The organism is Streptomyces sp. NPDC107765 (assembly GCF_055657085.1).
Window position 1 is genome coordinate 1 of the sequence record NZ_JBVKBL010000011.1, and the last position, 56444, is coordinate 56444.

Consider the following 56444-nt stretch of genomic DNA (forward strand, 5'->3'; position numbering starts at 1 on the left):
CCGCTCAGGCCGTGGACCAGATCCGTGAGGAGGCGCAGGCCAAGGGCATCGCGCTGCGCGGGGTCCGCCAGCAGGCCTTCGTCCAGGGCAACGGCGTGCTGCTGGAACGCATCGCCCTGAACCTGGTGCAGAACGCGGTGCGCTACAACGTGCCCGAGGACGGTTGGGTGGAGGTGAGTACCGAGCCGCAGCCGGGGTGTGCGGTGCTGGTGGTCACCAACACCGGGCCGGTGGTCCCCGCCTATGAGGTGGAGAACCTCTTCGAGCCGTTCCGCCGGCTGCGCACCGAGCGCACCGGCAGCGACAAGGGCGTCGGCCTGGGCCTGTCCATCGTCCGCTCGGTGGTCCGCGCACACGACGGCACCATCACCGCCGAGCCCCGTGAGGGAGGTGGTCTCGTGATGCGGGTGGTGCTGCCGCTGTGAGGCCCTCGGCAAGGCGGCTGTGCGGCCGCTGGAGCCGTCCGGCACCGCCCTGACCAGCCACGGACCTTCGTAGGTACGATCGCCCGTCTCGCGGCCGTACATCAGGGAGGTCGGCCGGCGGGGTTCGGTTTGACGAATAGGGGGGCGGGGAGCGATCCTTCGCCACGTTCGCTTTGCGCGGAATTGGACCGGTCCACCAGCCGGTCGGCGCGTGTGTGATCGCTCACAGACGCGAATTTCCAGCCATCTACGCTCCGTGATCAAAAGCCCAGGTGGAATGCCGGGGAAGTCCGGGTTTCCCGGGCCCCGGATCACGGGAAGTAGAGGTGATGGGCTGCGCGAGGTGCGACATTCGGACCGTGTACGGTCCTGATCGCCATCCAAACCGATCACCTCTTCAGGGGTGCGGTTGGGTGTCGATTGAGTAACAGACCTTGATGTGAGGCAAAATCTCCGCCTCAGGTCGGGCACAAGTCCGGCCTCTCACGCGTTACGAGCGCTGAGACACCGCAGACACCCAGAGGGGGAGAGCGAAAATGGCTACGGATTACGACACTCCACGCAAGACCGACGACGACCTCAACGAGGACAGCATCGAGGAGCTGAAGTCGCGGCGGAACGACAAGTCCGCCTCGGCCGTCGACGTCGACGAGTTCGAGCAGGCCGAGGGCCTGGAGCTCCCCGGCGCCGACCTGTCCAACGAAGAGCTCGCGGTGCGCGTGCTGCCCAAGCAGCAGGACGAGTTCACGTGCATGAGCTGCTTCCTGGTGCACCACCGCAGCCAGCTGGCCGCGGAGGACAAGAACGGCAACCCGATCTGCCGCGACTGCGCGGCCTGAGCCGGTCTACGCCGTGGCTGGCGTGAACCCGTTCCGCAAGCGTCACGAGGGCGGCCAAGGTCCGGCGGCCGGCGCACGATCACGCGACGAAACCGCGCCCGTGCCCGCCGACCCGACCGCCCTGGTCCGGCGCGGCCGGGTGCGGGCGACGATCGCCGCGATCGCCGACCGGATCATCGAGATCGCCCCGCGGATCCCGGTTCGCGACCTCGCCACTTTGCGCGCCCAGTTCCCCGGACTGACCCCCGAGGAACTCGCCGACAAGCTCGTCGCGGGCGCCTGTGCGGGGACCGCCACCGTCGGAGCGGGCGTGGGCGCGGCAGCCATGCTGCCCGTACCGCCCGCCATGCCGGCCGAGCTGGCCACCGAGATCATCGGCGTCGCCGTGATCGAGCTCAAGCTCATCGCCGAGCTGCACGAGGTCTACGGCCTGCGGCCGCCCGGGAACCTCCGCCAGCGCGCGATGGCCGCTCTGACGTCCTGGACGGAGGAGCGGGGCATCGACATCGCGAAACCGGCGTCGCTGAACGCCGCGCTCGGCGGGCAGATGAAGCGCGAACTGCGTCAGCAGATCATGAAGCGCACGCTGCGCAACCTCCCCAGCCTCACCCCGTTCATGGTGGGCGCCACCGTCGGCGGGGTCATGAACCGCCGCGACACCAGAAGAGTGGCGAAGAAGATCCGCAAGGACCTGCGGGCCAAGCAGGTGCCCTGGGACGCGCTGCCCGACGCCGTCCCCGCGTCCCCGCCGCCCGGACCGGTCCCGCTCCCGCCCGCCGACTGAAGCGGACCGCTGAAGGGGAACGGCGCCCCCGGCCCGATGAACCCGGCCTGCGCGTCAGGCGCGTACGGCCGTCAGGGCCGCCACCAGACGCTCCGGGTCCCGCGTCGACAGATAGGCGTACGGCGTCGGGTCGTCCGGGTCCGTGATCTCCACCCGCACCGCGGTCGGCACATAGCTGCGGAGCAGCATGAACGCCCGGGCATCGGCCTTGTGCGTCCGCCAGGCCAGCGCCTCCGCCGCGTCCAGCGCCCGGGCCTCGCCCAGCGCCGACGCCGGGATCTTCGCGTCACCGGCGATCAGCGCACCGCCCACCACCCGGATCCGCACCGACCCGTACGCGCTCACCGCCACGGCGGACAGCGCCGCCCCGCCGATCAGCCCGCCGAGCATCGGCAGCGTCCCCACCGGGAGCAGCATCAGGGCACAGGCGACGCCGATCAGTCCGGCGATCAGCCACCAGGACCGCGGCGCGGTGAGACGTTCTTCGTACGGCTGCATGGCTCCAGCTTGGCACGGCGGCGCGGGCCCCTTACCCACGCGGGTAGGGTCTGCACTCGTGAGTGGAACTGACGCAACGAAGCCGGGGCTGCCGGGGCGGCCGGGGCTGACGCCGCCGCCGGATGCCGTCGCTCCGGTCCGGCACGCCGAGGCGCCGGCGCCCGGCGAGCTCCTCGGCGCGCACTACGACCGCTGCTTCGGCTGTGGCACCGGCCAGCCGCACGGTCTGCACCTGGAGGCGCGGGCCGGCGAGGGCGTGAGCGTCCGGGCCGAGTTCACGGTCAAGGAGGCCCACCAGGGCGCCCCGGGCCTGGCCCACGGCGGAGTGCTGGCCACCGCCCTCGACGAGACGCTCGGCTCGCTGAACTGGCTGCTGCGGGTCATCGCGGTGACCGGCCGGCTGGAGACCGACTTCGTACGGCCGGTGCCGCTCGGCACGGTGCTGCACCTGGACGCGCGGGTCACCGCGGTGCACGGGCGGAAGATCTACTCGACGGCGGTGGGACGCATAGGCGGTCCGGACGGCCCGGTCGCGGTGCGCGCCGACGCCCTCTTCATCGAGGTGAAGGTCGACCACTTCATCGAGAACGGAAGGACCGAGGAGATCCAGGCGGCGATGGCCGACCCGGACCAGGTCAAGCGCGCGCGAGCCTTCGAGGTGAACCCGTGAGTGAGGTACGCAACCCCGTCGACGTACTGCTGCGGCGGCTCGACCCGGAGGTGCCCGTTCCGGCGTACGGGCATCCGGGCGACGCCGGCGTCGATCTGGTGACCACCGAGGCGGCCGAGCTGGCGCCGGGGGAGCGCACGGTGCTGCCCACCGGCGTGGCGATCGCGCTGCCCGACGGCTACGCGGCGTTCGTGCACCCGCGGTCCGGGCTCGCCGCGCGCTGCGGACTGGCGCTCGTGAATGCCCCGGGGACGGTGGATGCCGGGTACCGTGGAGAGATCAAGGTGATCGTGGTCAATCTGGACCCGCGGGAGACCGTGCGGTTCGAGAGGTTCGACCGGATCGCCCAACTTGTCGTCCAGCAGGTCGAGAAGGTGCGCTTCCACGAGGTGGCGGAACTTCCCGGCTCGGCGCGGGCCGAGGGGGGATTCGGTTCCACCGGCGGTCATGCGGCGGTGGGCGGCTCCACGGGCGGGAATGAATACGCAGCGGTCGGTGCCGACCGGGAAGGACAGTGACGTGTTCGGACGTCGCAAGAAAAACAAGACTCCTGAGGAGTCGGCAGCGGGGCTCGCCGACGAGACGGTGACGCGCGCGCCGGCCGAGGAGGTCAGCGACGAGGAGCAGAGCCGGGTCAATCTTCCGCCCGCGCCGCGCCCCGACGGGCCGTGGGACTCCTCCGAGGTCACCAACCCCGGCGAGGGCCGGGTCGACCTCGGCGGACTGTTCGTGCCCGGGGTCGAGGGCATGGAGCTGCGGGTGGAGGTCGCCGGTGACGCGATCGTCGCCGCGACGGTGGTGCTGCAGGACAGCGCCGTACAGCTGCAGGCGTTCGCCGCTCCCCGCAACGAGGGGATCTGGGGCGAGGTCCGCGAGGAGATCGCGGCCGGCATCACCCAGCAGGGCGGGGTCATCGACGAGGTCGAGGGCCCGCTGGGCTGGGAGCTGCGCGCCCAGGTGCCGGTACAGCTGCCGGACGGCACGAACGGCGTGCAGGTCGTGCGCTTCGTCGGCGTGGACGGCCCCCGGTGGTTCCTGCGCGGCGTGATCTCCGGCCAGGGCGCGGTGCAGCCGCAGGCCGCGGGCGTGCTGGAGCACATCTTCCGGGACACCGTCATCGTCCGCGGCGAGGGCCCCATGGCGCCGCGCGACCCGATCGTCCTGAAGCTGCCGGACGACGCCCAGATGGTGCCGGACGGCGTGCAGCAGGAGCCGGCCGAGCAGTCCCGCTTCGGCGGCGGCGTGGAGCGTCTGGAGCGCGGACCGGAGATCACGGAGATCCGCTGACACCCGGTCCGGCCGGCCGGGCCCGCAAGGGCGCCAGGACCGGCCGGAACCCGACGGTCATACGGGCCCGCACCCCCTTGGAGGGGTGCGGGCCCGCCGTGTTTGTGCAGGTCAGGCCGAGCGGCGTAGGGAATCCGTCAAGGGGGCGCCAATGGCCGTAAGGGAGGCGTCAACGCCGGTCAGGAACAGTCATGCGGACGGTTTGCTCTAGGGGTCCGAACTCCCCGTCCCTCTAGGAGCACCCGATGGCCGACGTGGCCTTCGTCCTCGTCACGATCGCGGTCTTCGCGCTGGTGGCCCTCGTCGCCAGGGGGGTGGCGAAGCTGTGACCGTCGAGAACGCGGTCGGCCTCATCGTCGCCGTCGCCCTGCTGGGATACCTCGTCCTCGCCCTCGTTTTCCCGGAGAGGTTCTGAGGTGATCACCGCTGCCTCCCCGGCGGGCCCGCTGAGCCCCGTCCTCGCCGGCGTGCTCCAGCTGACGGCGCTCATCGCGGCCCTCGCCCTGGCGTACCGCCCCCTCGGCGACCACATGGCCGCCGTCTACAGCTCCCCGCGGCACCTCCGCGTCGAGAAGGTCCTCTACCGCTGCATCGGCGCCGACCCGGACGCCCGGATGCGCTGGCCCGCCTACCTGCGCGGGGTGCTGGCCTTCTCCGCGGTCGGGGTGCTCTTCCTCTACCTCCTGCAGCGTCTCCAGAGCGGTCTGCCACTGTCCCTCGGGTTCGCGTCGATCAGCCCCGACCAGGCGTTCAACACCGCCGCGTCGTTCGTCACCAACACCAACTGGCAGTCCTACAGCGGCGAGCAGGCCATGGGCCACGTCGTGCAGACCGCCGGCCTCGCGGTGCAGAACTTCGTGTCCGCGGCCACCGGCATGGCCGTCGCGATCGCCCTGGTCCGCGGCTTCGCCCACGGCGTTCCTGGCCGGCGCACCGGCGGGCGCACCGGCGAACTCGGAAACTTCTGGGCCGACCTGGTCCGCGGCACCGTCCGCGTCCTCCTGCCGATCGCCGTCATCGGCGCCGTCGTCCTGGTCGCCTGCGGCGCCGTCCAGAACTTCTCCGGCATCCACGATGCCGGACAGCTCGTGCACGGACACGCCATGGGCGGGCACCGGCAGACCAACGGCGGTGCGGTCGCCTCCCAGGAGGTCATCAAGGAACTGGGCACCAACGGAGGCGGCTACTTCAACGCCAACTCCGCCCACCCCTTCGAGAACCCCACCGCCTTCACCAACCTCTTCGAGATCTTCCTGATCCTGGTCATCCCGTTCGCGCTGACCCGGACCTTCGGCACGCTCGTCGGCAACGTCAGGCAGGGGTACGCCCTCCTCGCCACCATGGGCGTCATCTGGCTCGGCTGCACCGCCCTGATGATGTGGACCGAGTTCGCGCACGGCGGCCCGGCCCTGCAGGCCGCGGGCGCCGCCATGGAGGGCAAGGAGACCCGCTTCGGCGTGGGCTCCTCGGCGATCTTCTCGGTCGCCACCACCCTCACCTCCACCGGCGCGGTCGACTCCTTCCACTCCTCCTTCACCGCCTTCGGCGGCGGCCTCCAACTGCTCGGCATGATGCTGGGCGAGATCGCCCCCGGCGGCGTCGGCTCCGGCCTCTACGGCATGCTGATCATGGCCGTCATCGCGGTGTTCATCGCCGGCCTGATGGTGGGCCGCACACCCGAGTACCTCGGCAAGAAGATCGGCACCCGCGAGATCAAGCTCGCCGCCTGCTACCTCCTCGTCACCCCGACGCTGGTCCTCGGCTTCACCGCCGCCTCGATGGTGCTGCCCGACGCACTGGGCTCGATGCTCAACACCAAGGCCCTGGGCGCCGGTTCGCACGGCTTCTCCGAGGTCCTGTACGCCTTCACCTCCGGCGCCAACAACAACGGCTCCGCCTTCGCCGGCCTCAACGCCGACACCCCCTGGTACAACACCACGATCGGGCTGGCCATGCTGCTCGGCCGCTTCCTGCCGATGGTGTTCGTCCTCGCGCTGGCCGGCTCGCTCGCCGAGCAGCAGCCGATCCCGGAGACCGCCGGAACCCTGCGCACAGAGAAGCCGCTCTTCGCCGGGCTGCTCGTCGGCACCATCCTGATCATCACCGGTCTGACCTACTTCCCGGCGCTGGCACTCGGCCCGCTGGCGGAGGGCCTGTCATGACCGCCCCCGCCAAACCTGAGGAGCCCGGCTCCATGACCACCACCCCGACCGCCACGCCGACCCGCGCCCCGCACCAGGACGCCCCCAGCGGGCACCGGCCCGGCGACGGCCGCGTCGGCGGCGGCCTCTTCGATCCCCGGCAGCTGGTCAGGTCCCTGCCGGACGCGCTGCGCAAGCTCGACCCGCGGGTGATGGTCACGTCCCCCGTGATATTCGTGGTCGAGGTCGGCTCCGTCCTCACCACGGTCTTCGCCTGCCTGTCCCCCGGGGACTGGTTCGGCTGGGCGATCGCCGGCTGGCTGTGGCTGACCGTGATCTTCGCCAACCTGGCCGAGGCGGTCGCCGAGGGCCGCGGCAAGGCCCAGGCCGACACCCTGCGCAAGGCCAAGACCGACACCGTGGCGCGCCGGCTGAACGAAGGCATGGAGGAGCAGGTCCCCGGCACCGCACTGCGCATCGGCGACCTCGTCGTCTGCGAGGCCGGTGACATCATCCCCGGTGACGGCGACGTCGTCGAAGGCGTCGCGTCCGTCGACGAGTCCGCCATCACCGGCGAATCCGCCCCGGTCATCCGCGAGTCCGGCGGCGACCGTTCGGCCGTCACCGGCGGGACGAAGGTGCTCTCCGACCGCATCGTCATCAAGATCACCACAAGGCCCGGTGAGACCTTCATCGACCGGATGATCAACCTCGTCGAAGGCGCCGCACGGCAGAAGACCCCCAACGAGATCGCGCTCAACATCCTGCTCGCCTCGCTCACCATCGTCTTCCTGCTGGCCGTCGTCACCCTCCAGCCGTTCGCGCTCTACGCGGGCGCCGAACAGCCCGTGATCGTGCTGCTCGCGCTGCTGGTCTGCCTGATCCCGACGACCATCGGCGCCCTGCTCTCGGCCATCGGCATCGCCGGCATGGACCGGCTCGTCCAGCGCAACGTCCTGGCCATGTCGGGCCGGGCGGTCGAGGCCGCCGGTGACGTCTCGACGCTGCTGCTCGACAAGACCGGCACCATCACCCTCGGCAACCGCCAGGCCGCCGGGTTCGTCCCCGTACGCGGCACGACGGAGGCCGAGGTGGCGGACGCCGCGCAGCTCTCCTCGCTGGCCGACGAGACGCCCGAGGGCCGTTCGATCGTCGTGCTCGCCAAGGAGAAGTACGGCCTGCGCGAACGGCACCAGGGCGAGCTGGTGGACGCGGAATGGGTGCCGTTCACCGCGCAGACCCGGATGTCGGGCGTGGACGTCACCGAGGAGGGCCGCCACCGCAAGATCCGCAAGGGGGCGACCGGTTCCGTCATCGCCTGGGTCGAGGAGCGCGGCGGCGAGGTCGCCGAGGACGCCCGGCAGCTCACCGACACCATCTCCCAGGCCGGCGGCACGCCGCTGCTGGTCGCCCTGGAGGACGAGCACGGGCCGCGCGTCCTGGGCGTCATCCACCTCAAGGACGTCGTCAAGGAGGGCATGCGCGAACGCTTCGCCGAACTGCGCAGGATGGGCATCAGGACCGTCATGATCACGGGCGACAACCCGCTGACGGCAAAGGCCATCGCCGACGAGGCCGGCGTGGACGACTTCCTCGCCGAGGCCACGCCCGAGGACAAGATGGCGCTCATCAAGCGCGAACAGGCCGGCGGCAAGCTCGTCGCGATGACCGGTGACGGCACCAACGACGCCCCGGCCCTGGCCCAGGCGGACGTCGGCGTGGCGATGAACACCGGTACGTCGGCCGCCAAGGAGGCCGGAAACATGGTCGACCTCGACTCCAACCCGACCAAGCTCATCGAAATCGTCGAGATCGGCAAACAGCTCCTGATCACCCGGGGCGCGCTGACCACCTTCTCGATCGCCAACGACGTCGCCAAGTACTTCGCCATCATCCCGGCGATGTTCGCGGTGGCCTACCCGGGCCTGGACAGCCTCAACATCATGCGGCTGTCCAGCCCCAACTCCGCCATCCTGTCGGCGATCATCTTCAACGCGCTGATCATCATCGCGCTGGTGCCACTCGCCCTCAAGGGAGTGCAGTACCGCCCGGTCAGCGCCGACCGGATGCTCCGCCGCAACCTGACCGTCTACGGCCTCGGCGGGCTGATCGCCCCCTTCCTCGGCATCAAACTCATCGACCTGCTCCTCTCCCTCATCCCCGGGCTGCACTGATGCGGAAAGCGTGGTAACCGCCATGAACAACTCGCTACGCAACACCGCCCGGTTGATCGGCGCCGGCCTGCGCGCCCTGCTCGTCCTGACCGTGGTGTGCGGCGTCATCTACCCGCTGGTGGTCACCGGCGTGGCCCAGGCGGCCTTCCCCGACCGGGCCAACGGCTCCGAGGTCCGCTCCCACGGCAGGGCCGTCGGCTCATTGCTCCTCGGCCAGCGCTACGACAAGGGCACCGACAAACACGGCAACCCCATCCCCGACCTGCGGTTCTTCCAGCCGCGCCCCTCCGCGGGCCTGGGCAGCAACCGGGCCAACGGCGTCAACACCCGGTACGACCTGCAGGTCTCCGGCGCCTCCAACCTGGGCGCCACCAACACCGACCTGATCCAGGCGGTCGAGGAACGCAAGAAGTGGGTCGCCGAGACCTACGGCGTCCCCGGGTCGAAGGTCCCCGCGGACGCCGTCACCTCGTCCGGCTCCGGGCTCGACCCGGACATCTCCCCGGCGTACGCGCAACTCCAGGCCGACCGCGTCGCCAAGGAGAACCACCTCCCGGCAACCACGGTGCACCATCTCGTCACCCGCCACACGGCCGGCCGCACCCTCGGCTTCCTCGGCGAACCGCGGGTGAACGTCCTGGAGCTGAACGTTGCACTGCGGGACCTGGCACGGGGGCAGGGCGAGAGGGGCTGAACGAGGACCCGAACTGACCCTCGGACCGGCCCAACTTCCCTTTCCCCGGGCCCGTCCGGGAGTTATCCACAGGCGTTGCCTGCCGAACTGCGGTGTCCGCATACTGACGCCATCGGCAGGCACCGCCGGGGGGCCGGCCGGCGCGTCGGTCCGATGCGGACCGACGCCGCAAGGGGAGTGGGGGAGCACACATGCACAACGGGGGAAGCACAGCCGGCACAGCGTCAGGAACAGTCGGCGCGGAGGCGGTCGGGTCCGCCCCGATGGTCGTCGTCGAGGACGTGTACCGCAGTTACGGCAGTGAGGGCAGCGAAGCCGGCGCCGTCCACGCGCTCCGCGGAGTCTCCTGCCGGGTCCCACGCGGCGAACTGGTCGCCCTGCGCGGCCGATCCGGGTCCGGCAAGACGACACTGCTCAACCTCATCGGCGGCTTGGACACCCCGGACTCGGGGCGGATCACCGTCGACGGCACCCCGCTCGCCGCACTCGATGAGATTGGGCTGCTCGCACTGCGCCGCGACCGCATCGGCTTCGTCTTCCAGTCGTTCGGGCTGATACCGATCCTGAGCGCCGCCGAGAACGTCGGAGTGCCCATGCGGCTCCGCAAGGTCCCGGCGCGTGAGCGAGAAGAACGGGTCGCGCTGCTGCTGTCCCTGGTAGGGCTCGCCGACCACGCCCGGCAGCGCCCGGGCGAACTCTCCGGCGGCCAGCAACAACGCGTCGCGATAGCCCGCGCCCTCGCCAACCGCCCCGCCCTGCTCATAGCCGACGAGCCCACCGGCCAACTCGACGCAGAAACGGGTCGGGAGGTGATGGAACTCCTCCGCGCCGTCGTCCGCAGCGAGGGCGTCACGGCCCTGGTCGCCACCCACGACAACACCCTCCTGGGCCTGGCCGACCGCGTCCTGACGCTGAACGACGGGTTGATCACGGAGCTGGACGCAAACGGCCAGGAGGGTGAGCGCAGTCAGACCGGCCCAGGGGCGACGCGGTGAACAGAGGCCGCGGCCGGCGGGCTCGGAGTGCCGCTGAAAACCGGGGCAGCAGGGCAGAGGGCAGCACGGGACCGACGTGGCGTCAGAGGAGAGCGATCGTGAAGAGTACGAAGGCGAGCACGATGACGGCCACGCGGGCGTAGTGGAAGCGGTCCCAACGGCCCACCTGTTGCTTCCAGTCGGCGGGTACGCCCTCCTTCGACCAGGTCGCGACGCGTGAGTTGATCGGCACGAGCAGCAGGATCGACATCACCACGCTCAGTACGAGCAACACGGTGCCCACGGCGATGAGCGAGGCGCCCCGGTCGCCCCATGTCAGTGCGGACCATGCCGCGCCGAGGACGACCGAGCCGATGTACCAGAACGGCATGACCCGGCCGAGGACGCGTGCCCCGTCGCTTCGGGCGTCGAGCCCGCCGTCGTTCGGGAGCCGGTCGAGGATCGGGTTGACGAACACCGCCACCGCGAATTCCACGCCCACCATCAGTCCGACCACGACGACCGTGATGACGGCCAGTGCGTTGTGCATGTCCCCTCCCAAGGGCTTGAAGTGCCAGCGGCCAGCGGCCGGCGACGAGCATCTGCCTGCGCATCCGCTATCTGCTAGCGGCGCTAGGTTCTGGTTCGATGCTAGAGGTGACGTTGCTCTGTTGTCTAGCGGTGCTAGCATCGGGGCATGTCGGTACGTGAACGCAAGGAACGCGAGCGGGCCAACCGCCACAAGCTGATCGTCTCCACGGCCCGCGAGCTGGCCGAGACGCACGGATGGGACGCCGTCACCACGCGCCGCCTCGCCGAGCAGATCGAGTACAGCCAGCCCGTGCTCTACAGCCACTTCCGGGGCAAGAAGGAGATCGTGGGAGCGGTCGCGCTGGAGGGGTTCGCCGAGTTGACGACCGCGCTGCGTGCCGTGGTGCCGGACGGGCCCGCCGACCGGGAGGCGGTGTCGGCGCTGGCCCGCGCCTACACCGACTTCGCCGCGCGCAATCCCGCCCTGTACGACGCGATGTTCAGCCTCGACAACGGCCTCCCGTTCGCCGACGAGGCCACGCCCGCGCCGCTGCGCGAGGCGTTCCAGGCCCTGCTGGACCCTCTCGTCGGCCATGCGCAGCCCGACGAACCCGGGCTGTTCGTCGAGACGTTCTGGGCCGCGCTGCACGGACTGGTCACCCTCACCCGCGCCGGACGCCTGCCCGCCGACCGGGTCCCCGACCGCCTCACCCTCCTGGTCGACCGCTTCGTTCCCCGGTAAGGGGGATACGGCTGGACCCGGCCGGGCAGCGGTTACCGGTTACCGGTTGTCTCTGGTCGGCCCCCGGCCCCGGCCACCAGTCACCCACCAGTCACCCACCGGTCACCCATCCCCGCCCGCTGGTGGTGCGTCAGCCTCGCCCCACGCGCCGCTACCAGACGTCGCCGTCGCGCCAGTCGCAGGTGAGGTCGGAGTCGAGGTCCAGCGTGGCGGCGGGGGTCGGCAGGACGTAGAGGCAGTCGTCCTCGTCGGGGGTGCGCCGGACGCCGGACGGGGTGAGGGTCCATGAGCGGCCGCGCCACTGCTGCCAGCCGCGGGCGGCGTAGAAGGCGGCGGCCTCGTCGGAGGCGCCGAGCGCGCCGAGGTCGTATCCGGCGCGGATCACTCGTTCCAGCGCGGCCATCATGGCTGCTCCGTGGCCGCGGCCGCGACGGTCCGCGCGTACGCCGACCCCCTCGACGTAACCGCAGCGCAGCGCCCGGCCGCCGTGCAGCAGCCGGCGCTGGATCACGGAGGCGTGGCCGATGAGTTCGCCGTCCTCGTAGGCCAGGGCGTGCAGACCGCCGAGGGCGTGGTCCCAGTCCTCCTCGGTCATATCGTCGAAGACGTCGTGGAGGAGGGCGTGCACCGCTCCGAGCGTTGCGGCGTCCAGATCGGCGGTGTGGGCGACCCGCACCGTTGGCATGCGGCCCGTCGTCAGATCTCCGCCGGGCGCGGGGCAGTGGCTGGTGCCGGTGCCGGTGCCGGTGCTGGGCTCGAATGCGGGCGCGGTGTCCGTCATGACGGCATCGTCGCAGTCGGTCGCGTCGTCCCGCGAGGTGTTTCCACGGCGCGGAGCGGGCGGGGGAGCGGAACGGAGGGGGAGTGGAACGGAGGGGGACCGCCGGGGAGGGCCACGGACCTCGGGAGGCGGCCGTCGTTGCCGCTGGTCGCAAGCCGCGGGCCGGAAGCGGAGGCCGTGGAGCGGCGAGCGGGAGCTCCGCGCCGGACCGGGTCGGAGCCCCGTATCAGAGTCGCGTCAAGACCGGGGGTGAAGTTGTCAACTGCGGCTTTTGTTCCCTTGTGGGGTCGGTAGGGTCGCAGCAGGCCAGCCCGGTGGGGGCGGCCTTCACGTAAGACAATGGGGCCATGGCACGCGGCAAGCTACGGATCTATCTCGGGGCGGCGCCCGGCGTCGGCAAGACCTACGCGATGCTGTCCGAGGCGCACCGGCGCGTGGAGCGGGGCACTGACATCGCGGTGGCGTTCGTCGAGCACCACGGGCGGCCCCGTACCGAGGTCATGCTGCACGGCCTGGAGCAGATCCAGCGCCGCGAGCTGACGTACCGCGGCTCGGTTTTCACCGAAATGGACGTGGACGCGGCGCTGGCCCGCAAGCCCGCCGTGGCCCTGGTCGACGAGTTGGCCCACACCAACGTGCCCGGTTCGCGCAACGCCAAGCGCTGGCAGGACATCGAGGAGCTGTTGGAAGCCGGCATCGATGTCATCTCGACGGTGAACATCCAGCACCTGGAGTCCCTCGGGGACGTCGTGGAGGCCATAACGGGCGTCCGGCAGCGCGAGACCGTACCGGACGAGGTGGTGCGGCGGGCCGATCAGATCGAGCTGGTCGACATGTCGCCACAGGCGATCCGGCGCCGGATGGCGCACGGCAACATCTACCAGCCCGACAAGGTGGACGCCGCCCTGTCGAACTACTTCCGGCCGGGCAACCTCACGGCGCTGCGCGAGCTGGCGCTCCTCTGGGTCGCCGACCGTGTCGACGAGTACCTCCAGGAGTACCGGGCGGAGCACTCGATCCGGTCGACCTGGCAGGCCCGCGAACGGATCGTGGTCGGCCTGACCGGGGGTCCCGAAGGCCGTACGCTCATCCGCCGTGCCGCCCGGATGGCGGCCAAGGGCTCGGGCAGCGAGGTGCTCGCCGTCTACATAGCCCGCAGCGACGGGCTGACCTCCGCCTCGCCCAAGGAACTCGCCGTCCAGCGGACGCTGGTGGAGGACCTCGGCGGGACCTTCCACCACGTCATCGGGGACGACATACCGAGTGCGCTGCTGGAGTTTGCGCGCGGGGTGAACGCCACGCAGATCGTGCTGGGGTCGAGCCGCCGCAAGACCTGGCAGTACGTCTTCGGCCCGGGCGTCGGGGCGACCGTCGCCCGCGAATCGGGGCCGGACCTCGACGTGCACATCGTCACCCACGAGGAGGTCGCCAAGGGCCGTGGGCTGCCGGTGGCGCGCGGTGCGCGGCTGGGACGGGCCCGGATCATCGCCGGCTGGCTGGTCGGCGTGGTGGGCCCGGCACTGCTCTCGCTGCTGCTGTCCGGCCTCGCCAACGGCCCCGGGCTGGCCAACGACGTCCTGCTGTTCCTCTTCCTGACCGTCGTGGCGGCGCTGCTCGGCGGGCAGCTGCCGGCGCTGGCGTCGGCCGCGGTCGGCTCGCTGCTGCTGAACTTCTACTTCACGCCACCGACCCACACCCTCACCATCAGCGACCCGCAGAACATCGTCGCCATCGCGATCTTCTTCGCGGTCGCGGTGTCGGTCGCCTCGGTGGTGGACCTCGCCGCCCGCCGCACCCACCAGGCGGCCCGGCTGCGCGCCGAGTCGGAGATCCTGTCCTTCCTCGCCGGCAGTGTGCTGCGCGGCGAGACGACGCTGAGCGCCCTGCTGGAGCGGGTGCGGGAGACCTTCGGCATGGACACCGTGGCGCTGCTGGAGCGGCGCAGCGACGTCGACCCGTGGACCTGCGCGGGCCGGGCCGGCGGCCCGGACAAGGGCGGGCCGCTGCTGCGCCCCGAGGACGCGGACGTCGACATGCCGGTGGGCGACCACATGGCGCTGGCGCTGACCGGGCGGGTGCTGCCCGCCGAGGACCGCCGGGTGCTGGCCGCCTTCGCCGCCCAGGCCGCCGTCGTGCTCGACCGGCAGCGGCTGGTCGGCGAGGCGGAACGGGCCCGGGAGCTGGCCGAGGGCAACCGCATCCGGACGGCGCTGCTGGCCGCGGTCAGCCACGACCTGCGGACACCGCTGGCGAGCATCAAGGCCTCGGTCACCTCCCTGCGCTCGGACGACGTGGCCTGGTCGCCCCAGGACGAGGCGGAGCTGCTGGCGGGCATCGAGGCGGGCGCGGACCGGCTGGACCACCTGGTCGGCAACCTCCTGGACATGTCCCGGCTGCAGACCGGCACGGTCACCCCGCTGATCCGCGAGATCGACCTCGACGAGGTCGTGCCGATGGCGCTGGGCGGCGTACCGGAGGGCAGCGTCACCCTGGACATCCCGGAGGAGCTGCCGATCGTCGCGGTCGACCCCGGGCTGCTGGAACGTTCGGTCGCCAATCTCGTCGAGAACGCCGTGAAGTACAGCCCGGACGGGGAGACGGTGCTGGTCGCGGCCAGCGCGCTCGGCGACCGGGTGGAGCTGCGGATCGCCGACCGCGGTCCGGGCGTGCCCGACAGCGCCAAGGACCGGATCTTCGAGCCGTTCCAGCGCTACGGCGACGTCCCGCGCGGCGCCGGCGTGGGGCTGGGGCTCGCCGTGGCCCGGGGCTTCGCGGAGGCGATGGGCGGCACGCTCGCCGCCGAGGACACGCCCGGAGGCGGTATGACGATGGTCCTCACGCTCCGGGCCGCGGGCGGCCGGCCGCCGGTCCGCCCCGACCTTCCGGCCCAGGTCACGACATGAACCGGACCCCACTACCCCTCCACATGACCCGCACCGACCCCGCCCCGCCGGGACACGACACCACACCACGAGGAGATCGCCAGTGAACCGGGTGCTTGTGGTCGATGACGAGCCGCAGATCGTCCGCGCCCTCGTGATCAACCTGAAGGCGCGCAAGTACGAGGTCGACGCCGCCCCCGACGGGGCCACCGCCCTCAAGCTCGCCGCCGCCCGCCACCCCGACGTCATCGTCCTGGACCTCGGCCTGCCCGACATGGACGGCGTCGAGGTGATCAAGGGGCTGCGGGGCTGGACCCGGGTGCCGATCCTGGTGCTCTCCGCCCGGCAGACCTCCGACGAGAAGGTGGAGGCGCTGGACGCGGGCGCGGACGACTACGTCACCAAGCCGTTCGGCATGGACGAGCTGCTGGCCCGGCTGCGGGCGGCGGTGCGCCGGGCCGAGCCGACCGGGCCGGCCGACACCGCCGTGGTCGTGGAGACCGAGGGCTTCACCGTCGACCTCGCCGCGAAGAAGGTCAACCGCGGCGGCCGGGACATCCGGCTGACGCCCACCGAATGGCACCTCCTGGAGGTCCTGGTCCGCAACGCCGGCCGGCTGGTCAGCCAGAAGCAGCTGCTCCAGGAGGTCTGGGGCCCGTCCTACGGCACCGAGACGAACTATCTGCGGGTCTACATGGCCCAGCTCCGCCGCAAGCTGGAGAGCGACCCCTCGCACCCGAAGCACTTCATCACCGAGCCGGGGATGGGGTACCGCTTCGAGCAGTGAGGCGGGTGGGGCGGCCGGGGGTCCGGGGGTTGGCCCCCGGGGGATGCGGCATCACCGAGCCGGGCATGGGGTACCGCTTCGAGCAGTGAGGCGGGCGGGGCGGACGAGGGCCGGGCGGTGCCCGCGGTGGGGACGCCCTGTGGACACCGTGATCCGCGGACCCGGGCACCGGTACGCTGGCTTTATGAGTGCTGGGACCCGATCCGAGAAGCCGGCCGGTCGCTTTCGCCGGATGCTCGACAGGCTGTCCTCCTCCGAGGAGGAGCTGCAGTCCGCCGAGTTGCAGCAGGACGCCGAGGACGCGGGGTGCACCCGCATCTGCGACTGCGACGACCGCCAGATAGTGAAGGTCACCGGCACCCTGCGGCATGTCACGCTGCGGCCGCGCGCCGGTGTGCCCGCGCTGGAGGCGGAGCTGTTCGACGGCTCCGCCGCGCTCGACGTGGTGTGGCTCGGCCGCCGCTCCATCGTCGGGATCGAGCCGGGCCGTAAGCTCATCGCCTCGGGCCGGATCTCGCTGAGTCACGGACGCCGGGTGCTCTTCAATCCGAAGTACGAACTCCGACCGCTCGGACAGGAGTAGCCGGTGACGTCTTACGACCGACCGACCACTGACCCGCACGCCGCCGCCGGCGCCACCCCCGGCACCGACCCCGCCGCCCCGGCCCCGCCGGACGACGGCGGGGGAGCCGGCCGGGAGGTGACCGAGGCGGCGCTGTTCGAGGCGTTCGGCGGGGTGCGGGGCCTGGTGGAGACGGTGCTCCCGGGCCTGCTGTTCGTGGCGATCTTCACGGTCAACAAGGACCTGCACGTCTCGGCGATCGCCGCGCTGGCCGTCTCGCTGGTGCTGGCGGCCGTCCGCCTGGTCCGCAAGGACACCGTCAAGCACGCCTTCGGCGGGGTCTTCGGTGTGGCCTTCGGCGTGGTCTTCGCGATGATGACCGGCAATGCCAAGGACTTCTACCTGCCCGGCATGCTCTACACCCTCGGCCTGGCCGTGGCCTACATGGTCACGACGCTCGCCGGAGTGCCGCTGATCGGCCTGATCCTGGGCCCGGTCTTCAAGGAGAACCTCTCCTGGCGCACCCGCAACCCCGGCCGGAAGAAGGCGTACGCCAAGGCCAGCTGGGCCTGGGGACTGATCCTCCTCGGCAAGTGCGCGATCCTCTTCCCGCTGTACTGGTGGGCGGACACCACCCAGCTCGGCTGGGTGCTGATCGCGCTGAAGATCCCGCCGTTCCTGCTCGCGGTCTATCTGACCTGGGTCTTCCTGGTGAAGGCGCCGCCGCCGATCGACGTCTTCGCCGAGATGGAGGCGGCCGAGCAGGCCGAGCAGGCGGAGAAGGAACGCAAAGAGGCACTGGCGAAGGACGGCGGCGGGGCGACGACCGGCCGCCATCGCCGCGAGTCCTAGCCGCGAGTCCTGGCCCGCGGCTCCGGCCGCATGCGACGAAGGGCGCTCCCGGAGATCTCCGGGAGCGCCCTTCGTCCGTGCTCAAGCCGTACGCCGGGTGCCGGCCGTACGACCGGGCCCGCTAGCCCGCCGCGTCCTCGCGCCGGACCGACAGCAGGTCCTCCAGCTGCTCCTCACGCGACTGGGCCGCGACGAACAGCAGCTCGTCGCCCGCCTCCAGGACGTCCTCCTTGTTGGGCGTGAGCACCCGCGTGCCGCGGATGATCGTGACCAGGGAGGTGTCCTCGGGCCATGCCACATCGCCGACCCGGGTGCCGGCCAGCGCGGCCTCCGGAGGCAGCGTCAGCTCGACGAGGTTGGCGTCGCCGTGGCTGAAGCGCAGCAGCCGGACCAGGTCGCCGACGCTGACCGCCTCCTCGACCAGGGCGGACATCAGACGCGGTGTGGAGACCGCGACGTCGACGCCCCAGGACTCGTTGAACAGCCACTCGTTCTTCGGGTTGTTGACCCGGGCGACCACCCGCGGCACGCCGTACTCGGTCTTGGCGAGCAGGGAGACGACGAGGTTGACCTTGTCGTCGCCGGTCGCCGCGATGACGACGTTGCAGCGCTGCAGCGCCGCCTCGTCCAGCGAGGTGATCTCGCAGGCGTCGGCCAGCAGCCACTCCGCGAGCGGCACCCGCTCGACCGAAATGGCGGTCGGCGCCTTGTCGATGAGCAGGATCTCGTGACCGTTTTCCAGGAGCTCGCCCGCGATGGAACGGCCCACCGCGCCCGCGCCCGCAATTGCGACCCTCATGCGTGCGCCTCCTCGGGACCCGTGGCGAATGCCGCCTCGACCTTCTCGACCTCGTCGGTGCGCATCATGACGTGCACCAGGTCGCCTTCCTGCAGCACCGTCTGGGAGGTCGGCAGCATCGACTCGCCCAGCCGGGTGAGGAAGGCGACGCGTACGCCGGTCTCCTCCTGCAGCTTGCTGATCTTGTGGCCGACCCAGGCCGGGGCGGTGTGCACCTCGGCGAGCTGGACGCCACCGCTGGGGTCCCGCCACAGCGGCTCGGCGCCCGACGGCAGCAGCCGGCGCAGCATCTGGTCGGCCGTCCAGCGGACGGTGGCGACCGTGGGGATGCCCAGCCGCTGGTAGACCTCGGCGCGGCGCGGGTCGTAGATCCGGGCCGCGACGTTCTCGACGCCGAACATCTCGCGGGCCACCCGGGCGGCGATGATGTTGGAGTTGTCACCGCTGGAGACGGCCGCGAAGGCGCCCGCCTCCTCGATACCGGCCTCCCGCAGGGTGTCCTGGTCGAAGCCGACGCCGGTCACCCGGCGGCCGCCGAAGGACGAGCCCAGGCGGCGGAAGGCGGTCGGGTCCTGGTCGACCACCGCGATGGTGTGGCCCTGGCTCTCCAGGGTCTGTGCGAGCGCGGATCCGACCCGCCCGCACCCCATGATGACGATGTGCATGCTGATTACCCCGTGCCCTGTACTAGCGCGCTGACCTGCACAAACACCCTGCTCACTACTTCCTTCTCCCAGTACCGGCGACACGAAGCCACAGCTCGCGATACGGACCGGGTGCGGCAACGGGCGCGCTGGTCGCACCGGTGGTCCGGTACAACCGTAGCCGCAAGAGTGGCTCCTGTAGGGGGCGCGGTAGGCAGCAGTCGGGGGCTCATCGGCCGGGCGGAGCGACGGCCTCCCGCGCCGGGCTGCGCCGCCCGCCGCCGGTAAGGCACGCTACGGGGTGTGCCCAACCTGCCTCTCCAGCCCCAACCGGGCTCTGCCGCCCCGCACATGGTGGTCTGCGGCGATGACGCGCTCGCCCACCGGCTCGCCACCGAGCTCCGGGAGGTCTACGGCGAACGGGTGACGCTGGTGACCCCCTCCGCCCGCGAGCCGCACCGGCCGCGAATCCCGCCGCCGGCCAGCCCGCTGGGCCGGGCCGGTGCGCTGCTCGGCCGGGTGTCGGCGGCGGTGACGCGCACCGCGCTGCCCGCGGAGCCGCCCGGCGAGGGCACCGAACCGCCGCCCGAGCCACTGCGGATCCTGGAGGCCGCGCAGCCGGACGACGCCGCGCTCATCGAGGCGGACATCGCCGGTGCGGAGGCGCTGGCCCTGGTCTACGACGACGACGAGCTCAACATCCACGCCGCGCTGCGGGCCCGCCGGCTCAATCCCCGGCTGCGGCTGGTCATCCGCCTCTACAACCGCAAGCTCGGCCAGCACCTGGAGGAGCTGCTCGATCAGGCCGCGGCGGTCGCCGCCCTGGGTGCCGGCGCGGACGGGTCCGCCGGGTACGTCGACGGTCCGGCCGGGGTCGATGCCTCGACGACCGTGCTGTCCGATGCGGACACCGTGGCGCCCGCGCTGGTCGCCACCGCGGTCGCCGGGACCAGCAAGGTCATCGAGGCGGACGGGCTGCTGCTGCGGGCCGTGGAACGTGCGCCGGTGCCGCCCGGCCGGTTAGCGGACCCGGAGCTGTGCACGCTGGCGGTGCTCCCCGCCTCCGCCGCCGACCCGGGAGCGGCCGGGGGCTCCGGCACCTTCACCGTCCCGCGTTCGCCCGCTTCCGCCAACTCCCTTGAGAGCGTGGCGAGTTCGGGCGGCATGGCGGACGAGGGGCCGGTGCTGCTGCCGGACGACGAGGCGGCCGAGGCCGCCACCGGCCGGGCCCGCATCGTCCTGGAGACCGTCTCCTACACGGGCACGGGCTCCTCCGCAGGCACGGGCTCCTCCGCGGGTACGGCCTCCTCCACGGGTACGGGTACGGGCGCGGGGCGGCCGGTGCGCCGGCGAGGGCTGCGCGGCCGCGGCGCCCCGCTCGCCTCGCTGTTCTCCCGGCGGCTGCGCTGGTCGCTGGCCGGCCTCGTCGGCGCGGTGCTGGCACTGGCCGTCGCCTCCTGGCTCACCACCGGCGAGGACCCGATGCACGCCACCTACCTCACGCTGCTCGACCTCTTCGCGATCAACGACCCGGCGCTCGGCGAGCCGCTGCCCCGCAAGATCCTCCAGCTGCTCTCCGGGCTGACCGGTCTGCTGCTGCTGCCGGTGCTGGTCGCCGCGGCGTTCGAGGGGCTGGGCACCTTCCGCAGCGCCTCGGCGCTGCGCCGGCCGCCGCGCGGTCTGTCGGGCCACGTGGTGCTGCTGGGCCTCGGCAAGGTCGGCACCCGGGTGCTGGCCCGGCTGCACGAGATGGGCATCCCCGTGGTGTGCATCGAGGCGGACCCGGAGGCGCGGGGGCTCGCACTGGCCCGGCGGCTGCGGGTGCCCACCGTCCTGGGGGACGTCACCCACGAAGGCGTCCTGGAGGCCGCGATGATCGGGCGGGCGTCCGGTCTGCTCGCGCTGACCAGCGAGGACACCACCAACCTGGAGGCCGCCCTCTACGCCCGCTCGGTCACCCCGCAGCTGCGGGTGACCCTCCGGCTGTTCGACGACCGCTTCGCCACCGCCGTCTACCGCACCCTGCGCGCCGCGCATCCCCGGGCGCTGACCCGCAGCCGCAGCGTCTCCTTCCTTGCCGCCCCCGCCTTTGCCGGCGCCATGATGGGACGGCAGATCCTGGGGGCGATCCCGGTCGAACGCCGGGTGGTGCTGGTCGCCCGGGTCGAGGTCCGCGGGCACGCCGCGCTGGAGGGCCGTACGGTCGGCGAGGTCCGCCGGCCGGGCCGGCTGCGGGTGCTGGCGGTCGACACCTCGGCCCCCGACGACCCGGACCCGGACGCCCCGGCCGCCGCACCGCCGCCGGCCGCCGAGCGCGCGCCGGCCCAGCTCGCCCACGAACTGGGCGACGGCTATGTCCTGCGGCCCCAGGACCGGGTGTTGCTGGTCGCCACCCGCCAGGGCCTGGGCGCCCTGCACTCCCGGCGGCCCCGGCCGTCCGGCACCGGACCGGCGGCCGCGGCACGCGCCGGGGGAGGGGTGAGCGGTTCGGCGTGACGACGGACAAGACGGAGCGTGGTGCAGGGCGGAGCGCTCCGTGACCGGCTTCGCCCCACGTGACGAAGGCCACGTACGCCCGCCGGCACCCCATGCCCGGCGGGCGTGCTGTGCGTACGACGTGCGGATCCTGTGCAGGCACGGGACTTGGGACCGCTCACGACCTGGGCCGGCGTGGCCCGTACCACGGCGGGTTGCTCCCCCGTGCGGGTGGCGGGTGGGCAGGGGGCTTGACTAAGCCTTAGCATCCTCTGCGTGTCCAAACTGACCGACGTGCCCAAACGGATCTTGATCGGGCGCGCACTGCGCAGCGACCGGCTCGGGGAGACCCTGCTCCCCAAGCGCATCGCACTCCCCGTCTTCGCCTCCGACCCGCTCTCCTCCGTGGCCTACGCGCCGGGCGAGGTGCTGCTCGTCCTGTCCGTCGCGGGAGTGTCGGCCTACCACTTCAGCCCCTGGATCGCGGTCGCGGTCGTGGTGCTGATGTTCACCGTCGTCGCGTCGTACCGGCAGAACGTGCACGCCTACCCGAGCGGTGGCGGTGACTACGAGGTCGCCACCACCAACCTCGGCGCCAAGGCCGGTCTCACCGTCGCCAGCGCCCTGCTCGTCGACTACGTGCTGACCGTCGCGGTGTCCATCTCCTCCGGAATCGAGAACCTGGGCTCCGCGATCCCGTTCGTCGTCGAGCACAAAACGCTCTGCGCGATCGCCGTCATCGTCCTGCTGACCCTGATGAACCTGCGTGGGGTCAAGGAGTCCGGCAAGCTCTTCGCCATCCCGACGTACGTCTTCGTGGCCGGCGTCTTCATCATGATCGTCTGGGGCGTCATCCGCTCCGTGGTCATGGGCGACACGATGAAGGCCCCCACCGCCGACTACACCATCCACGCCGAACAGGGCGGTCTGGCCGGCTTCGCGCTGATCTTCCTGCTGCTGCGTGCCTTCTCCTCCGGCTGTGCCGCGCTGACCGGTGTCGAGGCGATCTCCAACGGCGTCCCGGCCTTCCGCAAGCCCAAGTCGAAGAACGCCGCCACGACGCTGGCCCTCATGGGCGGCCTGGCCGTGACCATGTTCTGCGGCATCATCGCGCTGGCCATGACGACGCGGGTCAGGATGGCCGAGAACCCGGCCACCGACCTGCTCAACCACGGCCGGCCGCTGGGCTCCGGATACACCCAGAACCCGGTGATCTCCCAGGTCGCCGAGGCCGTCTTCGGCAAGGGCAGCTTCCTCTTCGTCGTCCTGGCCGCCGCCACCGCGCTGGTCCTGTTCCTGGCCGCCAACACCGCCTACAACGGCTTCCCGCTGCTCGGCTCGATCCTGGCCCAGGACCGCTACCTGCCGCGCCAGCTGCACACCCGCGGTGACCGGCTGGCCTTCTCCAACGGCATCGTGCTGCTGGCCGGCGCCGCCGCGGTCCTCGTCTACCTCTACGGCGCGGACTCCACCCGCCTCATCCAGCTCTACATCGTCGGCGTCTTCGTCTCCTTCACGCTCAGCCAGACCGGCATGGTCCGCCACTGGAACCGCCACCTGCTCACCGAGAAGGACCCGGCCAAGCGCCACCGGATGCACCGCTCCCGCGCGATCAACGCCTTCGGTGCCTTCTTCACCGGGCTCGTCCTCGTCGTGGTCCTGCTGACGAAGTTCACCCACGGCGCCTGGGTGGCCCTGCTCGGCATGGTCATCTTCTTCGCCACCATGACCGCGATCCGCCGCCACTACGACCGGGTCGCCGACGAGATCGCCGCCGAGGACACCACCGACGAGGACGTCGCCCGCCCCTCCCGCGTGCACTCCCTCGTCCTGGTCTCCAAGGTGCACAAGCCCACCCTGCGCGCCCTGAACTACGCCAAGCTGATGCGCACGGACACCCTCGAAGCGGTCAGCGTGGACGTCGACCAGGCCGACACCAAGGCCCTGCGCGAGGAGTGGGAGCGCCGCGGCATCGAGGTGCCGCTCAAGGTCCTGGCCTCGCCCTACCGCGAGATCACCCGCCCGATCATCGACTACGTCAAGTCGCTCCGCCGGGAGAGCCCGCGCGACGCCGTCTCCGTCTACATCCCGGAGTACGTCGTCGGCCACTGGTACGAGCACCTCCTGCACAACCAGAGCGCCCTCCGCCTCAAGGGCCGCCTCCTCTTCACCCCCGGCGTCATGGTCACCTCCGTGCCCTGGCAGCTGGACTCCTCCGAGGCCGCCAAGCTGCGCGCCCGCAAGCGCGCCGAGTGGAACGCCCCGGGCGCGGTACGCCGCGGCCCGGTCGCCCAGCCGAAGAAGGAGAAGGCGGCGACCAAGAAGTAGCGGCCGGGCGTGCGACCGCGGGCCGGCGCACACCGGCCCGGGCGTGCGACCGGGCACACCGCACCGGGACGTAGACTTGACGGCTGGCCTCCCTCCGGAGGCCGGCCGTCGTCGCGTCGTACCACCATCTCAGGAGCCCACCCGCCATGCCGGAAGAACCCAAGAACCCGCTGGCCGGCGAGGAGAAGTCCCTGGCCGGTACGGACCGGCCGCCGGCCGCCGCCGCGAAGTCGCTGGTCGGTGCGGAGTACGAGGTCGAGATCGGCCCGGTCGCGCACGGCGGCCACTGCATCGCCCGTACCGAAGCGGGCCAGGTCCTCTTCGTCCGCCACACCCTCCCCGGCGAGCGCGTGATCGCCCGGGTCACCGAGGGCGAAGAAGGCGCACGCTTCCTCCGCGCCGACGCCGTACAGATCCTCCAGCCCTCCAAGGACCGCGTCGAGGCCCCCTGCCCCTTCTCCGGCCCGGGCCGCTGCGGCGGTTGCGACTGGCAGCACGCCAAGCCGGGCGCGCAGCGCCGCCTCAAGGGCGAGGTGGTGGCCGAGCAGCTGATGCGGCTGGCCGGACTGACTCCCGAGGCGGCCGGCTGGGACGGCACCGTCGAGCCCGCCCCCGGCGACAAGGTCGGCCCCGGCGAGGTCCCCGCCTGGCGCACCCGCGTCCAGTACGCCGTCGACGCCGAGGGCCGCGCCGGTCTGCGCAAGCACCGCTCGCACGACGTCGAGCCCGTCACCCACTGCCTGATCGCCGCACCCGGGGTGTCCGAACTCGGCGTGGAGAAGCGCGACTGGCCCCAGATCGCCACCGTCGAGGCGATCGCCGCCACCGGCTCCCACGACCGCCAGGTCATCCTCACCCCCCGCCCCGGCGGCCGCCTCCCGATCGTCGAACTCGACAAGCCCGTCTCCGTCCTGCGCATCGGCGAAAAGGACGAGCAGGTCCACCGCGTCCACGGCCGCCCCTTCGTCCGCGAACGCGCCGCCGGCCGCACCTGGCGCGTCGGCAACGGCGGCTTCTGGCAGGTCCACCCGAAGGCCGCCGACCTCCTCGTCGACGCCGTCATGCAGGGCCTGATGCCGAAGAAGGGCGACATGGCCCTCGACCTCTACTGCGGTGTCGGCCTGTTCGCCGGCGCCCTCGCCGAACGCGTCGGCGACAAGGGCGCGGTCCTCGGCATCGAATCCGGCAAGCGCGCCGTCGAGGACGCCCGCCACAACCTCGCCGACCTCGACCGCGTCCGCATCGAACACGGCAAGGTCGAGTCCGTCCTCCCCCGCACCGGCATCACCGACGTCGACCTCGTCGTCCTCGACCCACCCCGAGCCGGCGCCGGCAAATCCACCGTCCATCACCTCGCCTCCCTCACCCCCCGCCGCCTCGCCTACGTAGCCTGCGACCCGGCGGCCCTGGCCCGCGACCTGAAGTACTTCGCGGAGGTGGGGTATGTACCGCGGCGGATGCGGGCGTTTGATTTGTTTCCTATGACGCATCATGTGGAGTGTGTGGTAGTGCTGGAGAAGGCCGCTAAGGGCGCCTGACCTGCGGGTTCGGGTGATGTGTGTGATGTGCGCCGCGGGCGTTACGGGCGATATCTTGACCCTGAAATGACGCGCGGCGAGGCATCTTGACGCTCATTTGACGCTCGCCCTGATGGGCCATCAGGCCCATTGCGCCGCTGGTCAGACAGTCTCCTGGCTGCGCGGGTGTGGCACGTTGCCGTGTGCCGACGGGGGCACTTCGTGTCGCGGTCGGCCTCTCTGGGGGACTATCGCTGCGGTTTGTCGGGACGGGGCGTCTACCTCTTCTTCGGTCGGTGATCTGTCAGGCGAAGGGCACCTGGGCGGCCGGAGCCGCACTCTTCTCGAACGGGTGCTGCCACAGGCCCTCCGCGGCCAGCCTGGGCAGCACCCCCTCGCCGAACCAGTACGCCTCCTCCAGGTGCGGGTAGCCGGAGAAGACGAACTCGTCGATGCCGAGGGCCGCGTACTCCTTGATTCGCTCGGCGACCTCTGCGTGGCTGCCGACGAGTGCGGTGCCCGCGCCGCCGCGCACCAGGCCGATCCCTGCCCAGAGGTTGGGGTGGATCTCCAGGCCGTACCGGTCCCCACCGCTGTGCAGTGCGAGCATCCGCTGCTGTCCTTCGGACTCGCTGCGGGCGAGTCCTGCTTGTACGGATGCCACGGTCTTCTGGTCGAAGCCCGCCAGGAGCCGGTCGGCCTCGGCCCACGCCTGCTCGGACGTGTCCCTGGTGATGACGTGCAGCCGGATGCCGAACCGCACCGAGCGCTGCTCCTTCGCGGCGAGCTCCCGGATCCGAGTGATCTTCTCGGCTACCTGTGCGGGAGGTTCGCCCCAGGTGAGGTACACGTCGACGTGCCGGGCCGCTATCTCGCCGGCGATCGGCGAGGAGCCACCGAAGTAGATCTCGGGGACCGGATCCGGCGTGCGTGCCAGCTTCGCGTCCTCGACGCTGAGGTGTTCGCCTCGCAGGTCGACCGTCTTGCCTTCCCACAGGGCCCGGACGATTTCAAGGAATTCTCCGGTGCGGCGGTACCGGGCGTCCTTGTCGAGGAAGTCGCCGTAGGCGCGCTGTTCGTGGCTCTCGCCGCCGGTGACCACGTTGAGCAGGAGGCGGCCTCCGGTCTGCCGCTGGAAGGTGGAGGCCATCTGGGCGGCGAGCGTGGGGGAGACGAAGCCGGGGCGGAAGGCGACCAGGAACTTCAGCCGCTCGGTGTGCTGGGCGACCATCGCGGTGGTCAGCCACGCGTCCTCGCACCAGGCGCCGGTGGGGGTGAGCGCGGCCACGTAGCCCAGGTCCTCGGCGGCGCGGGCGATCTGGCTCAGGTAGGCCACCGTCGGCGGCCGGTCGCGTCCGCTGACGGTGGCCGGGGTGCCGTGACCGCCCCCGACGACATGACGGCTGTCGCCGTTGGTGGGCAGGAACCAGTGGAAGGTGAGGGACACGTGGTGTCTCCGTTCGGGACGCCCGGGGGCCTGACAGGTCCTCGGGGGGGTGTCAGAGCAGGCCGTGGCGGGGTGGCCGGGTGTGGTTGAGCACATGGCGTCCGATGTGCTGGATCTTCCAGCGGACCGGATCGTGCAGCGTATGGGTGCGGGCGTCGCGCCAGTGCCTGTGCAGGTTGAGGGAGTTGAGGGCGGAGCGTGTGCCGGCCACCTCGAAGAGGGCGCCCGTCACCTCCACGGCGGTCTGCGCGGCCAGTACCTTGGCGGCGGCCACGGCGATCGACGCCTCGGCCGCCGAATCGTCGGTGAGGTCGACTCGGGCGGTGTCCACGGCCCGCCCGGCGTCACCCAGCAGTGCCTTTGCGGCCCTGACCTGGACGGAGAGTTCGCCGAACCGCTGGATCAGCAGGGGGTCCTCGGCGGCCGTTTCGACGCCGCTCTCGAACCAGGGGCGGCTCTTGGTCCGTACGAACTGGGCCGCCTCTGCGAGGGCGGCTCCGGCGATGCCGGTGTCGATCGCCGCGTGCAGCAACTGGGCTACCGCGCCATGGAGTTGCGGGCCTTCGAAGGTGAGGTGGTGCGGTAGGACGCGGTCGGCCGGCACCCGTACGCCCGCAAGGCGGACGGTGCCGCTCGCGGTGGTGCGCTGGCCCATGCCGTCCCAGTCGTCCACGACGGTGAGGCCCGGCGAGTCCCGGGGCACGTAGGCCACCTGCAGGCTCTCGTCCTCCGTGCGGGCCAGCACGGGGATCCAGTGGGCGAAGAGGGCGCCGGTGGAGTAGTGCTTGACTCCTGTCAGGTCGTACGAGCCGTCGGGCCGGAGCTCCAGGCGGGTGCGGATGTCCTGGACGTGCTTGGTGCCCGCCTCCGACTGGGCGTTGCCCAGGCGTGCCCCGGAGAGCAGTTCGGCGAAGAAGAACTTCTGCTGTTCGTCGGTTCCTTGGCGGCGGATCACATTGACGTAGGCGAAGTGGCTCTGCGGGATCTGGGCGAGGCTGGCGTCCGCCGCGGACAGCAGCCGGAAGATCTCGGCGAGGGTCTCCGCGGAGACGTCGGCCCCGCCGTGTTCGGCGGGGACGGTGACGGCGAGCAGCCCGGATGCGGAGAGCCGGTCCAGCTCCGCACGCGGCAGACGGCGTTCGACGTCCCGCGCGGAGGCGTCGGCGCGGAACTCCTCGGCCAGAGAGGCGGCGACCGTGAGGGCCTCCGCGTCGTCGGCGATGACGTGTGCGGTCATGGCTCAGCCCGCCATGGCCGGCAGTGGCGCACGGCCGAGGGCCGTCGCGAACTGGTCGAACACCTGGTTTAGCGCTTCGCCCGCGGCCGGGGCGATGGTCAGAGTGCCGTCCTCGTGGGCGGTGAGGTCCTTGTCGAGGGTGAACCAGCCTTGGACGATATGAGCGGCGCCCATGGAGCTGAGCACCGGGCGCAGGGCGTAGTCGATGGCCAGGACGTGTGCCGTGGTGCCGCCGGTGGCCAGGGGAAGCACCGTCTTGCCCGCGAGTGCGTACTGCGGGAGCAGGTCGAGGAGCGCCTTGAGGACACCGGAGTAAGCCGCCTTGTAGACGGGCGTGCCGATGACGACCCCGTCGGCGCGGGCGAAGAGCTCGGTGGCCTCCACGATGGCCGGATGGCGGAAGTCGGCGCCGAGCAGCGCCTCGGCCGGGATGGCGCGGACGTCGAGCGGGAGCACCTCGTGGCCCTGGGCGGCGAGGCGCGCATCCAGGTGGCGCAGCAGTTTCCCGGTGCGGGAGGAGACGGAGGGGCTTCCGGAGACGGACAGGACGGTGGCCATGGGTGCCCTTTCGGATGAGGGGGCGCCTTCCACGGTGGAAGGCGCCCCGGAGCGCGGTCAGGAGTACCAGGTCGGTTCGGGCAGCTCACCGTCCAGGACCCAGCGTCCGACCTCGCGGCGCTTGTAGGAGACCGGGTCGTGGAGGGTGTGGGTGCGTACGTTGCGCCAGAACCGGTCCAGGCCCTCGGCGTGGGAGGTGGAGCGGGCCCCGGTGACCTCGAAGATGCGGTTCGAGACTTCCAGGGCGACGTCGGTGGCGCGGGCCTTGACCGCGGCCACCCGAACCTCGAATTCGCCACGAGTCTGCTCGGTGACCGCGTCGGGGTCCTCGTGCAGTCGCTGCCCCTCGGCGGCGACTGCGTCGGCCAGTGCCTCGACCGCCCACAGCTTCGCCGTGAGGTCGCCGTAGATGTCGATGACGTACGGCTCGTCGACCGCGCGTTCGTGGTCCCCGTGCAGCCAGGGGCGCGTCTTCTCGCGTGTGTAGGTGGCGGCCGTCTGCAGCGCGCCGGCTGCGATGCCGAGGTAGAAGTTGACGAAGACCAGCTGGATGGTGGGGACGTTGAGGGTGTTGTAGATGCGCGGCTGGAACTTCTTGGCGACGTATCCGGCCGCGGAGGACCACGGGGTGCGGACGCCGTCGAGGGTGACGCCGCCGCTCTCGGTGAGCCGCTGGCCGATGTTGTCCCAGTCGTCGTGGAAGGTCAGGCCGTCGCTGTCGGAGGGGACGATGGCGAAGACGTGCTGGTCGGTGCCCTCGAAGACGCCCTCCAGAACGGTGACGTCGGAGATCCTGCTGCCGGTGGAGAAGGTCTTTCGACCGGTGAAGACCAGGTCGTCGCCGTCCTCGGTCACGATGACGTCCGCGTCGCGCGGATTGACGGCCCCGCCGAAGAACCAGCGGTTCCTGGCGGCCTCGGCCTCCACGTGCTCCCACTGCTCGCGGGTGCCCACCAGGCGGGCGGCCCAGTTCCACAGGTAGTGGTAGCCGAGGAGCTGGGCGATGGAACCGTCGGCCTTGGCGACCTCGCGGACCACCTGGTAGGCGGTCGTCCAGTCCTCACCCGCGCCACCGTGCGCGACGGGGCCGAGCAGGGTCACCAGGCCGGATTCCTTGAGGAGTTGAACCTCGGCGTACGGGGTGGCACCCGCGTGGTCGCGGGCGGCGGCGTCGGTGGCGAGGACGGTGGCGACCTCGGCGGCGCGGGCGATCCATTCCCCGGCGGACTGCGGGGCGGGGCGGGTCTGCCAGTCGACGGGCGTGAAGGTGCTCATGGTGAGTGACCTCTTTCGCGGCGTGAGGTACGAGAGGCGGGAAGTACGGAGGGGCGGGCGGCGTGATTAGGCGGGGACGGGCGCGGACTCGGCTCTGCCGTCGGGCAGTTGGGACTCCAGTTCGCGGACCAGGGGCAGGACCCGCCGGCCGAAGTACTCGACCTCCTCGTGGTAATGCAGGAAGCCCAGGAGGAGCATGTCGACGCCGAGTTTCTTGTACGCGACGATCCGCTCGGCGATCTGCTCAGGGGTGCCGATGAGCCCGGTGCGGAAGCCGTCGTTGTACTGCACCAGGTCCTCGAAGGAGGAGTCCTGCCACATGCCCTTGCCGTCCGCGGCCGACCGGCCGGCCTGCTTGACGGCCGCGCCGAAGCCCTCGACGGCCTCGGTGTCCGCCCGGGCGACGATCTCGCGCAGCGTCTCGCGCGCCTCGGCTTCCGTGTCGCGTGCGATGAGGAAGCCGTTGAGGCCGAACTTCGGTGCGGTCCGGCCCGCTTCGGCGGCGGATTTGCGGACGTCGCCGACCTGCTCGGTGACCCCGGCGAAGTCCTTGCCGTTGGAGAAGTACCAGTCGGATACCCGGCCGGCCATGGCGCGCGCAGCCGTGGAGTTGCCGCCCTGGAAGATCTCCGGATGGGGGCGCTCGGGTGCGTTCAGCGGCTTGGGTTTGAGGGTGAAGTCGCGCAGCCGGTAGAAGTCGCCGGCGAGTTCGGTGTGGTCCTCGGTCCAGAGCTGACGAAGCGCGCGGATGAACTCCTCCGACCGGCGGTACCGCTCGTCGTGCTCGAGCCAGGGCTCGCCCAGGGCGGTGAACTCGCCCTTGAACCAGCCGCTGACGACGTTGACCGCGAACCGGCCCTTGGAGAGGTGGTCCGCGGTGGCACCGAACTTGGCGAGAACGCCCGGATGCCACAGGCCGGGGTGTACGGCGGCGATGACCTTCAACCGCTCGGTGGCCAGCAGCAGGGCGAGGCTGAAGCTGGTGGACTCGTGCTGGTACTCGGCTCCGTAACTGGCCATGTACCGAACCTGGCTGAGGGCGTAGTCGAAGCCGTTGTTCTCGGCGAGAACGGCCAGTTCCCGGTTGTAGTCGTATCCCCAGTCGGTGCGCTGTTCGATATTACTGGTGACCAGGCCACCGCTGACATTGGGAACCCAATAGGCGAATGTGAGGGGCGCGGGCATACAGAACTCCTGTCGCGGAATGCTCAGAGTTTCTGGCACGCCGAATTCGGCAGACTTGCGCGAGAGCCGGATTCAGACGGTGTGAGGACAGCGCGGCACGCCGGCCGGTACGACGCGTGCGGGTGCTGGAGGAGAGCGGCGGATCAGCGAATCAGGCCGCAGCTACGACAGGAGGCGCTGGAGACGCGAGCGAGGTCGACATGGCGTCGCCACGTGAGGTCCAGTCGCTTGTTCATGAACTCGATGCTGGCAGCGGTCCATGAGAACCGTCAAGGGAAACCCGACGGGTTCCGTATCGTGGACCATTGGATTTCACGAGCCTGTGACAGGGGAAGCCTTGCACTGCTCAGAAAACCAAAAGCATTCTGCTGGGATGCGGACCGAACAACTGGAATACATCGCTGCGGTGACCCGGCTCGGTTCTCTCCGCCGGGCGGCGGAAGAGCTGCGCGTGTCGCAGCCCGCGCTGAGCGAGACCGTCAGAAATCTGGAACGGGAGCTGGGCGTCGACCTCCTTGAGCGCAAGCGGTCCGGTTCGACGATGAGCGCGCAGGGCCGGGAACTGCTGCCGCACATCGCGAGCGTGCTGGAAGCGCTGGACCGGCTCCGTGCCGCAGCCGGCGAGCAGCACCGGATCAGCCGCATGGTGCGGGTGGGCACGGTGAACGCGGCAACCGTGCCGCTGCTCGTGCCGGTGGTGCGGGACTTTCGCGCGACGCATCCGGTCACCCAGGTCGAGGTGGTCGGTGTGCAGCAGACAGAGATCCAACGAGCCCTCCGCGAAGGCGGCTTCGACCTCGGACTGGTCAACCACCTGGACGGCGACGACGTACCCGCTGACCTTGAGACATCCCGGCTCCTGCGCGGCCGGCCGGTGGTCTGCATGCACCCCGACAGCCCCCTCGCCTCCCGTCCGGCGATCACCGTGGAAGAGCTCCTCCGCGAACCTCTGGTCGCGATGCGCTCCGGTTACGTCATGCACCGGTTCGTGCACCGGCTCCTGGCAGGCCGGGATCCGGTCTTCTCGTACTCCACCGACGGGGCCGAGATGGGCAAGCTGATGGTGGCCGAAGGGCTCGGGGCCACGGTCCTGCCGGACTTCAGCGTGATCGGCGATCCGCTGGAGCGGCTCGGCAGGATCATCCACCGACCGCTCGCGGACGACTCGACCCACGTACTGCTGATGCTGCAACGCCGGAAGGGCGACGCGGTGCCGCAGGCGGCGCAGGACCTGCACCAGGGATTCGTGCGCAGGGCCAGAGAGCTGAACGGGGTATCAGATCCCGTCGCTCCGACGGCATGCACGGTCGGGACCTGACGCACTTTCGGGGCAGGCTCCGGACGCCAAGCGGCGGGCCTTGTGGTGCTCGTGGCCGCGGCGGATTCAACGCACGCACGGACGAAGGAGCCCCACGCAGTCATCGGCACGCGCTGTCAAGGCACAGCAAGATGACGAAGCTCGCTTACCCGCTTGTCGTGGTCCGGCCGGCCGAGTCGGTTTCTTCCGGAAGCGCTTCTGTAGTCAGGGTGCCGTCGTGCGCTCATGCTTGAACCGGCCACCAGTTTGTAGCGGTCGTTTGCCAGCTCGCTGGTGCTGCGGTGTGCCGGCCGGACGAGTCGCCATGAGTGTCCATGACGCTCATTTGACGCTCCGGGTACGTAACAGCCTGCCGACGAACCACGAAAGACTGCCTGAACTGCGGATTCTCCCGGCCCCGCGACGGGAGGCACGATTTCGACGACGCATCACATGGAGTGCGCCCTCATCCTCCAACCCGCCGAAAGCCCCGCTGATCAGCACGCCGCGCGGTGGACGCAAGGCGCGCCCCCGCCCCTCACGCCCCAGCGCACGCGCGTGCCGCCGCGCCGAGGCGGCGGATGCCCTCGGTGAGGTCGGCGAGGTCCTCCGAAGCTGCGAAGCCGAGCCTCAGGTAGGCGCCTGGTTGCTCGGCCGGGAAGTAGCGGGCGCCCGCGTTGACCGTCACACCGTGGGCCCGTGCCGCGTCTGCGAGGGTGGAGTCGTTCAGGCCGGGCGGTAGTTGGGCCCACAGGTGCAGGCCGCCTTCCGGGATGCGGGTGGGGGGCCAGTCGGGCAGTTCGCGCGCCATGGCTGCGGCCAGTACCGCACAGCGTTCCCTCAAGTGCGCGGAAAGGGCGCGCAGATGCCGGTCCCACGCGGGGGTGCTGACCAGTTCCAAGGCCGCCTCCTGCAGTGGCCTGGCGATGAAGAAGTCGTCCACCTGGCGCATCCCCTGCAGTCTGCGCATCACCGGTCCACGGGCGATCACCGCCCCGATGCGCAGGCTCGGGGAGGCCGGCTTGGTCAGTGAGGTCAGTTGGACCACTGTGCCGTCGCGGTCGTCCGCGACCAGGGGGAGCGGCACCGGGCCGCCGTGGCCGAGGTGGCGGGCGAAGTCGTCCTCGATGAGGAACGCCCCGGCGGCGCGGGCCACGTCCACGACCTGGCGGCGCCGTGCCGGAGCGAGCACGGCGCCGGTCGGATTGTGGAAGGTGGGCTGGCAGTACAGTAGCCGGGCGCCGGTCACGGCGAAGGCGTCGGCCAGCAGGTCGGGGCGGACACCGTCGCCGTCCATCGGTACGGCCACCGGGCGCAGCCCCGCCGCGCGGGCGGCGGCCAGCGCGCCCGGGTACGTCGGCGACTCCACCAGCACGGGGCTGCCCGGCGCGGCGAGCGCGCGGAAGAGCATCGACAGTGCGCCCTGGCCGCCGCCGGTGATCAGTACGTCCTCGGGCCCCACGGTGCTTCCGGCGGCTCGGGCGAAGACGGCGCGCAGTGGCGCCAGGCCCGCGGCGGGTGCCCGGTCCCAGGCGCCGGGACGGCGGGCGGCCCGGGCCAGCGCCGCGCTCAACGCCCGTTCCGGGCGGAGTGAGGGGTGCAGATAGCCGCCTGCCATGGTGATCCCGCCTGTGGGCGGCGGATCCGAAAGGCCCTCCGCGGCACCCGGGTCGAAGTCCCGTCCGGCGAGTGCCACGGCCTGCCAGGAGGTGTCCGGCGCGTCGGTGGCCGAGTGAGTGCGGCGCGGGGCGACGTAGGTGCCGCTGCCCGGGCGGGTGACCACCTCGCCCTCGGCCGACAGTTGGGCGAACGCCCTCGACACCGTCACCGGGCTGACACCGTGACGCCCCGTCAACTCCCGGCTGCTGGGCAGTCGGTCACCGGGTGCGAGACGGGCGATCTCCGTGCGGAGTATCTCTACCAACGCCTCAGTACTGCTACTCTCAGACATGAGACAACAGAGTAACGCTTCTCTCCCTGCTGGAGAATCGCTCCTGGACACGGCCGCGGAGATCGCGGCGCTGCGCGCCGAAACCCCTGGCTGCGAGTCGGTCATCCACTTCAACAACGCGGGCTGCGGCCTGGTGGCCCGCCCGGTCCTCGCGGCGATGACCGACCACCTCCGGCTGGAGGCGACCATCGGCGGATACGAGGCCTCCGCCGCACGGGAAGTCCAGGTCCGTGACTTCTACGCATCGATCGCCGACCTCCTGGGCACCGGGCCCGGCAACATCGCCTTCGCCGGCAGCGCGACCCACGCGTACAGCAAAGCGCTGTCGGCGATCGACTTCCGGGCCGGCGACGTCATCCTCACCACGCGCAACGACTTCATCTCCAACCAGATCGCGTTCCTCGCCCTGCGCAAACGCTTCGGCGTCGAGATCGTCCACGCCCCCGACCACCCCGACGGCAGCGGTGTCGACGTCGGTGCCATGGCGGCGCTCATGCGCTCCCGCCGGCCCCGCCTCGTCGCCGCGACGCATGTGCCCACCAACTCCGGCCTCGTCCAGCCGGTGGCCGAGATCGGCCGTCACTGCCGTGAACTGGGCCTGCTTTACCTCGTGGACGCCTGCCAGTCGGTGGGCCAGTACCCGATCGACGTGGACGAGATCGGCTGCGACCTGCTCACCGCGACCTGCCGCAAGTTCCTGCGCGGCCCGCGGGGTTCGGGCTTCCTCTACGTCTCCGACCGCGTCCTGCGGGAGGGCTACGAGCCCCTGTTCATCGACATGTACGGCGCCCGCTGGGCCGATGCCGAAACGTACCGGCCGGTGGACAGCGCGGCACGGTTCGAGGAGTGGGAGTTCCCGTACGCCACCCTGCTCGGCTGTGCGGCGGCGGTGCGCTACGCCCTGCGGGTCGGCCTGGAGCCGATCTCCCGCCGGACGCCCGCGCTGGCCGCCCGGCTGCGCGACCGCCTGGCGGACATCCCCGGCATACGGCTCCTCGACCGCGGCCCGGCCCCGGCGGCGCTCGTCACCTTCGAGACCGAGGGCTGGCAGCCGCAGCCGTTCAAGACGGCCCTGGACGAGCGCGGCATCAACTCGGCTTTGAGTTTCCGGGAGTTCGCGCAGTACGACTTCGACGACAAGGACGTCGACTGGTGCCTCCGGCTGTCACCGCACTACTACAACACTGAGGACGAGGTCGACACGGTCGCCGCAGCCGTCGCCGAACTCGCCGAGCGCGGGCCGAGGATGCGCTGATGGCGTCGGCGAATGTGGCGGCGGCCGGCCCGGAGGCGGCTGCCGGGAAGCCGCCCAGAACCCTCTGGCGCAACGGCGACTTCCTCACCTTCTGGCTGGGCGAGACCGTGTCGCTGCTCGGCACCCAGGTGACGACCCTCGCGCTGCCCCTCACCGCCATCCGCGCGTTCGGGGCCAGCGACGAGCAGGTGGGACTGCTGCGGTTCCTGCAGCTCGCCCCCTACCTCGGCCTCGCCCTGATCTTCGGGGTGTGGGTGGACCGGGCCCGCCGGCGCAGGGTCATGCTCGCGGCGAACCTGGTCCGGATGGTCCTGCTGGCGCTGGTCCCCGTCCTGTACTGGGCGGACGCCCTCAGCATGGTCACCCTGACGGTCATCGCGTGTGCCGTCGGTGTCGCATCGGTGCTGTTCGACGTGAGCTGGATGTCGTACGTCCCCACCCTGGTGCGCGATCCCGAGCAGTACGTCGAGGCGAGCGCGAAGATGGGCGTCAGCTCGTCCACGGCGGATGTGACGGGGCCCGGTCTGGCGGGTGTCCTGGTGTCGGCGCTGACCGCACCGGTGGCACTGATCGTGGACGCCTGCTCGTACCTGGTCTCCGTGATCTCCCTGCTGCTCATCCGCACCCCCGAGCCGCGTCCGGAGCGGGGTCCCCACCGCCACATCTGGGCGGAGCTGCGGGACGGCCTCCGCTGGGTCATGACGAACAGGATTCTGCGGGCCCTGGCGCTCGTCGGATTCTGCTGCAACTTCTCCATGATCACCGTCTGGACGATGTTCCTGCTCCACGGCACGCGCGATCTGCATCTCGCCCCGTCCGTTCTCGGTGGCATCTTCGCCACGGCTTCGGTGGGCGGCCTCATCGGCGCGCTGACCTCCGGACGGGTCATCAAGCGGTTCCGCCTCGGACGCGTCTATCTGGTGGCCCAGTCGGCCCTCCTGCTCGGCCCGGTCCTCCTCGCCACCGCCGCCGGACCGAGCCGGCTGGTGATCGCGATGTGCGTGGCGTCCTTCTTCGTCACGTACCTGGGCCTCGGCGTCGCCAACGTCATCATCGTCAGCCTCCGGCAGACGAGCACTCCCGCGTCGATGATGGGGAGGATGACCGCGGCCTTCCGAATGCTGCTGTTCGGCGGCGGCGCACTCGGTGGCCTGTCCGCCGGGCTCCTGACCGGCGCGCTCGGCGGCAGGGGCGCCCTGACCGTCGCGGCGCTCGGCTCCGCCGTCGTGGTGATCGGGCTCTTCGCGTCCCCGGTCACCAGACTGGCAGCGCTGCCGTCACCGGCCGAGCACGCCGGGCGTCATTGACCGTACCTGCGGATGGTCCGGTGCCCGGCAGGAGGTGAACCTGCCGGGCACCCGCGACGGCCGGGCGGCCACATTCCGTCCGCCGATGTGCCCGGAGCGGGCGGGGCTGATAGACAACCAAGGCGAACGGGCCGCGCCTTCACCACGGGCCGCCCCACAGACCGACCCGAGCGACCGGAACAAGGACACCAGACATGCTGCTGGCCGAGCAGGCATTCGTCGGGCTGAGGCTGCGCGGACAGCAGGTGCAGGCCGTTGCCACCGTGTTCGCCGACGAGGCCCGCCGCCGTTCCGCAGCCGGCCTCGGGGCCGTCGACAGCCGGGCGCTGCTCACCGTCCTGCACGACCTTCCCGTGGACCACGCCGTTCCGCTGTCCGTCCTCGAGCCGCATGCTCTGCGAACGCTGTGCACCGCACCGCCCGGTGTCGTGGACCTGTCGGCCGGTCAGGGCATCGCCGTACGGCGGGTTGTGCCTGCTGCCCGCGTCGAGCTGGTCCTCGTCCACGGGCCGCAGGGAGTCGCGCCCCACGCATGGGACTCCGCCGTCCGGGACGCCTCGCAGTTCGCGCCGTTCTGCGCACGCGGGGTCGTCATCACCCGCCCCGGGCCGGAACGAGGGCGGCGCATGCCTGGACCGCCTGATGACCCCGAGACGGACCTGCTGCTTCTCAAAGCCCGCTTCTACGGAGTCGGCGTCGCCGTCCAAGGGCCTGCCGGGCTGCGTTGGCTCCTGGAGCCCGCGCCCTATCGTCCCCAGCGTCACTCCGCCGCTCAGTGGCTCTTCCACGAGCAGGCATGGCGTCAACTCGGCCGGGACCTGTCCTGAGCCCGACGCCTCCCCACCATGGGCAGCGCGGGCGGACAGGAGCGGCGCCAGGCTTGAAGCACGTTGGGGAAGGCGACCTCCGTATCCGTCTGGGACGCCAACAGGCGGTGGTACTCCCAGGCGTCCGCGAGTTGCTGACGCCACCAGCCGATCCGCTCGTCGCCGGGCAGGGTCGCGTCCAATTCCTCATGGAGGCCATAGAGTTCGCAGACGGTGTGCCGGAGCGCTGCCATCACATGGGCGGCGCTGTCCGTGAAGCGGGTGAGAGCGGCTCCCCCGCACACCGCGCAGTCGCAGGTCCACGGAGCGATGTGGGCGAACCAGTCCTGGAGCCTCGCCACGCGGTGGTAGCGGAGCAGACGCCGGACCAGGACCACCGGATGCGGCTTGTGGCCGCCACCCCCGCTGTCGGGCCGCGGAGCCACTCCATGGCGGAGAACGGCCGAGGCCCCGACCGCCGCACCCAGCGCCCCGTGGGCCATCGCGTCGAAGGCCGCGAGGTCCGTGCGCCACAGGACGAGCCGGGGGCAGGAACGGCACAACTGCCGCAGCCCCTCGGGTGCCTGAACGCGGTCCAGCGGGTCACCGTCCGCCTGCAGGATCAGCGCCACCGGGTGTCGACATGCCTGGATCTGCTCGGCGAGGTGGGACACGCACGAGCGCCGCAACCATCGCCAGCTGCACGGCACCAGCACCACCGTGTCCTGGCGGCGCAGCTGGTTCGCCTGACGGATCACGGCGTTGAGCACCGGCAGGTCTGCCGTCTCGTCGCCCTGGATGAAGCATGTGGGGGTGACTGCATAGGACGCCCTGTTGTCGCGCTGGCCGTCCAGGACCTCATCGAGCCCGGTGACGTCCAACTCCCGCCAGCCCCAACGCGTTTTGAGGCCGAAGGGTGCGTCGACGGTGGCGATGTGCTGGGTGTGGCTACCGTGGTCCGTGACCACGACCATCTCGGGCCGGGCGTTGCGTATCTCCCGGCACCTGACCGGTGCGGCAGCGCCGGTCAGCACCAGCCCGCCCGTGCGGGCCGGGACGTACGGGAGCACGTCGATCGCCGACCGGTCGTTGACCATGATCAGTAGGCGGTCCCGCAGCAGTTCGTCGATCCCCTCGATCCCAGGCCGCACGAGATCGTCCCCCTCACGCTCCTCAGGGCACCCCGCCGGTCCTCACTGTCAGAGCCCTGAAACGGCCGGCGCAAGACCGCCTGTCTGCGGCGGAACGATTCTCGGACACCGGCGAACGGGGCGGGAGGGATCGACGCGGCGCATGGGACGTGGGGGGCCTTCGTTCGTTGCCCCAACCGCTTCCGCTTGGCCGCTCCGCGACTCGCGGAGCGGCGGACGATGCGGGCCGCGTGTCCCGTCGCCGTTCCGGACGAACTCACCTACCCCGACGATGAGTTGATGACCCAGGCAACCACCCCCCTGACCTCCCCCTATAGCTCCCAGTGAGCACCGACGCACCGGTCGTTTTTTTGCTCAATGGTGAACAGGGAGCCCAGGGATCGGAGGGGATTCGGGCTTACAGTCCTGTTTGACCGGCTCGGCGACATTCTGGGACAAGGGGCGTTCGGTGGAGGAACGGGGGATCACGGTGCTGGAGGCAGGGCAGTTAGGGCAGGCGGGGGACCACCGCGAGCAGGCGGGGGACCACCGCGAGCAGGCGGGCGACCGGAGCGAGCGGAGGAACGGGAGCGCTCACGGGCACGGGCACGGGAGCGTTCACGGGCACGGGTACCGGGCCGCAGGGGTGTTGGGGGAGTTACCGGCCCGGCCCGTGGTGCGGGTCATGTTGGTGGCGGAGCAGTCGGTGACGCGGGCCGGGTTGCGGTCGATATTGACGGCGGCGCCGGAGTTGCGGGTGGTCAGTAGTTTCGGGAATCCGAAGAAGGCCATCGAGGCGTCCCGTGAGGAGCAGCCCGAGGTCATCCTCGTCGGTACGAGGGAAGGGCTGACCGCGGATGCGGCGGCCGCGCAGCGGCTGGTGTCGGTGAACGGGGCGCCGGGGGCGAAGGCGATACTGCTGCATCCCGCGGAGACGAGTGTGGAGGTCTCGCAGGTCCTCACGGGGGGCGTGCACGGGTGTATCGATCCCGCGGTGGACGAGGAGCAGATCATTCGAGCGGTGACCACCGTCGCGCTGGGCGGTGCGGTGTTCCTGCCGGCGCCCAAGGTGCAGCCGGTCGAACTGACGCTGGCGATCGACGGGCCCAGCCCGGGCGAGGCCAGTCTGACCGAGCGGGAGCGGGCGGTGCTGGGCAAGCTCGCGCGGGGGCTGAGCAATGCGGAGATCGCCACGGAGCTGTTCCTGGCGGAGGCCACCGTCAAGAAGCATCTGACCCAGGCCATGCGGAAGATCGGGCAGCCGGACCGGCTGCGGGCCGGGCTGTACGCGTATCAGCACGGGATCTTCGAGTAGCCGGCGAGGGGTGCGGTGTCGGGGGCGCCGGGCGGCGCGGCCTGTGGGCGACGATCGGAGTAGGCGCGGGTGACGATCGAGGAACCGCAAGTCTCCGAAGGTGTGTTCTGTCAGGTGTGTACCAGCGGTTAATTTTGTTTCGCTCTTTCGGTTCGGCCGGCCGCCCGATATAGGTGGCCGGCGGGCCGCAACTCGCCATACCAACAGCGGGGGACCCGTTGAGCGACTTCACCATCAGCCATGTCGAATTCCATGTCGGGGATGCCCGGCAAGCCGCCTATTACTACCGCACCGCATTCGGATTCGAAACGTTAGCCGAAGGCGGTCCGGAAACCGGGCTTGCGGATCGCAGGTCCATTCTTCTCGGGCAGGGGGGCATTCGCCTCCTGATGACGTCCGATCTGACGTCCGACGGGCCGGTGGCCCGTTATGTGGCGCGCCACGGTGACGGAGTGGCGAACGTCGCGCTGCGCACGGGGGACGCCGAGGGCGCGTTCCGGCGGGCCGTCGAGCACGGGGCGGAGGTGGTGGCGGAGCCGGCCGAGGTCGAGTACGAGGACGGTTCGGTCGCCGTGTCCGCCGCGGTCAGGGCCTTCGGGGACACCGTGCACACCTTTGTGCAGTACGGCGCGGAGGGGCAGTTGCCGCACCCTCGGCTGCAGGCGACCGGCCCCGGCGCGCAGCCCGGCGCACTGTCCGACCATGCCGCCGGTGACGCACCGCGGTTGCATTCGCTCGATCACTTCGCCGTGTGCCTTCCGGCCGGTGAACTCGCCAAAACCGTGGCCTTCTACGAAAAGGGCCTCGGGTTCGACGAGGCATTCGAGGAATTCATCGAGGTCGGCGACCAGGCAATGGAATCCAAGGTGGTCCGCAGCCCGTCCGGGGCGGTCACCTTCACGTTCCTGGAGCCCGATGTGCGGCGTAAGCCGGGGCAGATCGACACCTTTCTCGACGCGCACGGCGGCGCCGGCGTACAGCATCTGGCATTCGGCACGTCGGATATCGCTGCTGCCGTGCCGCACATCGCCTCGCAGGGGGTGGAATTCCTGCACACGCCGGCCACGTACTACGACGCGGTCGAGGACCGGGTCGGCTCCCTCGGGGGTGATCTGGAGGTGCTGCGCGACCTGTGCGTGCTCGCCGACCGCGACGACTGGGGGCTGCTGTACCAGATCTTCACCCGCTCGCCGCACGCCCGGGGCACGTTCTTCCTCGAACTCATCGAGCGGCGCGGCGCGCAGACCTTCGGCAGCGGCAACATCAAGGGGCTCTACGAGGCGGTCGAGCGGGCCCAGGCCCTCACCGGCGCTCCATGACTGACACCGGCACCGATTCAGTCGTCGACACCGACCCGGCCCCCGACCTCACCCCCGCCACCGACCCGGCCACCCCGCCGCTGACCCTCGGCGCCTACGCCGCGCTCGCCGAGGACCGGCTGCCCCCTGCCACGTGGCACTACATCCAGGGCGGAGCCGGTACGGAGAGCAGCGTTCGGGGCAACCGCGCCGCGTACCGCCGGCTCCGCCTGCGGCCCCAGGTGCTGGCCGACGTCTCCCGGTGTGATCTGTCGACCACGGTGCTGGGGGACCCGGTCGGCGCGCCGCTCGGCATCGCGCCGATGGCCTACCACCAACTCGCCTGCGAGGAAGGGGAAGTGGCCACGGTGCGGGCGGCCGGGGGGCCCGGGCTGCGGATTCCGACCGTCGTCAGCATCTTCGCCAGCCGGACCTTCGAGGACCTCGCCGCGCAGGCCACCGGACCGCTCTGGCTGCAGCTCTACTGGCTGCACCGGCGGGACGTGCTGCGCACGGTGGTGCGGCGCGCGGAGGCCGCCGGGTTCCGCGCCCTGGTGCTCACCGTGGACACCCCGCGGCTCGGCAGACGGCTCCGCGAGGTGCGGTACGGCTTCCACCTGCCCCCGGGCATCGTCGCCCGCAACCTGGACGGTGAGGTCACCGGCTTCCTGCACGACCGGCAGGACGGCAGCTCCGCCCTGGCCCGGCACGCCGACGCCTTCATCGACCCGTCGCTGAGCTGGTCCGATCTGGACTGGTTGCGGGAGCAGACCCGGCTGCCGCTCCTCCTCAAGGGCGTCCTCACCGCCGAGGACGCGGCCCGTGCCGCCGGGCTCGGCATCGACGGGATCGTGGTGTCCAACCACGGCGGACGCCAACTCGACGGCGCCGTCGCGACGTTGGACGCGCTGCCGGAGGTCGTGGCGGCGGTCGACGGCCGCTGCCCGGTGTTCCTCGACGGCGGCATCCGCCACGGGACCGACGTGCTGAAGGCGCTGGCGCTGGGCGCGCGGGCGGTCTTCGTCGGCAGACCCGTGCTGTGGGGACTGGCCGCCGGCGGCGAGGCCGGGGCGCGCGAGGTGCTCACCCTGCTGCGGGACGAACTGGAGGACGCCATGGCGCTGGCCGGCCGCCCCTCCCTCGCCGCCCTCGGCCCGGAGCTGCTGGCCCGCGGCCCGGCCGCGGCGGCACCGAACGAAGCGTACGAGGACCCGGATCTTCGGAAAGGACCCTGATGACCACCGATCCGTTCCAGCTCAGCGACCACGACCGGGCGTTGCTGCCCACCGACGACGACGTGCAGTTCTACCAGGAGCACGGCTGGTACCTGTCGAAGAAGCTGCTGACCGACGACGAGGTCGACACGCTCGTCGAGGCCAGCGAGCGGTTCTACGCCGGTCACCGGGACCGGACCCTCCCGGTCCGGCCGCCGCGGCTGGCGTACTGGGAGCCGGAGAAGGGCGACGTCCACCGGCACAACGACTACATCTTCTACGAGGACGACACGATCCGGAGCATCCTGTCCAAGCCGCTCATCGGGGCGGTCGCCGCGCGCATCGCGGAGACCAGCCAGATACGGCTGTGGAACAGCACCCTGATCTACAAGCCGCCGCGGCCCGAGGACGAGGGCAACATCGTGCCCTGGCACTTCGACCGCCACTACTGGCAGACCTGCACCTCCGACGAGATGCTGACCGCCTTCATCCCCTTCCACGACTGCGACGAGGAGATGGGCACCATCACCATGGTCGACGGCAGTCACCGGTGGAAGGAGATCGGCGGCAACGACGCGACCACCAAGCACTTCGCCGAGCGGGACCGTTCCGAGCTCGACGAGATGCTGGAGGAGAACGCCGCCTTCAACAACGTGTCGGTCCGCAAGGTGCCCGTCGTCATCCCGAAGGGGCACATCAGCTTCCACCACTGCCGCACCTACCACGGCAGCGGGCTCAACCGCAGCGACCGCCCGCGCCGGGCGATCTCGTTCCACCTCCAGGACCGCACGAACCAGTGGCGGCCGTTCGAGATCTCGACCGGCGAGCGGGTCGTCTACAACAACGACGTCCTCGTCCGCAAGGACGCGAACGGCCACCCCGACTACACGGACCCGGACTTCTGCCCGGTGCTCTGGCAGGAGCAGGCGTAATGCCGCGGCCCGGACCGGACGCCGAGCTCAGGCCGGCCGATCTCCACTCGTCCCTGTCGGACCCGCTGCTCGACGTGATGAACTTCCTCAACGAGGTCACGCTGCGGTACCCCGAGGCGATCTCGTTCGGTCCGGGCCGCCCCTACGACGGGTTCTTCGAGGTGGACCGGATCGGCGGCTACCTCGACACCTACACGCGCCACCTGGAGCAGGACCTCGGCCGCTCACCCGAGGAGGTGCGCACCGCGCTGTTCCAGTACGGGCGCACCAACGGCCAGATCCACGAGCTGGTGGCCCGGACGATCGCCCACGACGAAGGCATCCACACCGACCCGTCGGCCGTCGTGGTCACCGTCGGCTGCCAGGAGGCGATGCTCCTGGTCCTGCGGGCGCTGATCGCCGGGCCGGACGACGTCCTGCTGGTCACCGACCCCGGCTACGTCGGCATCACGGGCGCCGCGCGGCTGCTGGACGCCGCGACCGTCCCGGTGCCCGAGGACGACACCGGCCTGGACCTCGACGCGCTGCGCGCCACCGTCCGGGAGCTCCGCGCCCGGGGCAAGCGGCCGCGTGCGGTGTACGTGATCCCGGACTTCGCCAACCCCTCCGGGGCGTCGATGCCCACGGAAAAGCGGCACGCGCTGCTCGATCTCGCCGCGGAGGAGGACCTGTTGCTGCTGGAGGACAACCCGTACGGGTTCTTCAGCCGTACCGGGGAGCAGCGGCCCACCCTGAAGTCCCTCGACACCCGGCACCGGGTGATCTACTTCGGCTCCTTCGCCAAGACCTGCTTCCCGGGTGCCCGCGTCGGCTACGTCATCGCCGATCAGCCGGTCATCGGCGAGAACGGTGGGCGCACCCTGCTCGCCGACGAACTGTCGAAGATCAAGAGCATGGTCACGGTGAACACTCCGGCGATCGCCCAGGCGGCCATCGGGGGCATGCTCCTCGCACACGGGTGCCGGCTGCGGGACGCCAACAAGGACCTCATCGAGTTCTACCGCGGCACCATGGACGCGCTGCTGGCCGCCCTCGCCCGCCATCTGCCGCAGGACCGGTGGGGGGTGCGGTGGAACGTGCCGGACGGCGGGTTCTTCCTCGTCCTGACCCTGCCGTTCGCCGCCGACAACGCCTTCCTGGAGGAATCGGCCCGCGACCACGGCGTCATCTGGACCCCGATGAGCTACTTCTACCTGGGCGACGGCGGCGAGTGCCAACTACGGCTTTCGGCCAGTAACTTGACGCCCGAGCGGATCGAGGAAGGGGTGCGCCGGCTCGCCGCGCACATCATCCAGCGGATCACCCGGGGCGCTGGATGACCGCGAACGCACTGCGCACCGTCGCCGTCGTCGGCACCGGGCTCATCGGCACCTCCGTCGCCCTCGCCCTGACGGCGCGGGGCGTCACCACCCATCTGATCGACCGGGACGGTACCGCGGCACGCACCGCCGCCGCGCTGGGCGCCGGGACGGCCGGCGCACCGCCCGGACCGGTGGATCTCGCGGTGCTCGCGGTACCGCCCGGGAGCGTGGCCGGCGTCCTGGAGGAGCACCAGAAGAACGGTCTGGCGCGGGCGTACACCGATGTCGCCAGCGTGAAGGGACCGCCGCTGGACGAGATCGCGGCCCGCGGCGGTGACCTGGGCTCCTTCGTCGGCGGCCACCCCATGGCGGGGCGGGAGCGCTCGGGTCCGCTGGCGGCCCGGGCCGAGCTGTTCGAGGGCCGGCCGTGGGTGCTCACCCCCGACCCGGCGACCGAACCGGCCGTTCTGGGGCGGGCGCTGGAACTGGTCCGGCTGTGCGGCGGGGTGCCGGTCGTCCTCGATGCCGAGGCCCATGACCACGCCGTCGCGCTCATCTCCCATGTCCCGCACCTCCTCGCCACCTTGATGGCGGCCCGGCTGGACGACGGGGAAGACGTGGCGCTGCGGCTCGCCGGCCAGGGGCTGCGCGACGTCACCCGGATCGCCGCGGGCGACGCCGGACTGTGGACGGACATCCTCACGACCAACGCGGAGGCCGTGGCGGCCGTGCTGGACGGGCTCGCCGGCGACCTGGACACCGTGCGCCGCGCGCTGCGCGGTCCGGACCCGGCGGAGCTCACCGCGCTGCTCGAACGGGGCAACACGGGATATGCCCGGATCCCCGGCAAGCCCGGCGGAACTGCCGTAGCGTACGCATCGGTTCGGGTGGTCCTGCGTGACCGGGCGGGTGAGCTGGCCCGACTGCTCCTGGCCGCCTCGGCGGTGGGGGCGAACATCGAGGACGTCCGTCTGGAGCACGCCACGGACGGCTCCGCCGGACTGGCGGAACTCCTGGTGGCGGACGGGTCGGCCGGTGCCCTCACGGCCGAGCTCCGGCGCCGTGGGTGGACCGTCCACGCGGAGCGCGCCGCGCGTGATCCCCGAGCCGTACCGGGCCGGACCGGCCCTCGTCGAGCGAATCCAGGAGTACGACCGTGCGGGCAGCAGTGATGTTCGGGGCAGGGGACGTCCAGGTGAAGGAGGTGCCCGACGCCCGGATCGACCGGCCGACCGACGCCGTGGTGCGGGTCACCCACGCCGCGGTCTGCGGCAGCGACCTGTGGCGCTACGGAAAGATGCCGCCGAACCCGGACGGGGTGCGGCTCGGGCACGAATTCATCGGCGTGGTCGAGGAGACCGGCGCCGAGGTCACCTCCGTACGCCGCGGAGACCTCGTCCTCGCGCCCTTCAAGTGGTCCGACGGCACCTGCGAGTTCTGCCGGGACGGGCTGCCCAACTCCTGCCTGAACGGCGGGTTCTGGGGCGGGGAGCTGGACGGCGGCCAGGGCGAGGCGGTCCGCGTCCCCCAGGCCGACGGCACCCTCCTCCCGCTCCCCATGGAGCCGGACGACCCCCGGGTGCCGGCGGTGCTGGCCCTGTCCGACGTGCTGTGCACGGGGCACCACGCGGCCCGCGCCGCGCAGGCCGGCCCCGGCCGGACCGTCGCCGTGGTGGGGGACGGCGCGGTCGGGCTGTGCGGCGTGCTGGCCGCGGCCCGGCTGGGCGCGGAGCGCATCATCGTCCTCGGCCGGCACACCGCGCGGACGGACCTCGCGCGGCGGTTCGGCGCCGTGGAGGTGGTCCCGGAGCGCGGCACGGAGGCCGTCGAGCGGGTCAGGGAACTCACCGGTGGCCACGGGGCGCATGCGGTGCTGGAGTGCGTCGGGACCGGCGCGGCCCTGCGGGACGCCCTGGACATGGCCCGCCCCGGCGGCGCCGTCGGCTACGTCGGTGTGCCCCAGGACGGCGAGGGCGTCGACGTACGGCGCTTCTACCGCCGCAACGTCACCCTCGCCGGCGGCGTCGCCCCGGCCCGGGCCTACGCCCCCGAGCTCCTCCCCGACGTGCTGTCCGGACGTCTCGACGCGTCGGCGATCTTCGACCGCACCGTCGGGCTGGACGGCGTCCCGGACGGCTACAAGGCCATGGCCGGACGCGAGGCCCTCAAGGTGATCATCCGCCCCTGAGGACCCTCCGGGGTTGTTGTTGTCCGTTCCTGCGCCCCGCTCCCCGGCCGTACCGGGAAGCGGGGCGCTCGTCCTGTGCCGGCCGCCGTACGGCGTCAGCTCCCCACCGGGCTCAGCTCCCCGTTGAACACCGTCACCGCCTGCCCCAGCAGGGTCACCCGGTCGCCGCGCAGCTCGACGCCCACCCGGCCGCCGCGCGGGGAGAGCTGGCGCCCGGTCAGCCCGGTCCGGCCGAGCCGCCGGGACCAGAAGGGCGCCAGTACGCAGTGGGCGGCGCCGGTGACGGGGTCCTCGGGTATGCCGGCTGCCGGGGCGAAGACCCGGGAGACGAAGTCGTGACCGGCGCCCGCCGGGGCGGCCGCGGTCACGATGACCGCCCGGCCGCTGAAGGCGGCCAGCGCGACGATGTCCGGGGCCAGGTCCCGCACCGCGGCGGCCTCCGCCAGTTCCACCAGCAGGTCGTGCCGGGCCCGGCCGGTCCACACCGGGTCGGTGCCCAGCGCCTTGGCCAGCCCCGACGGCACCGGCTCGGCGGCCGGCGGGTCCGCCGGGAAGTCCAGGGTGATGTCACCGCGGCCGTGCCGCCGGGCGGTGAGCACCCCGCTCAGCGTCTCGAAGCTCAGGGTCGCGTCCGGTGCGGCGTCCCGCGTCGTGTGGAGCACATGGGCGGTGGCCAGGGTGGCGTGTCCGCAGAGGTCCACCTCCACCGTCGGCGTGAACCACCGCAGGCCGTAGGAGTTCTCTCCCACGCGGTGCACGAAAGCGGTTTCCGACAAATTGAGTTCGGCGGCGACCTGCTGCATCCAGGCCACCTCGGCCGGCTTCTCCAGCAGACAGACACCGGCGGGATTACCGGCGAAGGGCCGGTCGGTGAACGCATCAACGATGAAGGTGCGCATGGCCCGAAGCTACTGCCGGTAAGACACCAAGGGGTGAAATGAGGGTACTTGCCGCTGTTGGTACCGCATTCCAGCGCCCATCGGAGCAGGGGGAACGGTCCGAGAGGAGCCTGTTTACGCCCCCACGCGATCACTAGGATTCGGATCCGATCGTCGAACCGCCGGCCACCGCCACGGAATCGAGGCGGCGGGCCCAGGGGGCGCATTCCGCGTCCGGAAGGGCATGCATGCAGACCACGGAAGCCAAAGTCCCGCCCTTACTCCTCGCGGTGCTCATCTCCTTGAGCGTGGGCGGCCTGATGTCCTCCGACATCAACCTCCCCGGCCTGGCACAGACCGCCCACGCCCTGGGCACCTCCGTCTCCGCGGTCCAGGCGACCTTCAGCCCGTATCTGGTCGGCCTGCTCGTCGCCCAACTCCTCTACGGCCCCTGGTCCGACGCGATCGGCCGGCGGCGGCTCGTCATCGGCGGCTTCACGCTGTACGCGGTGGCCTCGCTCGGCTGCGCCCTCTCCCCGAACATCGCGGTCTTCGCCACCACGCGGCTGCTCCAGGCCCTCGGTGCGGGCGCAGGGCTGGTCCTCGCCCGGGCCATCGTCGGCGACCTCTACGGCCAGCAGACCGCGGCCCGCGTGTTCACCACGATCATGCCGGTGGTCGGCGCCTCACCGGCCGTCTCCCCGCTCCTCGGCGGCTATCTGACCACCTACGTCTCCTGGCAGGCGCCCTTCTACCTGACCGCAGTGATCGCCGCGGTCACCGTGCTCGCCGTCGTGCTCAGGGTGCCCGAGTCGCTTCCCGCGGAACGCCGTGCACGGCGGCTGCGCACGACGGTGGGCAACTACCGCCGGCTGCTGCTGAGCGCGAAATTCTGGGGCTACGGCCTCAACCTCGGTGTGGGGTACGCCGTTTACACCGGCTATCTGGTCGCCTCACCGGTGATCTTCCAGCGGCTGGGCATGAGCACCGAGATCAACGGCTACTGCTACATCAGCATCGCCGCCGCGTACATCACCGGCAATCTCGTCTCGCGCCGCCTGGTCAAGCGCCACTCCGTCGACCGGCTGCTGGTCCGGGGCCACCTGATCTTCTCCAGCGGCGCCCTGGTGCTGCTGGCGGTGGGGCTGACCGATCCGCAGACCCCGTGGCCGCTGCTGGTGCTGATGACGGCCGTGACCATCGGCAACGGCTTCCTGTTCCCGATGTCCGTGGCGGGCGGGGTGACCTCCTTCCCCGCCATGGCCGGCGCGGCCTCCGGACTGCTGGGGGCGGTCCAGATGGCCGGCGGCAGCTTCTCGTCCCTGGTCGTCAGCAAGATTCCGCCGGACATCAGGTCGTTCGCGATCCTGGTGGCGGTCCTCGCGCTGACCGGACTGACCGCATTCCACTGCCTGCGGGCCGTCACGGCCCGTTCCGCCACCGCACCGAAGTCACCACAGGTGGCCCCGCCGACCGCACCGGTGGCCTCCGCCACACCGACCGACGAATGACCACCACGTATTCACATACGCAGTATCGAGGGGAAAGAAACAATGGGTCAGGTCTCACGCCGTCTGGAAGAACTCGGACTGACGCTGCCGCCGCTGCTGCCGAAGCTGGCGAATTACGTGCCGACGAAGACGGTCGGCGACCTCGTCTTCGTCTCCGGTCACGGCCCGCTGAATCCGGACGGTTCGGTGAAATACCGGGGACGCCTGGGCGCGGATTTCACCATCGACGAGGGCAAGGAAGCCGCCAGGCTCGTCACGTTGAACATCCTCTCCGCCCTCAACGCCGAACTCGGTGATCTCGACCGGATACGGGAATTCGTCAAACTGCTCGTGATGGTGCAGTCCGCCCCCGATTTCCAGGAACAGCACGTCGTCGCGGAGGGCGCCTCCGACCTCCTCACCGACGTCTTCGGCTCCGAGCGCGGCGCGCACGCCCGCTCCGCGGTCGGCATGATGGCCCTCCCCTTCGGCATCGCGGTCGAGATCGAGGCCATCGTCCGCATCGACGCCTGACGCTCACGCCGTGCGCCCTCTTCCGGGGCTCAACCGTCCCGGAAGAGGGTGAGCCACGGCAGCAGGTCCTCGCGGAGCTCGGGGTCGCGCACGCCCAGACCGTCCCGCGGCGCCAGGCAGCGGATGCCCACCTTCCCGTGGTGGCGGCCCGCCCGTACGGAGGCCACGGCCTCGGCGGTGGCCTCCAGGGGATGGGTGACGGACAGGGGCGGATGGATACGGCCCTTGAGGACGAGCCGGTTGGCCTCCCACGCCTCCCGGTAGCTGGCGACATGTGTGCCGAGGATCCGCTTGAGCCCGGTCCACAGCGGGCGGTTGTCGTAGTGGTGGTCCGGGCCGGTGGTGGAGGCACAGGTGACCACGGTGCCGCCGCGCCGGACCGCGTACACCGACGCGGCGAAGGTGTCCCGGCCCGGGTGCTCGAAGACGATGTCGGGGTCCTCCCCACCGGTGAGGTCCCGCACATGCCGGGCGAAGCGCCGCCACTCGCCGGGGTCCGGGGTGTCCGGGGCCTTCCAGAACCGGTAGTCCTCGGCCGTGCGGTCGATGACGAGGTCCGCGCCCATCCCGTGGCACAGCGCGGCCTTCTCCGGCGACGAGACCACACACACCGGCGTGGCCCCGCCGGCCAGCGCGTACTGCGTGGCGAACGACCCCAGCCCGCCCGCCGCGCCCCAGATCAGGACGGTGTCCCCCTGCTTCATGGCCGCACCGTTGTGGGAGACGAGCTGCCGGTACGCGGTGGAGTTGACCAGTCCGCAGCAGGCGGCTTCCTCCCACGTCAGATGCGGTGGCTTGGGCATCAGCTGGGTGGCCTTGACCAGCGCGAGCTCCGCCAGCCCGCCGAAGTTGGTCTCATGGCCCCAGATGCGCTGCGCCGGCCCGCGCCTCGCGTCGTCCTGGCCGTCCAGCTCCACCACGAGGCAGTGCGCGACGACCTCGTCACCGGGCCGCCAGTGGGTGACGCCGGGGCCGGTGCGCAGGACCACGCCGGAGAGGTCCGACCCCAGGACGTGGTACGGCAGGTCGTGCCGCCGTCCGGCCGGTGATCTGCGGGCGTACTCGGTCAGGAAGCGGAAGGTCGGCTCGGGCTCGAACAGCGCGGATCCGAGGGTGTGGTGGTTGACCGACGAGGCCATCACCGCGACCAGCACCTCGGCGTGCCCCGGCGCGGGGACCGGCACCTCGTCGAGGTGGAGCGAGGCACGCGGGTCGCGCTCGTCGTGCGGTACCCCGGCGAACAGCGCGGCGTCCGCACGGTGCACGGTCACCGCCCGGTACGTCCGCGGCAGGGGCAGGGCGGCGAACTCCCGGGCCGTGACGTCCGGATCGAGCAGGGCGGCGGCGATCTCGTGCACGGTGCGGCTCCTTCCTGACGGTCCTCCCTCACGCCGCCATGGAAGACCACACTCCCCACCCCAGCCGGAAAAACCTCCCTAAACCACCCAAAGGGGCAAAGGTGCCCTGGTCCGCGGCGGGCCCGCTGCGCTCCTTCCCCTCACGGGGCGGCGAGCCCCGGTGTCCAGCGGAGGGTGAGGGCCGGCAGGTTCTCCATGTTGCCGCTGCCCTCGTCGGTGCCCACGACCCGGAAGCCGTGGTGTGCGTAGAACGCCCGGGCCTCCACGTTGAGTTGGAAGACATGCAGGGTCAGCCCGCCCGGGGAGTGCTCCCGCGCCGCACCGAGCAGCCGGCTGCCGATGCCGGTACGCCGCAGGTCCGGCCGCAGATAGAGCTGGTCGAGCAGTTCACCGCGCACCGCGGCGTACCCGACGATCTCCTCCTCCTGAACGGCGACGAGGGTGTGGCTCTCCGGCAGCACGATCTCGCGGATCCAGTACGTGACCTCGTCGTGCGTACGACGCTGCGGCGGCAGATACGGCATGGTGGCGGCCCGGGACGCCTGGTGAAGGGCGGCTATCGCCGAGGCGTCGTCCGGCTCGGCGGGGCGGATGGTGAGGATGGTCGACCTCCCAGGTGTCGTCGAGCACATACGCGGGCTACTTTCGGTCATTCGTTCGCCTGGGTGCTCGTGGGGATGAGATTATGCGGGCGCCGGCCCGGAGGCGCTTCCTTTTCTGCGCCCGGAGCCGCCAGTTGACTCCACGACCGATGTCGTCCATCCCTAGACAGGTCCATGAAACGAATACCGTGGGCGCGGGCCGCCGCGCTCGGAGCTTGTGTGTCTCTTGCGATCGCCGTGCCGGCGCTCGCCGCTCGTGACACGGAGAGCCAGCCCGTTCCCCCTGCGGCTGCCCACAACGCCGCGCCGACCCCGCCGCCCGTGACGGCGGAAGCGCTCCAGGATGCGCGCGCGACCGAGCACTACTGGACGCCGGAGCGGATCCGCGCCGCCGTGCCGATGGACGCGGTGCAGGACGGCGGGAAGGGCCAGGACGCGGCGGGTGCCCCGGGCGCCGGCCGGCGTTCGATGGTGCCGACCCATCGGGCCGACGCGGGCGTGGCCACCGTCGGGGTGTTCCTGATCCGCAGTGCCGACGGGTCGGCGACGCCCAACCAGTTCTGCAGCGCCAGCGCCGTGGCCTCGCCGACCAAGAGCCTGGTGCTGACCGCCGCGCACTGCCTCGCGGGCGCCAAGGGCTACCGCGACGCGGCCTTCGTGCCGGGCTATCGCGCCGGGGCCTCGCCGGCGGGTGAGGCGGGGGAGACGCCGTACGGGCTGTTCCCGGTGCAGGTCGGCAAGGTCTGGATCGACGGGCGGTATCTGACCTCGTCGCCCAGCGACGACGTGGACTTCGCGATGGTGCGGGTCGGGCCCAACACCCAGGGGCAGTTGCTGGAGGACGCGGTCGGGGGCGGAAACCGGCTCACCTCCGTCCCGTCGACGCAGCTGGCGCGCAAGGACGTGACCCTCGTCGGCTATCCCGGCGGCCAGAAGACCCCGTTGCAGTGCATGAACGACACCACGGCGTTCCAGGGCCGCTTCCTGCAGATCGCCTGCGACGGGTACCGCTCGGGCGTCAGCGGCGGGCCGTTCCTGGAGCACTTCGACGGGAGCCGGGGCGACCTGGTGGGCGCCATCGGCGGCTACAAGACCGGTGGGCCCACCCCCGACGTCTCCTACTCGTCGCAGTTCGACGGCGATGTCTTCCGCCTCTACCGCCAGGCGGTCGACGACGCGGTGCCGGACAGCGCCGGGTCGCTGGGCGACGGCTCCACCTGGCAGCACGCCACGTCCCTGACCGGCGGCCGGTTCCACACCACCTCGGTGCGCAACGGCACCGGCGACCTGATCGTGCGCTGGTCCGACGGTGAGCTCTCCCTCTACCCCGGCAACCGGCAGTACGGCTTCGGCAAGGACATCACGCTCGTCAAGAAGAACGAGCTGTGGAAGCAGGCCAGGGCCATCACCGCAGGGGACTTCACCGGCAACTCCACCGACGATCTGCTGGTCCGCTGGGCCAACGGCAAACTGACCCTCTACCAGGACGTCAACGAAACCAACAAGCTCCGCAACGAGATCCAGCTGAAGGCGCCCAACGGGACCTGGACGCACGCGTACGGCCTCGCCGCCGGCCGGTTCGGCGGCGGCAACACGCGCCGCGACGACCTGGTGGTGCGCTGGTCCGACGGTGAGGTGACGCTCTACAGCAACGTCGACGGCAAGGGACTGCACGCCGAGAAGCAGCTCGCCAAGCGGAACCCGACCTGGACGCACGCCGTCGATCTCGCCGCCGGGGACTTCCGGACCGCGGCCGGCGACCAGGACCTGGCCGTCCGGTGGTCGGACGGCGAGGTCACCGCCTACGAGAACGTCGCGGCCAACGGCCTGAAGGGCGACCACCAACTCCGGCCCGCGAAGTCCGCCTGGCGCAACGGCCGTCTCGTCACCGCCGGGGCGTACGGCGGCGGCACCCGTCAGGACGATCTGATCGCCCTCTGGCCGGGCGGCAAGCTCGCCATGAACGGGGACACCACCCTCACCGCCCTGGGGCGGGAGCGGGTGCTGGTGCCCCCGCGGACCGGCTGACGCCGCACGCGAGGGGTGGCGCGAAGCCCCCGGTTCCCCTTGAGGGAGCCGGGGGCTTCGGCGTGGGCGGGCTCATCCGGCGCGTGCGCGACCGTAACTCCCGTATTCGGTAAGGCTGTTACGTGGCCGGCACCAGGCCGTCCGCGACCAGGCCGGCGTGCACCGCCTCGCCCAGGGCCTCCACGGCGGAGCGGGGCCGGATCATCACGGTGAACTCCTTGATCCGGCCGGTGGCGTCGTCGAGGTGCAGCAGATCGATGCCGTGGATCTGCCGTCCGCCCACGGTGGCGCGGAAGAGCAGCACGTCCGCGGCGGCCCGGGTGCCGTCGGCGGTGGTCTCGGCCTCGCCGCGGAAGCCGCCGACGTAGCGGAAGTCCTCGAACGTGCGCAGCAGCACCCCGAAGAGCCCCATGACCAGCGGCTTGCCCTCGAAGGGGGAGAACTTCACCGGGCTGTAGAAACGGATGTCCTCGGTGAACAGGTCCTCCAGAGCGGGGAGATCGCGGCTCTCGACGGCGGCACGGAAGCGGTCTGCGGTGGTCATCGGGTCTCCTCGTTCGCGGACCACGGGCGGACGCCCCGGTGGTCCTCAACAGTTCTGCTGCTCAAGAGATACTCAAGAATCTGACTACTCACTTTCTTGAGTATCATGCGCGGGAGCGGTCCGGAAGAGGGTGACCGGCAAGGACGAGGGAAAGGAGGGCGGCGCATGGCGCTCCGGCATGCCGTCCTCGCGGCGCTGCTGGACGAGGAGCTCAGCGGCTACCAGCTGGCCAAGGCCTTCGATCTGGGCGTGGCGAACTTCTGGCACGCACTGCCCCAGCAGCTGTACGCCGAGCTGACCCGGCTGGAGAAGGAAGGGCTGGTCGCCGGGCGGGAGGTGGTCCAGGACGCCCGGCCGAACAAGCGGCTGTTCCGGGTCACCGCGGACGGGCTCGCCGCGCTGGAGCGGTTCGCGGCCGAGACCGCCAAGCCCTCCTTCATCCGCGACGACCTGCTGGTCAAGGTCCAGGCCGCCGACCATCTCGACGCCGACGACCTGATGGCCCGGCTTGCGGAGCGCGAGAGGCTCGCCGAGGCCAAGATCGAGCTGTTCGGCGGGCTGTTGCGGCAGCTGCGCGGGGACCGCGACGAGGCGGAGTTCCTGCGCCACGGCGAACGGATCGGCCCCTACCTGACCTGTCTGCGTGGCCTCGCGTTCGAGCGGGAGAACCGGGACTGGTGCCGGCGCAGCGCGGAGATCCTCCGTGCGCGCCGGCCCACGTCCCAGGGTGCGGCCACGGACACTACGAGTCCGTCGTCCAGCTCCCCAGTGCGATCTCGGCCGTGATGCCCGGGCCGAAGCCCGCGAGCAGGCCGCGGTGACCGTCGCCCGCACAGCCCTCGTCGAACATCCGGGCCAGGGCGTCGAGGAGGACCGCGCTGGCGATGTTGCCGTACTCGGTGAGCGTGGCACGGCTGAAGCGGAAGGCTTCCGGCGGGACGTCGAGGAAGCGGCTGAGGTCGTCCAGAATGCGCGGACCGCCCGCATGGACGAGGTAGAAGTCCAGCTTTCCGGCGTCCCATTCGTGCTGCTGCGCGAGTTCGCGCAGGGCCGGGGCGAGCGGTTCCATGGTGCCCGGTACCCGCTTGTCCAGCTGGAAATGGAATCCCGTCGAGCGCACCGCGTAGGAAATCCAGTCCTCGGTGTGCGGAATGAGGTACGAGCCGTTGCGCTCCAGGGAAACGCCGGTGCCGCCGCGCCCCCGGACCACGGCGGCGGCTATCGCGTCGCCGAACAATCCGTTCGACAGCAGCGATCCGACGCCGAGGTCCGTGGGCTGGTAGCACAGCGAGCAGAATTCACAGGCGACCACCAGGACATTGGCGTCGGGATAGGCCGTGCAGAAGTCGTGTGCGCGGTTGATCGCGGCACCGCCCGCGGCGCAGCCGAGTTGCGCGATCGGCATCTGCCGGGTGTCCGTCTTGAAGCCCATGGTGTTGATGAGCCAGGCGGTCAGGGACGGCATCATGAAGCCGGTGCAGGAGACGTAGATGATCAAGTCGATCTGCTGCGGCTCCAGTTCCGCCTCGTCCAGGGCCTGGCGCACCACCGAGGGCACCCGGGCCTTGGATTCCTGCTCGTAGACGGCGCTGCGGGCGTCCAGCCCGGGGTGTTTGAGCACCTTGTCGATCGGCTGGATCAGTCGCCGGGTGAGCACACCGGTGTGCTCGATCAGCCGGAGTACCAGTCGCAGCTGCGCGTGGTCCTTGTGCAGCCGCTTGGCCAGTTCTAGGGTTTCGTCCCGCGTGATGACGTATTCGGGGACGGCGATTGCCGGTTTGCACAGTACCGCCATGGGATGCACTCCTTGCAGCAGAACTGTGGTCCGCCCGGTGCAGTTCCTGCTCTGCAGTGGAGCCGCACCGGCCGCCGGTTTCAGGAATTCAGCCGGCCGCCGGTATGTCCGGGCTCTTGGGAAAAGGCGAGCG

Annotated in this window: 51 protein-coding genes; 34 read left to right on the forward strand and 17 right to left on the reverse strand. The window is 71.2% G+C overall.

The features are described 5' to 3' along the window. The 3 genes from ACZ7MX_RS25075 to ACZ7MX_RS25085 form a co-directional block, all read left to right on the forward strand. On the forward strand, positions 1–425 hold a 425-nt coding region (locus tag ACZ7MX_RS25075; protein WP_472135484.1), incomplete at its 5' end, for a sensor histidine kinase. A gap of 536 nt (positions 426–961) precedes the next feature. Next, positions 962–1264: a DUF4193 domain-containing protein gene (locus tag ACZ7MX_RS25080; RefSeq protein ID WP_016575747.1), complete on the forward strand. Its 303-nt coding sequence runs from the start codon at positions 962–964 to the stop codon at positions 1262–1264. A gap of 13 nt (positions 1265–1277) precedes the next feature. Next, positions 1278–2048, forward strand: coding sequence for a hypothetical protein (locus ACZ7MX_RS25085; RefSeq protein WP_472135485.1), 771 nt, complete (start codon positions 1278–1280; stop codon positions 2046–2048). 54 nt (positions 2049–2102) lie between these two features. On the opposite strand, the gene ACZ7MX_RS25090 is transcribed toward ACZ7MX_RS25085, so the two are convergent. Next, the gene (locus ACZ7MX_RS25090; protein WP_472135486.1) at positions 2103–2546 is read right to left on the reverse strand and encodes a DUF3093 domain-containing protein; all 444 of its coding nucleotides are present in this window, start codon (positions 2544–2546) and stop codon (positions 2103–2105) included. Positions 2547–2604: 58 nt separating this feature from the next. Between ACZ7MX_RS25090 and ACZ7MX_RS25095 the strand changes: the two genes are divergently transcribed. From ACZ7MX_RS25095 to ACZ7MX_RS25130, 8 genes are all read left to right on the forward strand, one after another. Next, positions 2605–3216: a PaaI family thioesterase gene (locus ACZ7MX_RS25095; protein ID WP_472135487.1), complete on the forward strand. Its 612-nt coding sequence runs from the start codon at positions 2605–2607 to the stop codon at positions 3214–3216. Next, on the forward strand, positions 3213–3734 hold the full coding sequence (gene dut, locus ACZ7MX_RS25100) for a dUTP diphosphatase (RefSeq protein ID WP_030808268.1): 522 nt from the start codon (positions 3213–3215) through the stop codon (positions 3732–3734). The genes ACZ7MX_RS25095 and dut overlap by 4 nt, the downstream gene beginning before the upstream one ends. 1 nt (position 3735) lies before the next feature. Beyond that, complete coding sequence (locus ACZ7MX_RS25105; protein ID WP_472135488.1) at positions 3736–4503, forward strand: DUF3710 domain-containing protein; 768 nt, start codon at positions 3736–3738, stop codon at positions 4501–4503. Positions 4504–4828: 325 nt separating this feature from the next. Continuing rightward, complete coding sequence (kdpF, locus tag ACZ7MX_RS25110) at positions 4829–4918, forward strand: K(+)-transporting ATPase subunit F (RefSeq protein ID WP_037807896.1); 90 nt, start codon at positions 4829–4831, stop codon at positions 4916–4918. Between the two features lie 31 nt (positions 4919–4949). After that, positions 4950–6665, forward strand: coding sequence for a potassium-transporting ATPase subunit KdpA (gene kdpA / locus ACZ7MX_RS25115; protein ID WP_472135733.1), 1716 nt, complete (start codon positions 4950–4952; stop codon positions 6663–6665). A 32-nt stretch (positions 6666–6697) separates the two neighbouring features. Further along, positions 6698–8818 carry a potassium-transporting ATPase subunit KdpB gene (gene kdpB, locus ACZ7MX_RS25120; RefSeq protein ID WP_472135489.1) on the forward strand — a complete coding sequence of 707 codons (2121 nt, stop codon included), beginning with the start codon at positions 6698–6700 and terminating at the stop codon, positions 8816–8818. 22 nt (positions 8819–8840) lie between these two features. After that, the gene (gene kdpC / locus ACZ7MX_RS25125) at positions 8841–9512 is read left to right on the forward strand and encodes a potassium-transporting ATPase subunit KdpC (RefSeq protein WP_472135490.1); all 672 of its coding nucleotides are present in this window, start codon (positions 8841–8843) and stop codon (positions 9510–9512) included. Positions 9513–9703: 191 nt separating this feature from the next. Continuing rightward, positions 9704–10507 carry an ABC transporter ATP-binding protein gene (locus ACZ7MX_RS25130; RefSeq protein WP_472135491.1) on the forward strand — a complete coding sequence of 268 codons (804 nt, stop codon included), beginning with the start codon at positions 9704–9706 and terminating at the stop codon, positions 10505–10507. An 82-nt stretch (positions 10508–10589) separates the two neighbouring features. Here ACZ7MX_RS25130 and ACZ7MX_RS25135 read toward each other — a convergent pair whose 3' ends face one another. Further along, positions 10590–11036, reverse strand: coding sequence for an anthrone oxygenase family protein (locus tag ACZ7MX_RS25135; RefSeq protein WP_472135492.1), 447 nt, complete (start codon positions 11034–11036; stop codon positions 10590–10592). Positions 11037–11183: 147 nt separating this feature from the next. On the opposite strand from ACZ7MX_RS25135, the gene ACZ7MX_RS25140 reads away from it, so the two are divergent. Next, positions 11184–11759, forward strand: a complete 576-nt coding sequence (locus ACZ7MX_RS25140) for a TetR/AcrR family transcriptional regulator (RefSeq protein ID WP_472135493.1) — start codon at positions 11184–11186, stop codon at positions 11757–11759. A 151-nt stretch (positions 11760–11910) separates the two neighbouring features. Here the strand turns inward: ACZ7MX_RS25140 and ACZ7MX_RS25145 are convergent, their stop codons facing one another. Next, the gene (locus tag ACZ7MX_RS25145) at positions 11911–12444 is read right to left on the reverse strand and encodes a GNAT family N-acetyltransferase (RefSeq protein ID WP_472135734.1); all 534 of its coding nucleotides are present in this window, start codon (positions 12442–12444) and stop codon (positions 11911–11913) included. A 443-nt stretch (positions 12445–12887) separates the two neighbouring features. Between ACZ7MX_RS25145 and ACZ7MX_RS25150 the strand changes: the two genes are divergently transcribed. The 4 genes from ACZ7MX_RS25150 to ACZ7MX_RS25165 all read left to right on the forward strand — a co-directional run bounded on the left by ACZ7MX_RS25150 (position 12888) and on the right by ACZ7MX_RS25165 (position 17623). Continuing rightward, on the forward strand, positions 12888–15443 hold the full coding sequence (locus tag ACZ7MX_RS25150) for a DUF4118 domain-containing protein (protein ID WP_472135494.1): 2556 nt from the start codon (positions 12888–12890) through the stop codon (positions 15441–15443). An 82-nt stretch (positions 15444–15525) separates the two neighbouring features. Continuing rightward, complete coding sequence (locus ACZ7MX_RS25155; RefSeq protein ID WP_030808251.1) at positions 15526–16209, forward strand: response regulator; 684 nt, start codon at positions 15526–15528, stop codon at positions 16207–16209. A gap of 184 nt (positions 16210–16393) precedes the next feature. Continuing rightward, positions 16394–16792 carry an OB-fold nucleic acid binding domain-containing protein gene (locus ACZ7MX_RS25160; protein ID WP_078872252.1) on the forward strand — a complete coding sequence of 133 codons (399 nt, stop codon included), beginning with the start codon at positions 16394–16396 and terminating at the stop codon, positions 16790–16792. Between the two features lie 3 nt (positions 16793–16795). Continuing rightward, positions 16796–17623 carry a DUF3159 domain-containing protein gene (locus tag ACZ7MX_RS25165; protein ID WP_472135495.1) on the forward strand — a complete coding sequence of 276 codons (828 nt, stop codon included), beginning with the start codon at positions 16796–16798 and terminating at the stop codon, positions 17621–17623. A 121-nt stretch (positions 17624–17744) separates the two neighbouring features. Here ACZ7MX_RS25165 and ACZ7MX_RS25170 read toward each other — a convergent pair whose 3' ends face one another. Then, positions 17745–18422, reverse strand: coding sequence for a potassium channel family protein (locus tag ACZ7MX_RS25170; RefSeq protein WP_030412323.1), 678 nt, complete (start codon positions 18420–18422; stop codon positions 17745–17747). Then, a complete protein-coding gene (locus ACZ7MX_RS25175) occupies positions 18419–19087 on the reverse strand; it encodes a potassium channel family protein (RefSeq protein WP_030412324.1) in 669 nt (222 codons plus the stop codon). The genes ACZ7MX_RS25170 and ACZ7MX_RS25175 overlap by 4 nt, the downstream gene beginning before the upstream one ends. 330 nt (positions 19088–19417) lie before the next feature. Here ACZ7MX_RS25175 and ACZ7MX_RS25180 point away from each other — a divergent pair, with 330 nt between their 5' ends. From ACZ7MX_RS25180 to ACZ7MX_RS25190, 3 genes are all read left to right on the forward strand, one after another. Next, the gene (locus ACZ7MX_RS25180) at positions 19418–21562 is read left to right on the forward strand and encodes an NAD-binding protein (RefSeq protein WP_472135735.1); all 2145 of its coding nucleotides are present in this window, start codon (positions 19418–19420) and stop codon (positions 21560–21562) included. Between the two features lie 255 nt (positions 21563–21817). Then, positions 21818–23869, forward strand: a complete 2052-nt coding sequence (locus ACZ7MX_RS25185) for an APC family permease (protein WP_472135496.1) — start codon at positions 21818–21820, stop codon at positions 23867–23869. A 146-nt stretch (positions 23870–24015) separates the two neighbouring features. Further along, the gene (locus ACZ7MX_RS25190; RefSeq protein WP_472135497.1) at positions 24016–25407 is read left to right on the forward strand and encodes a class I SAM-dependent RNA methyltransferase; all 1392 of its coding nucleotides are present in this window, start codon (positions 24016–24018) and stop codon (positions 25405–25407) included. Positions 25408–25690: 283 nt separating this feature from the next. On the opposite strand, the gene ACZ7MX_RS25195 is transcribed toward ACZ7MX_RS25190, so the two are convergent. The 5 genes from ACZ7MX_RS25195 to sfnG all read right to left on the reverse strand — a co-directional run bounded on the left by ACZ7MX_RS25195 (position 25691) and on the right by sfnG (position 31088). Further along, a complete protein-coding gene (locus ACZ7MX_RS25195; RefSeq protein WP_472135498.1) occupies positions 25691–26833 on the reverse strand; it encodes an LLM class flavin-dependent oxidoreductase in 1143 nt (380 codons plus the stop codon). Positions 26834–26885: 52 nt separating this feature from the next. Then, a complete protein-coding gene (locus ACZ7MX_RS25200) occupies positions 26886–28070 on the reverse strand; it encodes an SfnB family sulfur acquisition oxidoreductase (protein ID WP_472135499.1) in 1185 nt (394 codons plus the stop codon). Positions 28071–28073: 3 nt separating this feature from the next. Next, positions 28074–28628: an NADPH-dependent FMN reductase gene (gene ssuE, locus ACZ7MX_RS25205; protein WP_472135500.1), complete on the reverse strand. Its 555-nt coding sequence runs from the start codon at positions 28626–28628 to the stop codon at positions 28074–28076. Positions 28629–28685: 57 nt separating this feature from the next. After that, entirely contained in the window at positions 28686–29903 is a 1218-nt protein-coding gene (locus tag ACZ7MX_RS25210) for an acyl-CoA dehydrogenase family protein (RefSeq protein ID WP_472135501.1), read from the reverse strand. Between the two features lie 66 nt (positions 29904–29969). Beyond that, entirely contained in the window at positions 29970–31088 is a 1119-nt protein-coding gene (gene sfnG / locus ACZ7MX_RS25215) for a dimethylsulfone monooxygenase SfnG (protein ID WP_472135502.1), read from the reverse strand. A 373-nt stretch (positions 31089–31461) separates the two neighbouring features. On the opposite strand from sfnG, the gene ACZ7MX_RS25220 reads away from it, so the two are divergent. Beyond that, the gene (locus tag ACZ7MX_RS25220; protein WP_472135736.1) at positions 31462–32406 is read left to right on the forward strand and encodes a LysR family transcriptional regulator; all 945 of its coding nucleotides are present in this window, start codon (positions 31462–31464) and stop codon (positions 32404–32406) included. Positions 32407–32923: 517 nt separating this feature from the next. Here the strand turns inward: ACZ7MX_RS25220 and ACZ7MX_RS25225 are convergent. Further along, positions 32924–34336 (reverse strand): aminotransferase-like domain-containing protein, encoded by a 1413-nt coding sequence (locus tag ACZ7MX_RS25225; RefSeq protein ID WP_472135503.1) that lies wholly within the window; start codon positions 34334–34336, stop codon positions 32924–32926. On the opposite strand from ACZ7MX_RS25225, the gene ACZ7MX_RS25230 reads away from it, so the two are divergent. The 3 genes from ACZ7MX_RS25230 (at position 34335) to ACZ7MX_RS25240 (ending at position 37725) form a co-directional block, all read left to right on the forward strand. Further along, on the forward strand, positions 34335–35591 hold the full coding sequence (locus ACZ7MX_RS25230) for an aminotransferase class V-fold PLP-dependent enzyme (protein ID WP_472135504.1): 1257 nt from the start codon (positions 34335–34337) through the stop codon (positions 35589–35591). The genes ACZ7MX_RS25225 and ACZ7MX_RS25230 overlap by 2 nt on opposite strands. Continuing rightward, positions 35591–36898, forward strand: a complete 1308-nt coding sequence (locus tag ACZ7MX_RS25235; RefSeq protein ID WP_472135505.1) for an MFS transporter — start codon at positions 35591–35593, stop codon at positions 36896–36898. The genes ACZ7MX_RS25230 and ACZ7MX_RS25235 overlap by 1 nt, the downstream gene beginning before the upstream one ends. Positions 36899–37092: 194 nt before the next feature. Continuing rightward, complete coding sequence (locus tag ACZ7MX_RS25240) at positions 37093–37725, forward strand: hypothetical protein (RefSeq protein ID WP_472135506.1); 633 nt, start codon at positions 37093–37095, stop codon at positions 37723–37725. Here the strand turns inward: ACZ7MX_RS25240 and ACZ7MX_RS25245 are convergent. Then, complete coding sequence (locus tag ACZ7MX_RS25245) at positions 37701–38855, reverse strand: hypothetical protein (protein ID WP_472135507.1); 1155 nt, start codon at positions 38853–38855, stop codon at positions 37701–37703. The genes ACZ7MX_RS25240 and ACZ7MX_RS25245 overlap by 25 nt on opposite strands. Positions 38856–39519: 664 nt before the next feature. Here ACZ7MX_RS25245 and ACZ7MX_RS25250 point away from each other — a divergent pair. The 7 genes from ACZ7MX_RS25250 (at position 39520) to ACZ7MX_RS25280 (ending at position 47082) form a co-directional block, all read left to right on the forward strand. Beyond that, positions 39520–40149 (forward strand): response regulator transcription factor, encoded by a 630-nt coding sequence (locus ACZ7MX_RS25250; RefSeq protein ID WP_393563039.1) that lies wholly within the window; start codon positions 39520–39522, stop codon positions 40147–40149. A gap of 173 nt (positions 40150–40322) precedes the next feature. After that, on the forward strand, positions 40323–41468 hold the full coding sequence (hppD, locus tag ACZ7MX_RS25255) for a 4-hydroxyphenylpyruvate dioxygenase (RefSeq protein ID WP_472135508.1): 1146 nt from the start codon (positions 40323–40325) through the stop codon (positions 41466–41468). Continuing rightward, on the forward strand, positions 41465–42682 hold the full coding sequence (locus tag ACZ7MX_RS25260; protein ID WP_472135509.1) for an alpha-hydroxy acid oxidase: 1218 nt from the start codon (positions 41465–41467) through the stop codon (positions 42680–42682). Before hppD ends, ACZ7MX_RS25260 begins: the two co-directional genes overlap by 4 nt. Beyond that, positions 42682–43593, forward strand: coding sequence for a phytanoyl-CoA dioxygenase family protein (locus tag ACZ7MX_RS25265; protein WP_472135510.1), 912 nt, complete (start codon positions 42682–42684; stop codon positions 43591–43593). The genes ACZ7MX_RS25260 and ACZ7MX_RS25265 overlap by 1 nt, the downstream gene beginning before the upstream one ends. Further along, positions 43593–44912 carry an aminotransferase-like domain-containing protein gene (locus ACZ7MX_RS25270; protein WP_472135511.1) on the forward strand — a complete coding sequence of 440 codons (1320 nt, stop codon included), beginning with the start codon at positions 43593–43595 and terminating at the stop codon, positions 44910–44912. The genes ACZ7MX_RS25265 and ACZ7MX_RS25270 overlap by 1 nt, the downstream gene beginning before the upstream one ends. Before the next feature lie 11 nt (positions 44913–44923). Next, positions 44924–46066: a prephenate dehydrogenase gene (locus tag ACZ7MX_RS25275; protein WP_472135737.1), complete on the forward strand. Its 1143-nt coding sequence runs from the start codon at positions 44924–44926 to the stop codon at positions 46064–46066. Then, on the forward strand, positions 46051–47082 hold the full coding sequence (locus ACZ7MX_RS25280; protein WP_472135512.1) for a zinc-binding dehydrogenase: 1032 nt from the start codon (positions 46051–46053) through the stop codon (positions 47080–47082). Before ACZ7MX_RS25275 ends, ACZ7MX_RS25280 begins: the two co-directional genes overlap by 16 nt. A gap of 95 nt (positions 47083–47177) precedes the next feature. Here ACZ7MX_RS25280 and ACZ7MX_RS25285 read toward each other — a convergent pair whose 3' ends face one another. Then, positions 47178–47981, reverse strand: coding sequence for a PhzF family phenazine biosynthesis protein (locus ACZ7MX_RS25285; protein WP_472135513.1), 804 nt, complete (start codon positions 47979–47981; stop codon positions 47178–47180). Between the two features lie 227 nt (positions 47982–48208). Here ACZ7MX_RS25285 and ACZ7MX_RS25290 point away from each other — a divergent pair, with 227 nt between their 5' ends. Both ACZ7MX_RS25290 and ACZ7MX_RS25295 read left to right on the forward strand, forming a co-directional pair. Further along, positions 48209–49471 (forward strand): multidrug effflux MFS transporter, encoded by a 1263-nt coding sequence (locus ACZ7MX_RS25290; RefSeq protein ID WP_472135514.1) that lies wholly within the window; start codon positions 48209–48211, stop codon positions 49469–49471. Between the two features lie 42 nt (positions 49472–49513). After that, on the forward strand, positions 49514–49984 hold the full coding sequence (locus ACZ7MX_RS25295; protein ID WP_472135515.1) for a RidA family protein: 471 nt from the start codon (positions 49514–49516) through the stop codon (positions 49982–49984). Positions 49985–50013: 29 nt separating this feature from the next. Here the strand turns inward: ACZ7MX_RS25295 and ccrA are convergent, their stop codons facing one another. Together ccrA and ACZ7MX_RS25305 are read right to left on the reverse strand one after the other, a co-directional pair. Further along, positions 50014–51342, reverse strand: a complete 1329-nt coding sequence (gene ccrA / locus ACZ7MX_RS25300; protein ID WP_472135516.1) for a crotonyl-CoA carboxylase/reductase — start codon at positions 51340–51342, stop codon at positions 50014–50016. A 140-nt stretch (positions 51343–51482) separates the two neighbouring features. Then, entirely contained in the window at positions 51483–51995 is a 513-nt protein-coding gene (locus ACZ7MX_RS25305) for a GNAT family N-acetyltransferase (protein WP_472135517.1), read from the reverse strand. Positions 51996–52163: 168 nt separating this feature from the next. On the opposite strand from ACZ7MX_RS25305, the gene ACZ7MX_RS25310 reads away from it, so the two are divergent. Beyond that, entirely contained in the window at positions 52164–53972 is a 1809-nt protein-coding gene (locus ACZ7MX_RS25310) for a trypsin-like serine peptidase (protein WP_472135518.1), read from the forward strand. Positions 53973–54090: 118 nt separating this feature from the next. On the opposite strand, the gene ACZ7MX_RS25315 is transcribed toward ACZ7MX_RS25310, so the two are convergent. Next, positions 54091–54516 (reverse strand): nuclear transport factor 2 family protein, encoded by a 426-nt coding sequence (locus ACZ7MX_RS25315; RefSeq protein ID WP_472135519.1) that lies wholly within the window; start codon positions 54514–54516, stop codon positions 54091–54093. Between the two features lie 165 nt (positions 54517–54681). On the opposite strand from ACZ7MX_RS25315, the gene ACZ7MX_RS25320 reads away from it, so the two are divergent. Continuing rightward, positions 54682–55302: a PadR family transcriptional regulator gene (locus tag ACZ7MX_RS25320; protein WP_472135520.1), complete on the forward strand. Its 621-nt coding sequence runs from the start codon at positions 54682–54684 to the stop codon at positions 55300–55302. Here ACZ7MX_RS25320 and ACZ7MX_RS25325 read toward each other — a convergent pair. Next, the gene (locus tag ACZ7MX_RS25325; protein ID WP_472135521.1) at positions 55259–56311 is read right to left on the reverse strand and encodes a type III polyketide synthase; all 1053 of its coding nucleotides are present in this window, start codon (positions 56309–56311) and stop codon (positions 55259–55261) included. The two genes, ACZ7MX_RS25320 and ACZ7MX_RS25325, sit on opposite strands and share 44 nt — an antisense overlap. Positions 56312–56444: the final 133 nt, after the last annotated feature.

Excerpts from the sequence above, each read along its gene's own strand:
- ACZ7MX_RS25080 (WP_016575747.1), top strand. The coding sequence starts at position 962 with ATGGCTACGGATTACGACACTCCACGCAAGACCGACGACGACCTCAAC.
- ACZ7MX_RS25090 (WP_472135486.1), bottom strand. The coding sequence starts at position 2,546 with ATGCAGCCGTACGAAGAACGTCTCACCGCGCCGCGGTCCTGGTGGCTG.
- kdpB (WP_472135489.1), top strand. The coding sequence starts at position 6,698 with ATGACCACCACCCCGACCGCCACGCCGACCCGCGCCCCGCACCAGGAC.
- kdpC (WP_472135490.1), top strand. The coding sequence starts at position 8,841 with ATGAACAACTCGCTACGCAACACCGCCCGGTTGATCGGCGCCGGCCTG.
- ACZ7MX_RS25130 (WP_472135491.1), top strand. The coding sequence starts at position 9,704 with ATGCACAACGGGGGAAGCACAGCCGGCACAGCGTCAGGAACAGTCGGC.
- ACZ7MX_RS25135 (WP_472135492.1), bottom strand. The coding sequence starts at position 11,036 with ATGCACAACGCACTGGCCGTCATCACGGTCGTCGTGGTCGGACTGATG.
- ACZ7MX_RS25140 (WP_472135493.1), top strand. The coding sequence starts at position 11,184 with ATGTCGGTACGTGAACGCAAGGAACGCGAGCGGGCCAACCGCCACAAG.
- ACZ7MX_RS25145 (WP_472135734.1), bottom strand. The coding sequence starts at position 12,444 with ATGCCAACGGTGCGGGTCGCCCACACCGCCGATCTGGACGCCGCAACG.
- ACZ7MX_RS25150 (WP_472135494.1), top strand. The coding sequence starts at position 12,888 with ATGGCACGCGGCAAGCTACGGATCTATCTCGGGGCGGCGCCCGGCGTC.
- ACZ7MX_RS25160 (WP_078872252.1), top strand. The coding sequence starts at position 16,394 with ATGAGTGCTGGGACCCGATCCGAGAAGCCGGCCGGTCGCTTTCGCCGG.
- ACZ7MX_RS25170 (WP_030412323.1), bottom strand. The coding sequence starts at position 18,422 with ATGAGGGTCGCAATTGCGGGCGCGGGCGCGGTGGGCCGTTCCATCGCG.
- ACZ7MX_RS25175 (WP_030412324.1), bottom strand. The coding sequence starts at position 19,087 with ATGCACATCGTCATCATGGGGTGCGGGCGGGTCGGATCCGCGCTCGCA.
- ACZ7MX_RS25180 (WP_472135735.1), top strand. The coding sequence starts at position 19,418 with ATGGTGGTCTGCGGCGATGACGCGCTCGCCCACCGGCTCGCCACCGAG.
- ACZ7MX_RS25190 (WP_472135497.1), top strand. The coding sequence starts at position 24,016 with ATGCCGGAAGAACCCAAGAACCCGCTGGCCGGCGAGGAGAAGTCCCTG.
- ACZ7MX_RS25200 (WP_472135499.1), bottom strand. The coding sequence starts at position 28,070 with ATGACCGCACACGTCATCGCCGACGACGCGGAGGCCCTCACGGTCGCC.
- ssuE (WP_472135500.1), bottom strand. The coding sequence starts at position 28,628 with ATGGCCACCGTCCTGTCCGTCTCCGGAAGCCCCTCCGTCTCCTCCCGC.
- ACZ7MX_RS25210 (WP_472135501.1), bottom strand. The coding sequence starts at position 29,903 with ATGAGCACCTTCACGCCCGTCGACTGGCAGACCCGCCCCGCCCCGCAG.
- sfnG (WP_472135502.1), bottom strand. The coding sequence starts at position 31,088 with ATGCCCGCGCCCCTCACATTCGCCTATTGGGTTCCCAATGTCAGCGGT.
- ACZ7MX_RS25220 (WP_472135736.1), top strand. The coding sequence starts at position 31,462 with ATGCGGACCGAACAACTGGAATACATCGCTGCGGTGACCCGGCTCGGT.
- ACZ7MX_RS25230 (WP_472135504.1), top strand. The coding sequence starts at position 34,335 with ATGAGACAACAGAGTAACGCTTCTCTCCCTGCTGGAGAATCGCTCCTG.
- ACZ7MX_RS25225 (WP_472135503.1), bottom strand. The coding sequence starts at position 34,336 with ATGTCTGAGAGTAGCAGTACTGAGGCGTTGGTAGAGATACTCCGCACG.
- ACZ7MX_RS25235 (WP_472135505.1), top strand. The coding sequence starts at position 35,591 with ATGGCGTCGGCGAATGTGGCGGCGGCCGGCCCGGAGGCGGCTGCCGGG.
- ACZ7MX_RS25240 (WP_472135506.1), top strand. The coding sequence starts at position 37,093 with ATGCTGCTGGCCGAGCAGGCATTCGTCGGGCTGAGGCTGCGCGGACAG.
- ACZ7MX_RS25250 (WP_393563039.1), top strand. The coding sequence starts at position 39,520 with ATGTTGGTGGCGGAGCAGTCGGTGACGCGGGCCGGGTTGCGGTCGATA.
- ACZ7MX_RS25260 (WP_472135509.1), top strand. The coding sequence starts at position 41,465 with ATGACTGACACCGGCACCGATTCAGTCGTCGACACCGACCCGGCCCCC.
- ACZ7MX_RS25265 (WP_472135510.1), top strand. The coding sequence starts at position 42,682 with ATGACCACCGATCCGTTCCAGCTCAGCGACCACGACCGGGCGTTGCTG.
- ACZ7MX_RS25270 (WP_472135511.1), top strand. The coding sequence starts at position 43,593 with ATGCCGCGGCCCGGACCGGACGCCGAGCTCAGGCCGGCCGATCTCCAC.
- ACZ7MX_RS25285 (WP_472135513.1), bottom strand. The coding sequence starts at position 47,981 with ATGCGCACCTTCATCGTTGATGCGTTCACCGACCGGCCCTTCGCCGGT.
- ACZ7MX_RS25290 (WP_472135514.1), top strand. The coding sequence starts at position 48,209 with ATGCAGACCACGGAAGCCAAAGTCCCGCCCTTACTCCTCGCGGTGCTC.
- ACZ7MX_RS25295 (WP_472135515.1), top strand. The coding sequence starts at position 49,514 with ATGGGTCAGGTCTCACGCCGTCTGGAAGAACTCGGACTGACGCTGCCG.
- ACZ7MX_RS25305 (WP_472135517.1), bottom strand. The coding sequence starts at position 51,995 with ATGACCGAAAGTAGCCCGCGTATGTGCTCGACGACACCTGGGAGGTCG.
- ACZ7MX_RS25315 (WP_472135519.1), bottom strand. The coding sequence starts at position 54,516 with ATGACCACCGCAGACCGCTTCCGTGCCGCCGTCGAGAGCCGCGATCTC.
- ACZ7MX_RS25320 (WP_472135520.1), top strand. The coding sequence starts at position 54,682 with ATGGCGCTCCGGCATGCCGTCCTCGCGGCGCTGCTGGACGAGGAGCTC.
- ACZ7MX_RS25325 (WP_472135521.1), bottom strand. The coding sequence starts at position 56,311 with ATGGCGGTACTGTGCAAACCGGCAATCGCCGTCCCCGAATACGTCATC.